Genomic DNA, 57,671 nt, shown 5'->3' with positions numbered 1-57,671 from the left:
GTTCAGCTATTTCTTGTTTGAGAAGTCTTTGGGTTTTCATTAGTTCGGCAGCTTGCTCAGTGACCTGCTTTTTGAGTTGAGCATTAGCTGCCTGTAACTCTAAGTGTACCTGTTCAGTCTCACTCATCTTTTGAGTTCCTCCCTCGTGTAGCCAAAGATTTTTTAAAAAGCTGGATTGCTCTAGATAAAGATTCTTTCTCTAATGGGTTAGTGGCATACGCTTGGAAGCCAATTAAAATATGGAGCAAAATTGCTCTGCTAGTTTTTATATCTGTCTGGATGAGCAAAGAGAATCTACCTTATGCCTGAAACATTTTAAATCAGGGGAGTCTGCGACGGTTGTGCCCTGAGCACAACTGGGATGAAAGACTGGACGCTAGAGGGTATTCATGGGAAGACATTTTGGCTGTGCAATCAACCCGGAGGTAGAGTTGACCGAACGGTCTCCTTTTCGGTTTCCCGTATTGCTAAACCTTTGGGGAAAGAATAAGGTGTTCGTAATTTCCGTCTCAGTGCGGATGATTAAGGGAGTCAGAGTACTGTTCATTATTCTCTAGGCAGAGAATAACCCGACTGATAACAACAGGAGTTTGATAATGCGGATTGCACAAGTTGCGCCATTGTGGGAGCGAGTTCCTCCTCCAGCCTATGGCGGCATTGAACTAGTGGTCGGATTGCTCTCGGATGAACTCGTCAGACGCGGACACGAAGTCACCTTATTTGCTTCTGGGGATTCGATTTCTCTAGCGAAACTTGAATCGGTTCACCCCCAAGCGTTGCGTCTCGACCCCACAATCAAGGAATTCGGTATCTACGAGATGCTGCAAATGAGTCGGGTTTACGAGATGGCGTCTGAGTTTGATATCATCCACTCCCATATGGGCTGTGCAGCTTTGCCCTATGGAAATTTGGTAAAAACGCCCACCGTCCACACCCTACACGGCATTTTTACCCCTGATAACGAAAAACTGTTCACCCACGCCCGGAAACAACCCTACATCAGTATTTCCGACGCTCAGCGGGAGCCAAGATTAAATCTGAACTACGTGGCAACCGTTCATAATGGGATTGACACGAGCCAATACGACTTTTACCCAGAACCCCAAGACCCCCCATACTTAGCCTTTGTGGGACGGATTTCTCCGGAGAAAGGGCCACAATTAGCGATCGAAATTGCCAAACGTTCTGGCTGGCATTTGAAGATGGCAGGTAAGGTGGATGCCGTCGATGTGAAATTTTACGAGCAAGAAATCAAGCCTCTGATTGACGGCAAACAGATTGAGTATTTAGGAGAAGCAACCCACGAACAAAAATGTGACTTGCTCGGAGGCGCAGCCGCAACCCTATTCCCAATTACCTGGCGCGAACCCTTCGGCTTGGTGATGATTGAATCAATGGCAACGGGAACGCCAGTGATTGCGATGAAGATGGGTTCAACACCAGAGGTGATTGCCCACGGTCAAACTGGCTTTTTGTGTGAAACAGTTGAAGAGTGTATAGCGGCGATCGCACCCGCCACTCAGTTGAGCCGTAAGACTTGCCGGGATCATGTCCTGAAGTATTTCAGTGTGGAGCACATGACTGAGGGTTACGAGGCTGTGTATGAGCAAATTTTGGCAGAGCGTTTTACACACAACGGTCATGCCCACAGTTTAAGTCGAGCGTAGCTGGAGCCAAAGGGTATCCACCTTTTTTCGGCTCGTTGTGAACGATAACCGATTCAGGTGGCTGTAAAGCGCCTGTTCGGCAAACCTTAACCTCTAACGCCTCTTCAAATCCCCCCTGAATCAGGGGGGATTTTGCATGGATTGAAGTGAATGCTATAGCTGTCGCCATAGTCGCCATAAAGGTTAGGATTTTCTTTAACGGCTCTGGCGACCACTTACCAGTAATAAACCCTTCTGCCTTCTGTCCTCACTCTCATCTCCGGTTTGCCTTCTGCCTTTTGCTATATTGCCGCTTCAGCTTGCCAACCCTGCCCAGCCGATTTTTTCAGGTACAAAAATGGAGTTCTGGCTAGAGTAGAGTGAATAGGCTTGTGAGGAATCAAGGGCGAGATGCTGCAAGCGGAACAAATCTTAAATGAGCGTTATCAACTCAAACGTAAACTCGGACAAAATGCAGGGCGTCAAACCTGGCTGGCTGAGGATATTGGAGTTTCACCCACTGAATTGGTAGTTGTCAAACTTTTGGCCTTTGGGGGTGAAGTGCAGTGGGATGATTTGAAACTATTTGAGCGGGAAGCACAGGTTCTCAAACAGCTCAACCATCCCCGAATTCCCAAGTATCGCGACTACTTTTCGATTGATGAGCGATCGCTGTGGTTTGGATTAGTACAAGAATATATCCCTGGCATCTCCCTTAAGGAACAGCTAAATCAAGGTAAACGCTTTAGCCAAAAGCAAATTCATAAGATTGCAGTCGATATCCTGAAAATCCTGGAGTTTCTCCACCAACTCAATCCCGCCGTACTGCATCGAGACATCAAACCCAGCAATTTGATCTGGGGTGAGGACGATGAGGTTTACTTGGTGGATTTTGGCGCAGTGCAAGACCGCGCGGCAAAAGAGGGAGCGACGTTTACGGTTGTGGGAACCTACGGCTATGCACCGATGGAACAGTTTGGGGGTAGAGCCATACCCGCTTCCGACCTTTATGCCTTGGGGGCGACGTTAATTCATCTCCTAACTGGGACGGCACCGGGTGACTTGCCCCAACGGAACTTGTGCATTTGTTTTGAAGACCGAGTAACCCTGAATCCTAGGGTGATGAACTGGATTAAGAAACTGACTGAACCCGCTCCTGAGAAACGTTTTAAGAGTGCGACGGAGGCACTCTCTGCGTTGAAATCCGGTAGGGAACTCAACCCGCATCCGAATGGTAGAGACATTTCGGCGGAATTTGGTCTTCAGACAACGGCCTCTACTATAGTGAATAATAATTCCGGACAGGGGAATCTGTTTGATAATTCTGTGCCTATCCCGGATGAAATTCAAGGCTGGAATTGGGGCGCTTTTTTCTTACCTCATATTTGGGCGATCACCAATCAAGTTTGGATTGGTCTGTTCGCCTTTGTCCCCATCCTTGGTACGGTCATGGGATTTGTATTAGCCGCTAAAGGGAATGAGTGGGCATGGAAAAGTAGAAGATGGTACAGTATTGAACAATTTAAAGACCATCAGAAAGCGTGGACGAAAGCCGGTCTTTTCATTGGAATCCCTATGGTTTGGATTCCTGCACTCTATACACTTTTCAGTTTATTTTAGTTTGAATAACTGAATCAATTCCTGTCAGCTAGGATTAGAAAAGTTGGGCTTCAAAGGAATCAACCCAGATGTTGCAAGCGGAACAAATCTTAAATGAGCGCTACCAACTCAAGCGCAAACTAGGGCAAAATGTGGGGCGTCAAACCTGGCTGGCGGAAGATATTGGAGTCTCACCCCCTGAATCGGTGATTGTCAAACTTCTGACCTTTGGGGGTGAGGTGCAGTGGGATGATTTGAAACTATTTGAGCGAGAAGCACAGGTTCTCAAACAACTCAACCATCCCCGAATTCCCAAATATCGCGACTACTTTTCCATTGATGAGCGATCGCTGTGGTTTGGGTTAGTGCAAGAATATATTCCTGGCATCTCTCTTAAGGAACAACTCAATCAAGGCAAATACTTTACCGAAGACGAAATCGTTTACATCATTGCTGTTGATGTTCTGGCAATTCTAGAATTTCTCCATCAGCTAAATCCTGCCGTGTTGCATCGTGATATCAAACCCAGCAACCTTATTTGGGGTGAGGACGATCGCATTTATTTGGTAGATTTCGGGGCAGTGCAGGATCGAGGCGCGAGAGAGGGAGCCACGTTTACCGTGGTGGGAACCTACGGTTATGCCCCAATGGAACAGTTTTCCGGTAGGGCGGTACCCGCGTCTGACCTTTATGCTCTGGGAGTGACGTTAATTCATTTGCTCACAGGGACTGCGCCCGTTGATTTACCACAGCGAAACCTGCGTATTTGTTTTGAAGAGCAAGTGACCCTGACGCCTAAGGTCGTGAACTGGCTCAAAACGCTGACTGAACCTGCTCCTGAGCAACGTTTTAAGAGTGCGGCTCAGGCTCTTTCGGCGTTGGAATCCGCTTTAACGCCCAGCATCACCAAAGACAACTCAACAATAGAACGACAGGTATTGAATAATTCAGGACATGGCAATATCTTGGATTCTGCGGTACCTGTACCCAATGAAATCAAAGGCTGGAATTGGGGCGCTTTTTTGATGCCTTGGTTTTGGCCATTCACCAATCAAGTTTGGATCGGCCTTTTCTCCTATGTCCCCAATTGCCAGTTGATCATGGCACTAGCACTGGGTGCTAAAGGCAATGAGTGGGCTTGGAAAAGCCGAAGATGGCGGAGTATTGAACAATTCAAAGCCCATCAACGACGCTGGGTGGTTGCTGGCATGTGTTTTTGGGGCAGTCTGTCAGCGCTCGGAATAGTCACGTTGCTTGAGGCTTTATGAAGCCAAATACGGCTTCGCTTTACACAAAATTGATGAATTCTGAGTCATTTACTTACGGAATCAGTACGAATCACGCTGGACTAATGATTAGGGATAAGGATAAGGATGCAAGAATCAGATGCTGCAAGCGGAACAGGTTTTACAGGAGCGCTATCAGCTCAAACAACAATTAGGACAAAATGTAGGACGTCAAACTTGGCTGGCGGATGACTTGCAATCCATATCATCTGAATCCGTAATTGTCAAGCTATTGCCCTTTGGCGGCGAGGTGCAATGGGATGATTTGAAACTCTTTGAACGGGAAGCACAGGTTCTCAAGCAGCTCAATCATCCTCGCATTCCCCAATACCGCGATTATTTCTCGATTGATGACCGTTTGCTGTGGTTTGGTTTGGTGCATCACTATATCCCTGGTGTCTCTCTCAAGGAGTTGCTCAATCAGGGGAAACGCTTTTCAGAACAGCAAGTTCGCCAAATCGCGATCGATGTTTTAGAGATTCTGATTTATCTGCATGGGTTAAATCCGCCCGTACTCCATCGGGACATTAAGCCGAGTAATTTAATCTGGGGTGAAGATCAGCAAGTCTATTTGGTGGATTTTGGAGCCGTGCAAGACCGAGCGGCACAAGAGGGAGCCACCTTTACAGTCGTGGGGACTTATGGCTATGCTCCCATGGAACAGTTTGGCGGTAGAGCGGTACCGGCTTCTGACCTTTATGCCCTGGGAGCCACCTTAATTCATTTACTCACGGGTATGGCTCCGGCGGACTTACCCCAAGATGATTTACGGATTCAGTTTAGCGATAAAGTCAATCTCAGTCCCCACTTTGTAAGCTGGATTGAAAAACTCACCGAACCCTCTCTCAAACGACGGTTTAGCACGGCAAAAGCAGCCCTGAGTGCACTCCAATCCAATAGTATTGAGCATCCAGCGAATTCTAGGCGGCCTTCCTCTTCCTCTGGGGGGAGAATGATTCCGCCCTACGGGACTCGCGTTGAGGTCGATAAGTCTCCCGAACGGTTGCACATTCTCATCCCTGAACGTCGGGGAAAGGGCAACGCAGGACTCTTACAACTCGGCGGTTACCTGACGCTGTTCATGGCAGGCATTCTTTGGTTGACCTTGAAGGTAGGGACGCCTGTGATTAGTTTTCCGTTTTTGTTTTTCCTGGTTGTTCTGGCGATTAGAGCCATCCGGTTTTATTACCAACGCACTCTCGTGGCGTTTGACCGCAACAGCAACCGTTTTGAGTTAGAGTGGCGCTGGTTTGGTCATAGTGTCAGTCGCTATAAAGGGGCGATTTCTCAGCTTTCATACGTCTGTTGCTCTAGGAGTAAAAAGAGTTCAGAAGTGATGCTCACAGGCGTGAGTTCCACTTCATACTCCTTTGGTCAGGGTTTGACGGAATATGAGTGTGCTTGGTTGGCTCAAGAAATTCAAACCTGGCTGAACTTTAAGTAAGTGCCACCTCAGCATCGAGGGGAACGGAGGCATGAACTAGGGTTAAAAGAGGGCCAGCTTGATCCGTACCACTCACGGCTAAGTCACTGTGACACAGGTAAACCCGCTCACCCGCACGACCTAATAAATTCCGTAAAATTCGCTGTAATCGCTCATTATTTGCATTGATTTTATCCTCCTCTGTCCAGGGTTGTCCCGACCATTGTTTGAGAAAAATCTCGGCTCCAAACAGGGTAGCGGCACCCCCACTCAACCACAGGGGGGAACCGGCATCCAGCCAAAACTGCCAACGATGAGAACGGCGACTGGCGCGGTATTGGAAAATTGTCGCTAATGTCACGGCATTGTTAGCGGCTGGGGAGAGGCGACGCACTGGGTAGGGATTGGCGGTAACGGTACCACGACGCAGCATTTGAATGAATTGGGCAATGGTTTGAGTTGAGGTGAGCAGGTTTAATGGGGTTGAAGGTGGTACGTTGGTCGGTTGAAGGTTATCTTCCAAATTGGCAACTTTCAACTCTTGTCGCAGGCGTCCGTCTACTTCCCAATAGTGTTGAGCGGTTTCCATCAGTTCCCGCAATGCGGCGATCGCATCATAGGGAAGGTTACTCCCATTCCATAAGAATTTCTGAATGGCTCGGTCGAGAACCACTACACACGAGGGAATCAAACGCTGTTGTTGTTGTACTCGCTGCACCTCTAACCACTCTACAATTTCCCCATAAGCGGCGGTTGCCCGATGTCCCAGGCGATCCCAGCGCATAAAGGACTCGACGGGGAGTAAGCGCGGGTGTTCGGGGTTGGGGGAATAGCAATAATCGGCTAACAAACCCGCACGCACGGGGTCGATGTGGGGAATGGGAAATGGGACATTGGCGTTTTGATGTTTACTTTCTTCTTGTCCCCAGTCCCCTGGCTTTTGGCTGAGAACAACGAGCATTTCTGCGATCGCATCTCGGTCTACTAAGCGTCCCAAACCCGGATAAATCATGGCTACAAGGGTTAAGAGTGCCCGAATCATCGGGGAACTAATCAGCGGACGTTGGTCGTTGAGCGGTTCTACCGAGATGCCTTGCTTGGTGAGAATATCGCTGAGAACGTAACGTGCAATCTCATCTAAACCCGGTGCAATCACGGCAATCTCTCCCGGCTGAATTTGCCCCGATTTCACATGCTCCGTTATGATTTCAGCCGTCTGCCGTAACAAGGCGGCGCGGGAGGTGGTTTGAATCGATTGGATGGAGGTGGGTAGATTGGCGGTTGGGATGGGTTCGATCACGAGGTTCACCACATCCTCGGCAAAATTGGACAAAGAGGGAACCGGTGTACCTGTTAAGGTTTTGACCTGGCAACGCCCTGCTATACCCTCTAAATAGTTGGGGTCGGCATTTAATCCCAAGCGTACCTTGCCATCTGGATTATAGGTAAAGGCTCCCACGGCTCCTTGGTTTAATAAGATATCGAACAAATCTCGTGCGATCGCAGGATAATCATCCACATCATCTGCCAGTACCGCTTGGTAGCGTTGCTGCAAATAAGGCTGATACGTTGGGTTGGGTAGCAAATGACGCCAATAAAGCTCACAGATGATGCCATACGTCAGTAACCCCCGCTCCATGCACCAGCGCCGCCAGTCCAAGAGCATCTCTCCCACCGCGTCCCATACCTCTGGAGTTCCCTCTTGTTCCAGAATGCCCTGTTTCAGAAGGGTCGGAACATCCTCAATCGGTGTTCCACTCACCGCCGCTAACAGCAACAAGTCCAACAGACGGCGAACTTTTGTATCCTCATTGCTTCCCGGTAGCGCTTGACTCCATTGTTCGATGCCGTTTCGCCACAGTTCTTTGGCCAACGCCTGCTCGGTTTCGGGACGGAGTCGCAGGGGAAACTGTGCTCTGAGATGCAACGGCTGGATTAAGAGGGGCCAAAAGAGCATGACTTCATCCTGAAAGAAGCCCAAAGGGGTCTTAGAGCGAATGGGATATCGCCCCTGGATGGCCATTGTCAATTGTTCCGTCAAATCCCGCCGATTATCGTCATTTGCCGCAAAAACTAAGATAGCGGGAGCCATTCTCCGGTCGCGACGAGTTATAGGAGAAGCGCGTCGGAAGGTCGGTTTTGTTTGACCTCGTTCTTGTTCAACCCATTGTCGAAACTGAGATACAAGGTGAGTTGTCTTACCACTACGAGTTGAACCAGTTATCCAAATAGAATCTAACTTCACAAATCCTCCTTAAGGTTATTTGTTAAGATACTACGTACACTAGATGTAAAAGTTAGCGTTTTTCAGGGTGCCCGAAAGCACTTGTCATCTGAAGTATGAAGTATGAACTACGAAACCCTTTTGGGATTAGGAGAGTCGGCTCAACTCGTCTGGTTGGGCATTCTTGACGGTGGGGGATTAAGATTTCCTGACTGTTGGATTAAGTAGAAATTATTTTTACTCGTCATCCTTTAGACCGTCTACAATACTTCCTGTTGAAAAATTATTTTTTCTTATGAGTTTCCAATCGATCTTCCGCGCTGCCAACCAATGGTTTTTCGGTACCCCTGAAAGAGCGTTAGACCAGGCATACCGAGCTGCCTTAATGATTAAGGCTATTGAAGATGAGCATTTTAATGGCAAAAAAATTTCGGCCAATTCGGGTGAATATAGTGATAGTGTCATCTCTTATTTTGAAGCTGACCTTAAAAAATATTTAAATACGACAAAGATTAGACTGGCTGAATTTAAAAGCAGTCGCTCTGTATTTAGTGCATCGGAAGCTAATAAATTAGAAAACAGACGGAAGAATTTTAACCCATCCTCTCTCAATATTGATTTAGATAATGAGCAACAATCAATTATTATTGAAAAATTAAATTTTATTGACAAAACAATCAAGAAATATTCAGAACCTGCACGTCTGGATAAATCTTTAGTTCCCTTATCGCAGTTCCAAGGGAAACAAATCGTTCCATCTGGCCCTAATCAATCTCTGACTACTGAGATTAATGAGGAAGTCCGGTCTTTGCAGCAAGGGGCTGTGACTAAAAATACAGCCGTGCCAGATATTGAGACGGTGGCAGATAAAACGGGTGTACTCCCTCGCTCCATTTTAAGAACGTTTAATAGACTGCAACAAGAATTAGACCCAAAAGCCGAAGAAGAAGTTGTTAAGAATTTTCGGAATTCTAAACGTAAAACGATATTCTCCTTAAAATTTATTTTGACATTAATTATTGTTCCTATTCTAACTCATCAAATTGCCAAAACCTTTATTTTTGGGCCCATTATAGATGGTTTTAGAAATGAACATCAAAACCCATCTGCCATTTTCTTGAACCTGCAAATGGAAGAAGAAGCCTTTAGCGAATTAAAGCTATTTGAAGAAGAACTCAAATTTAAAAGCTTAATTGGTTTGACTCCTAAAATTACTTCAGAAGAGATAGAAGAGCAAGTTAAGGAGAAAGCCACTTTACTGGCAGAGGAATTTCGAGAGAAGGGGAGCAATTCGATTAAAAATATCTTTGCTGATCTCTTATCAATGGCCAGTTTTGCATTAGTTATCGTCAGTAGTAAGCAAGAGATTTTTATTTTAAAATCCTTTATGGACGATTTAGTCTATGGTCTTAGTGATAGCGCTAAAGCTTTTATCATTATTTTGTTAACTGACATATTTGTGGGATTCCACTCACCCCATGGTTGGGAAGTTATTCTCAAAGGGGTATCCCAACATCTAGGAATACCAGAAAATCAAGATTTTATATTTTTGTTTATTGCCACCTTTCCAGTGATTTTGGATTCCGTCTTTAAGTACTGGATTTTCCGCTATTTAAATCGGGTTTCTCCTTCGGCAGTGGCTACCTATCGGAATATGAACGAATGATGATGGAGGGGAACGGGTAAAGGTTTTTAAGCTAATGTGCATAAAGGATGGCATCACTATCTCCCCCATCTTTGCAGCTTCCCCATTTTCTGACCCTGCAACTTGAATTGGGAGGTGTGACCTTGCACTTCAAAAAAACAAAAAAGGGCAAACTTACACGTCTGCCCTATCTAGTCTCCCGAAAAACTTGCTAAGAAGCCTTCTGGGTTAGTCCTCTGATCTCTATACCCATTCTGGGTGAAAGATTTATGATTTTTCCGGAGAAAGCTTTATAAGGTTAAAGGTTATTTTTGACCCGTAACTTCTTCTAAGCGCTCGCCAATAATTTCTTCAACTGATTCAACTTTGGTATTTCCTGGGTTCTTCATCTTATCGATGTCAGCGGCTCCCTGAACCTCGTTAAGACGACCCTCATTGGATTTTTGTATGACTGTTTCAGCCGAAAGCAGGTCTTGATCACCTTCTCGAATAGCGCTCTTTTGGGCTCCCTCTTCAATCCCTAAAAGTTGGTCTTCACCCTTTGTCACGTCACTGGACTGTGCAGGCTTATCTTGAGCAAAGGGATTAGGTAGACTGTAAGCAGGCGTTACATTAGAAAACAGAATCAAAGCGCAAGCAAAAGCTGCTACAACCATGCTCAGAGAACGCCACAAAGCCGAAAGGGTAAAGCGGATAGGTGTCATAAGTTCCTCCAAATTTTTTTTGAACACTGAACAATTTAGGTGGTTGACCTGTTCAGAACATCAAATATATCAAACTACACTTATTGATTTTATGCAAATTAATCGACCTAGTTCATCTATAGCTAGGTAGATTAGTTGATATACATCTAGGAAGATTTATCAACCGCTTTGCAAAACTTAATGCAATTGGTTGTTTCAGCCACTCTGCACTAGATACTACGAACTCCAATGCCTTTCTGCCTCAGGTGCGCTCTGAGTAACCAGTCCCATCCAGCGCAGGATTGCTAAGGCTTCCCTAATCTGCGCTGTCAGTTTCCCAGGCGCATAAGCCCTTAACTTTAGCTTAATATTTCTTTAAGCACCGAGAGTTTATCCTCTGTTAATTCGTGAGACTTTTGCAAAAAGTTGATTAACGAACTACAGAGGCTCAGAGAACACAGAGATAGAGAGGAGAGATTAGGATAACTTATTGAAGCTTACTAGGGTATTTTTGTAAGTTTGGAATGCACCCAGGTGATCCGATTTTCAACAAACTATTGCTACTATTACTGTCTGAAAAACTCAATTTGTGGGACTAATGGGTCTTGAACAATTCCGACCCCGGAATATCCCCAGCGTTTGAGCAAGTTGTTAATTTGAGTGCCAGTGGCTGACTCGACAGTAAAGCGATTAGCCACATCCACACCATGAGTATTGAGATAGCTGAGAGCCTCAAAGTGTTCGCGAAACATTAACAAATAACCAGCCTCTATATCTTGTCCACCCGTATTCGGTTTGGCGATTAGATAGCGACCGTCAGATCTCGAAAGAATCAGGTAATAGATATCAGAGAACATCGCAAAAAGTCTGAGGTGTTAAGGATAAAGGATAAAAAAGAGGAGCAATAGGTTTTTCGTTGCCAGAGAAGATTTATTTCTAAGCTTTGAGCGACTTCATCTTTCATACTTCACACTTGATACTTTATTTGAGATCTTCCAAACGAATCCGGGGGTCTACCGCTTTCAGCAATAAGTCAGCTAACAAGTTTCCGACAATCAGCATCAAAGCCCCAATCATTAAGCTAGCCATCACCAAATACAGGTCTAAATCTTTCACCGCCTGCAAAATTAAACGGCCTAAACCAGGCCAATTGAAGAAATATTCGGCAATAAAGGCACCGCTTAATAAGCTGGCAAACTCAAATCCCAGTAACGTAATTAAGGGATTGATCGCATTGCGGAGGGCGTGGACATAGATGACTCGGTTCTCTGGCAGTCCCTTAGCACGGGCCGTTTGAATGTAGTCTTGGCGCAGAACATCTAGCATTTCACCTCTGGTAATGCGCTGTAGACCAGCAAAGCTGGTGATGGAGAGGGCAATGGTGGGTAAAATCAGGTGCCAAGCGATATCTAAAACTTTGCCAATGGGTGATAAGTCTGTATGATCGATGCTGGTCATGCCACCTACTGGGAATAAGGGGGTGGTATATTGTGCGAAGATTAGCAACACCAGCGCGGTGATGAAGCTGGGAAAGCCTTGGCCTGTGTAACTAATAACTTGTAGAAATCGATCAAAAGCGCGGTTTTGGTGGACGGCAGCGATAATACCCAAGGGAATTGCGATCGCCCACGTCACAACAATTGATGCGAAAGCCATCAGCAACGTGGCGGGTACCCGTTCCCACAATAAAGACGAAACGGGTCGAAAATAGGCAAAACTCATCCCAAAGTCTAGGCGGGTAACCACTCCCCATAACCACCGCCAATACTGCACAATCGGGGGCTGATCTAGGCCAAATTGTTTTTGGTACGCATCGATTGTTTCCTGGGAAATTTTCGGATTATCCCGGAATCGGTCTAAAAAATCGCCAGGTGCAAACTGAATAATCGCAAAACACAGGGCAGAGGCTAAAAGCAAGGTCAAAGCTGCCTGCAACAGGCGTTTCCCCACATAGAGAAACGTCTCACTAGTAACGATGATTTGCAACTGACTCCTAGCCGTTGCCAATCGATTGTTTGCAGAATCCCTCGAAGAAGAAGTCATCGAACACCTATCCCTGTTGTCGGTTGGAGTTGAAGGTTGGGCGATTGAGAGTTGATGGGGAAAGCCATGAAAGCGGGTTGATCGGTTGACTCCTTTTAACCTTCAACCTTCAACCCTCTATTAATACTCAATCAACGTCACTACGGGTACATCGGGTAGTTGCTGACGCCCACCCAAATCCCGTAGCTCGATGATAAACGCGAAGCCGACCAATTCGCAGCCGATCTCTTGGAGTAGCTTGGCGGTAGCCCCTGCGGTTCCACCTGTAGCAATCAAATCATCGACAATCAAAACCCGACTGCCGGGATGAATGGCGTCTTGATGAACTTCTAACTGATCGATGCCGTATTCGAGTTCATACTCAACAGTATGTACAGCCGCAGGGAGCTTACCTGGTTTTCGCACGGGGATAAAGCCAGCATTGAGGTGGTAAGCCAGCGGCGGTCCGAAAATAAAGCCACGAGATTCCATCCCTACCACATAATCAGCCGCAAGCCCCACCTCCTTACATTTTTGGGTCAACGTATCGATTGTGTAGCGCAGTCCGTCTGGGTTGCGGAGTAGAGTGGTGATATCTCGGAATAAAATTCCCGGTTTAGGAAAGTCCGGGATATCGCGAATCAGAGACTTTAAATCCATCGACAGGTAAACTCACTTGATTGGTAGTTTGACTTGGCATCTATGGCATGATCGCAGCACAGAGCTCTAAGATAGGACTTGCCATATGCCCCTTGCTCGCATCCTACAATAGAAGGCTGGACATTTTTGATAATTGCTAACACTTAAGACCGAACGTGTGACTGGAGAGTCCACACGAATATTTTTATTATTCAGATATTCAGGTAAAGCCGTTGAAGATAAGAAGTAGATGTCGCTGAAGTTTGAAATCCCCTTTTCGGGTGGCTCCTCTGGGTCTGACCCTAACCCCAGCCAATCTGGCGTAAAGTGATAGCCTCAAAGAGGAGAATCATCGCTCTAAGTAGAGCAACACCGAACTCTGGGCACAAATGCCAACGTCAGAAGTCAGCTATTATACAGGCTCCCGTCCCGCTTGACTAAAGAAGTACGAAGTATGAAGTATGAATTTCTGCTAGACGCTTTGCTCAACATAGGGCAAGCTCTTCTTATAAAGAAGGTTCATGCCGGACTTTGTCCCGTTAAACTAACCCTCAAGAGTGGGTGACCAGGCAAGGCTTCAGCCTTTAGCTTTAATCCTTCAGTCTTTAGTTGACATCGTTTTGACCAAAACCCCTTTACCCTCAATTGCTAGTTGGAATGAATCTTTCTGTGAGCGTAATGCCGACCAATAGTCCCCAGGACCAGACGAGATCCCTAATTTTAGATAATTTACCCGACCCCCTGATCTCAGAGCGAGGGTGCCCGCCACGAACTCGGCAGCAGATTGACCTCATTCTACTTGCCATTGAAGCTCTGGAACTGGGAGGTTCTGAAGCCATGCTATTTGCGGCGAAGGAACTCGAACTTCAAAACGTGGTTAAAAATCGGGTGGCTCTGTGGCGTATGCGTTCTAGCAATCCCTTGCGGCGCTCCTATACTCGCCGTCCCCTCACCCTAGAAGAAGCCAAAGCTTTAGTGATCATTGCCTCTCATCTGGCGCGAAGACTCACAGTGTTGATTCGGCAATTGCTTTTGGCTTATCAACAACTGCATGAGAAACAAGTACCCCTGGAAAACCATTTTCGGTTGTCTGAGTATCTAGAGCGATTCAGGGCGCATTTTCGCAGTCGGATGAATCCACGACGGGCGAAAGTGGCAATCTACAACTCGGATGAAAAATTGAATGAGCTGGCTATTTCGCTGTTGAGCCAGCTTTTGTTCTGTACAGGAACCTCAGGAATGCAGCGATTTTGGTCCAGCCTCTTTGATGGAGAAGTAGCATGACCATTCGACGCCAGTACAGTTTGCCAAATTGCACGCTCGTCCTAGAAGGCTTGAGCAACAATCCTCCCACGGGAGGCGGTCTAATCGATTCCCGCCCTTTGATGACCATCTTGGTCAATGCTGAATGCTATTTCTCTGGCGCAGAGCAACCCCTGAGAGGTGGACGTGACTTTTTTGAAAGCCTGGTGCGGTCTGTAAGTCACTATGCTCAGGAGTTTTTAAGCCAGGTTCATCACCCCAAACTGTATGGGGATAAGCCTGAACTGGTGCAATTCCAGAAACTGCCGGACAAAAATTTACATCGGTTAATCCTTTTTGCCACGGCTGAGGCTATCCCAGCTCACTCTGGGGGAGGGATGCCACCCTCACCGTTTGCGGGGATGGCTCAAGGCATAGCGGGTCAGTTCACGCTGACAACGGTACAGCTATTTGACTTGGTCGAGGCCATCGATCAGTTTCTTGCGGATGGGCGAACACTACCTGACCTAAAGGTGTCGTTAGAGCCAGTGTCCAGGCGTCATCGCAAAGCTGACGAACCGATGGCGAAGCGAGCCGCCCCAGCCGCGTTGGGAGTGACAGGTTTAGCACTATCTGCGATCGCGTTTTTCCTGGTTCCTATTCCTCGCGAACCCAAACCCCCCACACCTCAGCCCAACGCTAGTAATACGGCTTCCCCTAGCCCTGGAGGTTCTCCCTCTCCTTCTGCCACTGCCTCTCCGTTGCCAACCGCAACCGCCAAACCCACACCTCCGTCATCGTCTGATTTAGAGAAGCTTCTGTCTTCCAATCCAGAGATTAGCGATGCAACGCAGCTACGCTTTTTGCAACGGCGGCTTTACAGGAAAGTTGATGCCAATTGGAAAGACCGGGGGCAGGCGGCTCAGAATTTGCAATATCGGGTGAGTGTAGCTAGAGATGGCTCCATTATCGGCTACCAGCCCGTCGGGTCAACACCGGCTGAGGCGGCAAAGCAAACCCCTCTGCTTGACTTGCTTTACATGCCCGCTACAGGCAGTATTCCCAACAACGAACCCATTGCTCAGTTCCGAGTTGTGTTTAACAGAACCCGAAAAGGTTCTCTAGAAATCAGTCCTTGGCGTGGCTATTCGAGTAAACCTTCCTTAGGGCCACAAATTACTGATTCGACCTCGGTGAGTCGTTTGAAAGAACAACTCTATAAGCAAATTCGCGAAAGCTGGAGTGAAACTCCCAAGTTTCCCAAGGATTTAGTTTATCGGGTCGCTGTTACCGAAGAGGGTGCTATTGCCGACTATGAAGAAAAGAATCAACCGGCCTCGGATTACGTGGATCAAACTCCTCTTGAGAAATTAATCAAGCCGGAGGCTACTGGATTGACCAGTGTACAGACGTCAGAGCAAAAACCTCGCGCTCAGTTTCGGGTCGTATTTAAGCCGAGTGGGGTTCTAGAAGTTAGTCCTTATTAGATTAGGAGGGGAGAAGGGGGGAAGATTGTCTCAACCTTCTCCTCAGCCCTTTTAGGGCAGGGATGCTCAAGAGATCGAATCATTAAGGATCACGATGTTATGCGTCTTACCGATGAATCAGAAGAGACTCCTGTCCTGATCAACCTCGTGTCGATGATTGATATTCTCTTCTGTATCCTGGCTTTTTTTATCATTTCGTCGCTGTATTTAACACGCTCGGAAGGACTGCCGGTCAATTTACCCAAAGCCACAACAGCCGAAACGCAGCCCTTGGCTCCAATGAATGTCACGATTCAGGCGAATGGCGCAATTGCCCTAAACCGTCAGCCGATTGCCCTAGACTCACTCGAAGGTGCTGTAAGAGCACAAGTTGGCTCGGCCTCACAATCCTTAGTAATTATTAATGCGGATGCCAGGGTTCCTCACGGTGTGGTGGTCAGTGTGATGGATCGCTTGCGTCGAATTCAGGGAGTCAAATTAGCGATCGCTGCCGAAAGCTCCTAAGTCAATTGAGTTTAGGGTTTGACACTCTCCGCCCTAGAAGTGCGGAGATTCTTGGTTCACGGACTCGCCGTTAGACAGCAAGATTGCTCCAACTGCCCAAGAGGGCAAATCTCCCCAAGCGTAAGTTCCGGTATGCCCTACCGTACACAGTGCTAATTTCAGGATGTTAATAGCAGCGTTTGTATCCCTATCTTCAATGAATTCGCAATGTGGACAAATATGGGTTCTGGTTGATAGGGATTTTTTCACCTTCTTCCCACAATCAGAGCAATTTTGACTTGTGTTATGAGGAGGTACGGCAATCGTAAGCTTCCCATATTTAAAGCCAAAATACTCCAACCACTGGCGGAATGTTGACCATCCTGCATCACTGATTGATTTAGCTAGATGCCGATTCTTGACCAGCCCTTGAACATTCAAGTCTTCATAGGCTACCAAATCGTTAGATTGGATGACGGAATACGCAACTCGCTTACAGTATTCTTTTCGTTGCCTACTTACTCTTAAATGTTTCCGAGCATATCGACTCCTAGCTTTGTAGTAGTTTTTCGACTGCGGCTTGGCACTATGAATGAACTTCTTGGACTTCTTGCGGTTGGCTCGGTTCAATTGCTTCTGTGCCTTTCTATAGAACTGAGGACAGGATTCCGTATTGCCTTTGTTATCGGCAATGAAGAATTTGAGTCCTAGGTCTAAACCAATAGCTTGACCCGTTGGTTCAGTTTCTATCCTGACTTTGACATCAATCGCAAACTGAGCATAATACCCATCAGCCCTACGGACTAATCGGACTCGCTTAATCTGTTTGATGTCATAGTAGTTCAAATCATAGGTTCCCTTCAATTTAAGAGTCCCTATTCCTTTCTTGTCAGAGAAAGTGATGGCTTTCCTATTTGCAGAAAGCTTCCAGCCGCTAGTTTTATATTCAACTGAGCGGGTGTGCCTTTTGAATTTTGGATAGCCTTTGTTCCCCAAGACTTTCTTTTTGCAATTGTCATAGAACCGAGCAATTGCAGCCCAAGCTCGTTCAGCCGCAGCTTGTCTAGCCATTGAGTTGAGGGCGTCAGCAAAGGGAAATTCTGCTGCCAACACAGCACAATATTTATTGAGGTCATACTTGCCTACTTTTTCGTTGTCCATCCAATAGCGTAGACATTTGTTTTGGATGAATTGCGATGTGCGAATAGCCTCATCAATTGCTCTGTATTGAGTGTCTTTCGCTTTGACCCTGAATTCGTAAATTATCATGGCATCGACCTAATCCCCCCTTATTATGCTATTACGTTTGGCATAAGCTTGATGATTAAGTTTCGTAATTTAGTGCCAAAGGGATTGGGCCGCTATAGCTGTCGCCATAAAGGTTAGGACAGAGTTAACGGCCCAAACGACCACGTAGCAGTAATAAACATAAAAGCCTTCTGTCCTCACTCTCATCTCCGGTCTGCCTTCTGCCTTTTGCTATACGTACCTGCGCTGCCTCGCCTTATATCTCCTCGCATCGACGGCAGGGGATATAAGGCGCTTTCCGATAAAGCCGTGCTAAAAGCACGGGGTTTCTACCCATTTTTCTGATGAATGAGTTATGGCCTGCTGTTTTTTTCCTGGCTCCGCAGCTTTTAGGCTTGCCTGGAGGAGACTCAGAAAACATTAAGCAAGCACAGCAGAAAGTTGCAACAGTGCTGACGTTTTTTGAGAAGTTACTAGATGAGCGCCCTTACTTTGCTAGTCAAAACCTAACTCTAGCCGAAGTTACGGCTGGAACTGTCATACCCTGGTTGCCGAGAGGAGGCATGTCCTTGAGTGACTATCCGAAGCTGAGTGCTTGGTGCGATCGCCTCATGGCCAGGGAGGCGTGGCAAGCGACTGAGGCTACACCGGAGGCCATAGAAGCCCTGAAGTCGGTCATGGCCTCCGGCCTGGTGCATTAGAATCCTCGTTCAAGGATTAAGGGCACATCAGCCTCTTCCCCGATAAGATTAGATTCATTGGACAACCTGACGCATATAGTTACTCCATAACTGGGCAGCTTGGGCACTACTGCCGCTAGTCGGAGAGTTGTCATCATTCCCTAACCAAATACCCGTGACTAACTGATTACTCGGAATAAAGCCAATAAACCACAGGTCAACGTTTCGGTCTGTCGTACCCGTTTTCCCCGCTGCATCTGGTGCGATCGCCGCAGAGCGACCAGTTCCAGATTGCACCACAGCCCTGAGCAAAGCGGTCATCGTCTGGGCAACTTCGGGTGAGACGGCTTGTTGTCCCTTGTCCCGACTCTGGTCGAAGCTGTAAATGACACGACAGGTATTTCGGTCGTTTGTGTCTTTGCACTGACCGCTGTCGAGAATGCGTTTGATTGCATGGGGACGATTCCAGAAGCCGCGATTTGCGATCGCCGCATAAGAACCTGTAATTTCCAACACGTTGACTTCGCTTTGACCAATCGCCAAACGCGGAACGGGCTTCAGTTCTGAGCGTACACCTAGGCGTTTCGCCGTTTGCACCACATTATCTATACCCGCATCCATCGCCACTCGCACAGCAACCACATTCTCCGATTGCGCCATGCCAGTGTACATATCAACCGCTCCCCCCGAACGTTCACACCCTCGTAAGCCATAGGCAGGGGCGCAAGAGTAGGTTTTACCGGGGGAGATACCTTGCACTAAAGCGGCGGCATAGTCAAAGAGTTTGAACGTAGAACCGGGTTGTCGCTTGGCTTGGGTGGCGCGATTAAACTGACTTTGTTGGTAGTTCATCCCTCCTACGAGGGCATGAATTTCGCCGTTGCTGGTATTAAGAGTAACAAGCGCCCCTTGGGAGAACCTCAAGCGAGACCCCTCCGTGTTCACAAAGGAACGTAGCGCAGTTTCCGCTTTAGCTTGAGTGTTCAGATCCAGAGCGGTTTCCACGATAAAGTTTCCTTCTTGAGCCAAATCTTCTCCTAGTAACTCCCGCAGTTCCTCGAAGACATAGCTATAGAAATAGGGTGCCTTAGTGCTAGCCAAGAATTCAGTGGCTTTCGAGCTGACTTCAATACGCGATCGCCTTGCCTCGTTCGCCTCTTGCTGAGTAATCATGCCCAAGCCACGCATCCGAGTGATCACGCGATTCCGCAATCCCAAGGCGGTATTGTAATCCTGAATCGGGTTAAACCGATTGGGAGCGGGCAAAATCGCCACCAACGTTGCGGCTTCTGAGAGGTTTAAATCTTTCGCAGATTTGTCAAAATAAAACTGAGCTGCATCTTCAAAGCCATAAGCATCAATCCCCAAGTAGATGCGGTTCAAATAAAGCTTTAAGATTTCGTCCTTACTGTAGAACGTCTCCAGCTTCATCGCAACGACCGCCTCTCGGAATTTCCTGCCTGCACTGTTTTCTCGCCCAACATAGTCGGTAAACAAACTCCGAGCGACTTGTTGCGTTAATGTACTCGCCCCTTCACGAATGCCACCGCCCTTGAAATTCGTCACCAAGGCTCGTGCAATACCATAAGGGTCTACTCCAAAGTGCCAGTAAAAGCGGCTGTCTTCTGAGGCAACTACGGCTTTAGGCAAGTAGGGCGAAAATTCCGATAGTCGTTGCAGTTCGCGGTGGGCTGTGGTACGCGGCTGACGTAGGAACGTTCCATCATCAGCAGAAATCACTACTGGCCCATGAACCCCTAATGGTAAGGGTCGTACTGGCACTTTGAGCCACTCAATGCCGATGAGCAAGACCAACAAAGCCGTTAATCCACCCACACCATAAAGGGCATAACGAATGGCCAGGATATACCAAGGGGGTGGATCGACATACTCTAACCGTACTGCGGCGGCCAGTTCGGGTGGCCCAATCGTGAGGATGTCACCGTGGCGCAGTATGAGGGAAGAGAGGCGGCGTCGGCCTCGATAAATCCCGTTCGTGGAGTTTTCGTCTTTGATGATAAAGTTTCTTTGACGCCGCCCATAGCGTTCTAAAGACAGATGAATCTGACTGACCACGGGGTTGCGTACCACGATATCGCAGGATTTAGAGCTGCGTCCGAGCAAGTAACGGTCTCCCAATAAGGGATAGACTTCAGCTTTAGGTGCACCAGCGTCTTGTACCAAGAGTTCTGGGACTCTGGCATTAGGCTTGAGCGCCAGTGCATTAAAGTTAACTCTGGCCTGAATCGTCTGTACGGCCTGAGTTATATGAGTGAGCAGCGTTTTTGGCTGTTGGGGCGGTTGGGGGGAACTCATCTTTAAGGGAAGAGCTATAGGCTTTCTAGCTCTGGATTCATTTTACTCGCTACTCTCAGGGAGCCGTTGTGAGTTGCCGTTTTTGAGATGAAATTGAGCAATTCATTATCATTTTGAAGTATATACAAGAACCGCAGACCTCAATTGTTACTTGTTGCACATAATCTTGTCCAGTGGGTCAACCGCCTTGCCACTTGTCCACTGAAGGCTGAAGTATGAAATATCAAGTTACCTCATCCTCAAGTTTTGCTCCGGATGAAAGGATAACTCTTGAATATGGAAAATTTTTGTTTTTTTTCTCCTACTCTGGCACAACCTTGTACCGTATCTTTTTTTTCATCCTCTAAACTTCAGATTTTTTGAGTTAACAGCACCGCTCTTCACACTATGAATTCATCCACTTCGGCAAACACAACTAACAACGATCATTCAGATTCTCTTGACTTAACGGCAGTCATCGAAGCCTCAGATGTCCTCGTGGGTGAAGTGAATATTGAGCCGTTAATGGCAGCTTTAATCAAGATTGTTATGGAAAATACGGGTGCCCAGAAAGGATTTCTTATCCTGAACCGTAACGGGCAACTCTTGATCGAAGCTGACGAGACTGTTGTGGGTCTATCGATCCCTGTGGAAACGAGCGAACAATTACCTGTGTCAGTGATTCATGATGTAGCCATAACTCAAAAAAACCTGGTTTTAAACAATGCTGTTAGTGAGGGAGATTTTACAAGCGATCCTTACATCCGTCAACATCAATCGAAATCTATTTTGTGTGCCCCCATTTGTGGTCAAGGCCAACTGATTGGAATTTTTTATTTAGAAAACAATATCACTACAGGGGCATTTACACCTGAGCGATCGCAAATTTTAAGACTACTCTGTTTACAAGCGGCAATCACACTACAAAATGCCCAACTCTATCAGCAATTAAAGGATTATTCGCAGACGCTGGAACAGCAGCTACAAGAGCGCACCCAAGACTTGCCGCCAGAAATTCATCTCAGCGAAGCGACACAATCAACACAAACACTGCGGTTAACTCATTTTGCGGTCGATCACAGCCTAGATTCCATCATTTGGATTGCTTCAGATTCACGCCATGTCTATGTGAATGATGCCGCTTGCTGTTTGCTTGGCTATACCAAAGAGGAGCTACTTGCCTCTACGGTGTGCGAACAAAACCCAAACGTTACTCCCGAAAAATGGCAACAGTACTGGCAAGAAATTAAGCGTGAGGGTTCTCTTGTATTTGAAACTAATTTTTTTAGTAAAGAAAGTCAGTTAATCCCCGTAGAAGTTAGCTCGAATTATGTAGAAGTTGACGGACAAGGATACATTTGTGCCTTTTTTCGTGACATTACACCCCGTAAACAAGCTGAACAAGCTTTGCAAGAAACTGCCAATCAAATTCGCACAATTACTGATAATATACCCGCTTTAGTGGCTTATGTTGACAACCAAGAGCGCTATCAATTTGTCAATCAACAGTATACGGATGTGATGAAGATTTCGACTTCAGAAATCATCGGAAAACATGTTCGAGATATTTTGGCGCGTCCAATCTATGAACAAAGAGAAAAGTATATTAAAGCCGCCTTAGCCGGGAAAAAAGTTTGTTTCGAGTATGTTTACTCTCACGACGGAGAGGAACAGTATTGGGAGAACACACTAATTCCGCATCAGTCAGAAGCAGACATTACACGACCAACCGAAGGGCGTAAAATTTCTGGCTATTTTGTTTTTGCCCAAAATATTACACAAAGAAAACAATACGAAATTGCCTTACAACAAAGCGAGTTAAAGTTTCGTAATATCTTCGAGAACTCCTTAATCGGTATCTTTCGTACTCGCATTTCAGATGGTTTAGTTCTAGAAGTTAATCAACGCGGCGTTGAGATGATGGGCTATGACTGTGCCAGCGAAGTGATTGGGCAAAAATTCAGCCATGAGTTTTATGCTAATCCAGAGGATAGACAGCGAATGCTGGCTAAAGTCTATCAAGAGGGCGCAGTCAAAGACGTTGAAATCCAGTTTCGCCAGCCAGATGGCTCAGTTCGCTGGGGATTGTTTGGGGTACGTCTGGATGTAGAAGCAGGTTGCTTTGAGGGAGTACTCACTGATATTAGCGATCGCAAACGCCTGGAAGAAGAATTGTTGCACTCTCAACGCTTTTTAGACAGCATTATTGAAAATATTCCAATATCACTTTTTGCTAAAGATGTCAATAATAACTTTCGCAACGTACTCTGGAATAAAACCTGCGAGAAAATGTTCGGCATACCAAGAGCGCAGGCTCTAGGGCACAATGTTTATGACTTTCAGCCGACTGAGCAAGCCGACTTCTTCCAAGCAAAAGACATAGAGGCGGTGAACCAAGGCAAGTTAATAGAAATAGCCGAAGAGCCGTTCGACACCAAGCATCGAGGCACTATCCTACTACGAACGAAAAAGTTACCCCTATTTGACAACCAAGGCAAGCCAACGCACCTGCTGTGCATTTCTGAAGACATCACCGAACGCAAGCGAAAAGAAGAGGCGCTGCGATTAATTTTCGAGGGGACAGCATCCAAGACAGGCGAAGAATTCTTTCGCGCCTGTGTCCGTTCTCTAGCTGAGGTGCTGGGAGTACGTTACACCTTCGTCGCGGAGTGGGCGAATACGGTGAAAACGAGTTCGCGAACTCTGGCTTTCTGGCAAGGTGAAACCTGGCGAGAAAACTTTGAATATGATTTAGCCGAGTACCCTTGTGAAAACGTCCTAGCTGGGAAAACCTGCTACTACCCTGAAGGTGTGCAAGCCCTGTTTCCCAAGAGTTTAGAATTAGTTGAGCTAGCCGCCCAAAGCTATTTGGGAACGCCACTAATTGACCCCAGCGGAAATGTCTTAGGTAATTTGGTCGTGCTGGACACCAAGCCGATGAGTTACGATCCCGACAGAGAGCTAATTTTGAGAATTTTTGCGGCTCGTGCGGGAGCAGAACTCAAGCGCAAACAAGCCGAAGAGGCCCTCCAGCGTCGCGCTCAGGTAGACAGTCTGCTCAGCAGTATTTCCAGACAATTCCTTGACCAAGATATTGATAGCGCCATCAATTTTACCCTGCAAGCGATCGGTCAGTTCTTAGGAGCGGCGCGTTGTAACGTATTTGAATACGACAACAATCAAAGCAAAGCCGTCATTACCCATCAGTGGTGTACTGACGCCAGCCAGTCCTCGATTCATGACATTCCGGTATTGTTTGTTGAGACTCATTCTTGGCTCCACCACAAGATTCTCAGCGGCCAACCGGTTCAGATTCCCCGTGTCGCCGACCTCCCACCCCAAGCCGTTGCCAATAAGACCCAATTGCAACAAGAATCAATTGAATCCATCGTTGCTGTACCTATGGTGCATTCTGGCAGAGTGGTTGGATTTATCGGCCTTGATACAGTCCACTCGCCAAAAATATGGTCTCAGGCAGATATTAGCTTACTCAAGTTGGTCGGCGAATTAGTGGCGATGGGTCAGGCGCGACACAACGCAGAGGAAGCCATGCGATTAGCTAAAGAAGCTGCCGAAGGGGCAAACCGAGCCAAGAGTGCCTTCTTAGCAAATATGAGCCACGAACTCCGCACGCCCCTAAATGCGATTCTCGGCTTTTCTCAACTCATGGCACACGACTCCTTGCTGACTCAGGAGCAGCAACAAAATCTGAAAATTATTAGTCGCAGTGGGGAACATCTGCTGACTCTAATTAATGATGTACTCGAAATGTCCAAAATTGAGGCCGGTCGGACTACCCTGCATCAACAGAGTTTTAACCTCTATCGCTTGCTCGATGATCTCGAAGAAATGCTGCAACTCAAAGCCAAATCCAAAGGGTTGCTACTGACTTTTGAGCGGACTCCGGATATACCCCAATATGTGAAGACAGATGAGAGTAAGCTGCGCCAAATTTTGCTAAACCTGTTGGGGAACGCGATCAAATTTACTCAGGTCGGTCGTGTTACGCTGCGCGTGGGATTGGGTAATGGAGAAGAGGGCAACAGGACAAGGGCGCAAGCCAACTCCTCCCCTCAATCCACCCCCCCTTCTCCCCTTCGTCATCTCTTCTTTGAAGTTGAAGACACAGGGCTTGGCATTGCTGTGCAAGAAATTGACCTGTTGTTTGAAGCCTTTGTGCAAACGGAAACGGGTCGAAACTCTCAGCAAGGAACGGGGCTAGGCTTAGCCATAACGCGCCAATTTGTCAAGATGATGGGGGGAGAAATTACGGTAAGCAGTCGTTTAGGTGAGGGCACCCTGTTCAAGTTTAATGTTCAGTTTGGCTTGGCTGAGGCCACGGAAAAACAAAGTCTACACTCTAATCAACGAGTCCTCCAATTAGCACCCAACCAGCCCAAGTATCGCATTCTAGTGGTTGAAGATACTTGGGAGAATCGTCAGTTATTGGTTAAACGCTTAGAGACAGTGGATTTTGAGGTGCGAGAGGCGGCGAATGGTCAAGAAGCGATCGCGGTTTGGGAAAGTTGGCACCCCCATCTGATCTGGATGGATATGCGAATGCCTGTGATGGATGGCTATGAAGCCACGCGACACATCAAAGCTCAACCCCAAGGGGGGGATACCCTGATTATTGCCCTCACCGCTAGTGCTTTTGAAGAGGAGCGAGGTGTGGCGTTGGAGGCGGGTTGTGATGACTTTGTGCGTAAACCTGTGCAAGAAGAGGTTATTTTTGCAAAAATGGCTCAGTACTTGGGAGTGCGTTATATCTATCAACAGTCGCCATCCCTCAGTTTTACGCCATCAGAGCCTGCTCCAGAAGGTTTGACTCCCGATAGCCAAAGACTAGAGACGTTAGGCGTTTCGGAACTAGGGATGATGTCAGATTCCTGGGTGATAGCTCTCCATCAAGCCGCCACTGAGTTGGATGGTGAGGTAATTTTGGAGTTGCTCTGCCAAATTCCTGAAACCAATATTGCCTTGAAAAACCTTCTTCGCGAGTGGCTTGATAACTTTCGTTTCGATCAAATCATCCAGTTAACTCAACGTTCGACATCTTTATAGGCTGAAGGCTCAAGCTTGAAGTATAAACGTTAAGGCCAAGTCAATGATATTAGGGTTTCGTATCTTCCTTCCGGCTGCATTATTAACACTTCATCCCTTAGAAGAAGTGTGCCGTAATTTAAACTTTATACTTTACACTCAAACCTCAAATGAATAGTAATCCAGAGCGGGGTGTTAAAGGCAACATTTTAATTGTTGATGATACACCGGACAACTTGCGCCTGTTATCCAGCATACTGAGCGAACAGGGGTATAAAGTTCGGAGTGCCTTGCATGGGGAGATGGCATTAATGGGAGTTAAGGCATCACCACCCGATCTGATTTTGTTGGACATCAATATGCCCAATATGAATGGTTATGAAGTCTGCTCATGTCTAAAAGGTATGGAGGAAACTCGGCAGATTCCGGTGATTTTTATGAGCGCCCTCAGTGAAGTAGGGGATAAGGTTAAAGGCTTTCGGTCGGGTGGCGTAGACTATATTACGAAGCCGTTTCAGCTCGAAGAAGTCTTGGCTCGGATTGAGACTCACTTGACAATTCGGAACCTGGCATCGCAACTGACTGAGCAAAATGCGCGGCTCAAGCAGGAAGTGAGCGATCGCTTGCAGGCAGAACAGGCCCAACGGGAGAAATCTCAACAACTAACTCAGGCTTTACAACAGTTAAAACAGGCTCAAACGCGACTTGTTCACAGTGAGAAAATGTCCAGTTTAGGTAATCTTGTAGCTGGCATTGCCCATGAAATCAATAATCCCGTAAACTTCATCTACGGCAATCTTATTTATGCAGCAAAGCATACCCAAGACTTGCTGACTCTGATGCAACTCTATCAACAATATTTACCCAATCCTCCAGCCGAACTCCGCGAAACAATTGAGAACACGGACTTAGAGTTTATTGAGTCCGACTTACCGAAACTCATGGATTCTATGAAAGTAGGAGCCAAGCGAATTGCTGAAATTGTTGAATCCCTGCGTTGCTTTTCTCGGCACAATGAAGCCGAGATTAAAGAAGTGGATATCCATGAAGGTCTCGATAGTACTTTGATGATTTTGCAGCATCGGCTCAGAGACACATCCGCTCATCCTGCGATCGAAGTCATCCGAGAATATGGTTCACTCCCCAAAGTTGAGTGCTATGCCAGGCAGATCAACCAGGTGTTTATGAACATTCTCACTAATGCGATAGACGCTCTCTTGAGTCGCTGTGCGAACCCTACTTTTGGGGAGAATCAAAAGCGTGAGGTCAACAAGGGTGAAGAACCTATCATCAATCTACAGGCATGGACTCCTAGGATTGTGATTCGCACCGAGGCGTTAGAGCCTGATGGGGTTACGATTCGGATTGCCGATAATGGCCCAGGGATATCTGAGGAGGTGAAAAGCCAGCTCTTTGACCCTTTCTTTACAACTAAGACGGTGGGTGAAGGGACGGGATTAGGGCTATCGATCAGCTACCAGATTATCAAAGAGCAGCATGGTGGATCGTTGCAGTGCTACTCACAATTAGGGCAGGGAGCAGAGTTTGTCCTTCAGATTCCATTAAGACCACTGATTCAATTGTGAATGATTAGAATTGTTCCCATCCTTGGAGAATCTCCGGTTCCACTCTCTCGCTCGTATTTCTGAAGAGTCTAATGGTGTGAACTTGGGCTATGATCCGGGAGATTAATGCCCCTAGGGATACCATGCAAAGAGGAGAAGGGTGCAACAGATGTATTTACCATACTTAACAATAGTTGGGTTTTTTCAACTTTTTCATGAAGGTGGGCACTCTCAGACCCTCTGTCTTGTCCTGAAAAGCTGACTCAACCTTGCACAAAATAATATATTGCTAAAAATGCAGGGGCAACACATCGAACTCTAATTGGGTCGCTTTGAGCAAAATTAGTAGATAGCTACTCTCACACAGGCGTAATTACTTATTATGAAGTTTAAGCTCAACAGCTCTGGTGGCAGGTCATCTTGGCATTCTGGCAACAGAGAACGGGTCGGTTTAGAACGTTCCATCAAGACAATTGGACAGAGTACTCTGTTTTCACTGTGCATTGCTTTGAATTGGGTCGCTACACCGGCAACAGCCGCAGAACGTCTCACGCTGCGCTTAGGGCCATTTGAGCAATCTGTTGCGATATCCGAACTAGAAACCTTTGCCAAGACGGGCGAGTTGCCACCTAAACTTCAACCTTATGGTGTGGTACTGACCCCACAGGTACGGCAGATGCTGACCAAGCACTTGCAAATTGACCCCAACATGACTGAGAAATTTCTCAATGACCTCCTCCGTTCTTCTGATGGGGCAAGATTACTCGAAAAAATTGGTCTAGCTCTCCCCGAAAGCCGGGTCGATCAATTAAAAGCGGCGCTGTTTTTAGCCGCGAGGCAAGCTAATGGTCTGTCTGTAATCGGTTTCTTAAGGGCTTACCCAGAGGAGAACGTTACGATAGATGCCACTGAGGCGCTTTCCATCGCCCTCCAGTTCAATGCCTCCTATTGGCAAAGCATTGCCATTGGCCCGATGCTCAAGCAAGAGCTCGCTGTTACCGACGACGCCAGCTTCCGCCCTAGCTTCGATCCAACGGAACTCGGTTCTCAATACGTGCGCGAGCAGACCCTGATTCTGCGAGACTCACAACGACAGCGCACCATTCCCGTTGACCTCTACTCGGTACGAAAGACGGCTGGTCCCCTGGTCATTCTCTCCCACGGCTTTGGTTCAGACCGCAATTTCTTAACCTACATTGCCCGTCATCTAGCCTCCCATGGGTTCACTGTCGCTTCGATCGAGCATCCCGGCAGCAACTTGAGCTGGCTGAGTGGGATTTCCATCGGTGGCAATCCTGGTGATTTGTTATCCGCCTCAGAATTTATTGACCGTCCCAAAGATGTCAGCTTTGTGCTAGATGAGTTTGCCAAACTCAATCAGGCGGATGATAGCTCTTGGCAGGGCAAACTGAATACTCAACAAGTTACCGTGATCGGTCACTCCTTAGGAGGGTATACAGCCTTAGCCTTAGCTGGGGGAGAACTTAACTTAAAAGAGCTACGACAGTTTTGTAAAAACCGTAGCCCCATTGGACGCTCACCTGCCGACTGGTTTCAGTGTGCAGCCACTGATTTACCCGGTAATCAGATCGAACTCCGAGATCGGCGAGTGGTGCAAGTGATGGCACTTAACCCCATGACAGGACGCTTATTTGGCAATAAGGGTTTGGCTCAAGTGAGTGTCCCCACCTTAGTTTTGACCAGCACTGAGGATGCGATCGCACCTGCACTCGACCATCAACTGCGGTCTTTTTCTCAATTAGGCGGCCCCAAGTATCTGATTTCCGCGATCGGCGGCACTCATTTAAGTATTACTGACCGAGCTAATCTCAACGAAGCTCTAGCTCAAAGTACTCTCGTGAAAGAGCATATCGGTAAAGAAGCCGACCCGTTGCGGCAACTCCTCAAAGGAGTCAGTTTGGCCTTCGTTAAACAATTAACACCCGAGGCCCAACTTTACCAGCCGTTTTTATCCCCCGCCTACGCCCAATCTCTCTCAACTCCTACCATGGCTCTGCGGTTGAGTAAAGAATTACCGACCACAATGTCAACCTGGTTTCAAGTTCTAGCTGTTGGTAATCAACAGGTTGCTATCAGCTTGCCAAGAATGAATGAGTTTCCCGTGATTAGTGCGATTAAGTCATTCTTTTTCCCTTCTAATAAAGTTGTGAGGCGAGTGAGTTCGGATACAGAAAAGCTAAATCCAGTCTGTAAAGACTTGAACAATCATGACGAGAAACTTTCGACGGGTCTTAGTTGAAGGGTTGTCATTCCTCATCAGTTATTTATTTTTCCGGAGTCGAAGAGTTGTTAGCCGATTCATTATTAAAACCTAACCCCTAGTTCCCGACTTCATCTCACTACGCGCTAGCCTAAGTTCATTCGAGTACATGCTACGCCAAAGCTATCACTCTCATGTCCGGTTTCCTTCAGGGTTAGGGGAAACAAGAAAACCCTTCCCCGCATTGGGGAGGGGTTCTTCCAGGATGACTCAATCGAAATCGATATTTTAGTCATGCTCGATGGCACGGATGCTGATATCCATCGAACCGAATCGATTTGTGTCGATTAAGGCATTCAGGATTGCCATGTCTAACGCACAACCTGATTAGGATAAGCATTTAGCAGAAAAAAGCTGTAGCCATCGCTTCCAGCGAGAAGTCAATTTCTAGCCTGTATTTTCCTCTTTTTGTACTTATGAACACAGGCGATCTTAATACTAGACCCCTGCTTTGGATAGACGGTGGCTGAAGCTGTAGCCATTATCCTGCTTAAAGTAGAAAAAATTCTCCTATATCTCTCATGTTTAATTCCTTGACAAAAATAGGTGATTACGCCAAGGAAACTGTTCAATCCGCATCATTATGAATTCGGTTGAGCGATAGTAGGAATCACCTAAATCCTACCCTAATCCAGCTACTTTAATGGCGAACTGTCATGCTGAAGCCAGAAGATATTTTCTAGAGCTAAGAGACGTTCAAGAATTAAATTAACAACTCCAATAAGGTGATACTCGAACCATGACTATCGATCCAGATATCCACGTTGAGAAAACCGAGATTATCAACAAGTCGATTGAAGAACTTTATCGCTTTGTCGAAGAACTCGAACAACAGGTTAGAAAAGATTTACACCGCTTCAAACCAACGGAAGAAACTGACGATACTCCTACGATAAAAATAAAGTATGGGGTAGGAGAGATTAAAGGTTAATTGCTGACCTTTAATCTAAAGCCATAAATCTAACTGAAATTTTACAGAACCGCTATTGTCCATGTCGGCGAAATTCAATGATATCTTCTTTAATGGCAATCTCATAGCCTTCATAGAAGTCTTGTCCTAATAGACCTTCTTCCATTGCCGGTGGAGCGACAACAACTGACATATTTCTTTTGATCCGACCATCAATTTCCATCGATTTAAGAGTCGTTTTATAAACTACGACAGCTGCACCATCGGCGACAGTGACCATCGTTGAGCCTTGAGGTTTCAATTGCAACGAAAGGGCAATTTTTTGGGGGATGAGAGTAACAGTAGCCCCTGTATCAAAAAGCATTTCAAATTTCTGTTGATTATTGAAGTGAACTTCTACAATGGGTGTTCCCTGTCTTCGTCCTTTGATCGGGATGGAGAAAAACTGTGGATTGACATCACCCAGCGTGTTCTTTTTCGGTAGTGGAGCCGCTTTTTGCTTCGCGTCTGCTAGAGAAAGCTGATATTGGGACAGCTTTTTTTTAGCGATGGCGTGCTGAGGACTAGAAGCAGGCACCTGTTTTAATAAGTTAATCGCCTGTTGCCAGGAATTTGCTACGAGTTTCCAATCATCGCGGGACACAGCAGATTTACTGATGGTAGACGCACCAACCGCAATATCCATGGCGCGATTATAGGCTTCGGGATTGGCAGAGGGTGACACCTTTGGTGAGGGAGCTACCTTCGAGGCAAGCGCAAGCTTGGGTTTGAGAACTGAAGCTAGCTTAGCAGAGGGGCTGGCTGATGGACTGGCTGACACACTGGCTGATGGACTGGCTGATGGACTGGCTGACACACTGACTGATGGACTGGCTGACACACTGGCTGATGGACTGACTGACGCACTGGCTGATGGAGTGACTGATGGACTTGCTGATGGAGTGACTGATGGACTTGCTGATGGACTTGCTGATGGAGTGACTGAGACACTGGCTGAACTTTCAGAGGAGTTGCCGGAGCAGCCAACACTACTCAATGTCAAAAGACCGGATAGAATCAGCAGGCTGCCAGTATGGGTAGAAGGTTTCCACATGATTAATGGCTCTGTGTGAAGAGAGAAAATTGACGATATTCCCCAGTCTTATCTCTTTCGCTAGATAGATGTCAATCGCCAATTCTGCCTAGTTGTGAGGAACTCAAGATAAATTATCCGCACATGCTCCATCCATGACAGGAGCTAGCGTAGGAAAGTAGTGTAATTTTAGAGTTCAGACTTCGCTTTCTAGAAATCCTTGGTAAGAAGCTCGGCTTGGTGGATGACATAGAGGCGGAGATTCTTAGCCCATTTCGTTGTATTTTTTTCGTAGGCCAGGCTCTTCTTCATCACAACCGTTTGAGATGCAATGTTGTCGTGAGCGATCCGTGAAATGAGGCGATTATACCCAAATTCCAAGCCGTCATCATCACGGATTGCGTGTGCGGCTTCTGTTGCTAAACCTTGTCCCCAATATTTCTGATTAAGGCGTAGCCCATAGACTTCTTGACTCAAGTGTTATCTGCATGGGTTGTGCCTCTACTGTTCGAGGATTTAGGGAAAATTCCTGCTCACCGCGCCAGCAACAGCAGTAAATTGAAGGAAGACGGACAACATGTGTCTGGGCGAAGAGAATGATGCCGTTGGCAACATCAGAAAACCTAACCTCACACTTCCTCTCTCAAACCCTGACTGTTCGGCAAGAGAAGGAGGAGTAGCAATATTGTGTTCCCAACCCTTTCAAAAGGCCAGGAAAAGGGGACCTAAAAAGGTTATACGCTGCATTAATTGACCAACAAAATCGTTTCAATCTCCAGAGATAAATGAGTAATTTTAAATCAAAAACGCGCACAGCATGGAAGACGGCAACACAACAAACCCATTTTTAGACAGTAACCCACAGGACATTTTATACGGGCCGAGTATTCCCCAAGCCCCAGAAGGATTCAAATCCGGTTTTATCGGCATCATTGGACGCCCCAATGTGGGCAAATCAACGCTGATGAATGAATTAGTGGGACAAAAAATCGCCATCACTTCACCTGTCGCCCAAACCACGCGCAACCGTCTGCGGGGTATCCTGACGACACCAGAAGCGCAGATGATTTTTGTAGATACTCCAGGAATTCACAAGCCGCATCACCAATTGGGTAAAGTATTAGTACAAAACGCCCAAATTGCGATTGACTCGGTGGATGTGGTGCTGTTTGTGGTGGATGGAACGGTAGAAGCGGGAGGTGGCGATCGCTTTATCGTCGAACTCCTAACCCATACCCAAACACCTGTGATTCTCGGCATCAACAAATCTGATTTACAATCATCCCAGTCCCCGATTCAGGGGAAGTCCATCGATGAAAGTTACGCTCAACTTGCAGCACCCAACCACTGGAAAGTCACAAAATTTTCTGCTCTCACGCGTGAGGGGATGGAAGCTTTACAACAACTTTTAATCGATCATCTCGAATTGGGACCCTATTACTATCCCCCTGATTTAGTGACGGATCAACCGGAACGATTCATCATGGGGGAATTAATTCGGGAGCAAATTTTACTGCTCACTCGTGAAGAAGTACCCCACTCAGTGGCTGTTACGATTGATATCGTCGAGGAAGACCCAAAAATTACCCGTATTCTCGCGACTATCCATGTTGAACGCGATTCCCAAAAAGGAATTGTCATCGGCAAAGGTGGCAGTATGCTCAAACAAATTGGCAGCGCGGCTCGTGAGCAAATGCAAAAATTAATTGCGGGTAAAGTTTACCTAGAATTATTTGTCAAAGTAGTACCTAAATGGCGGCAATCTCGCCTTCAACTGGCAGAGTTTGGTTATCAGATAGAGGAATAATTGCTTTTGTCGTCAAACGATATAGCAAAAGGTAGACCGGATCTCATACGAGGACAGAAGGGATGCATATTGACGGGTCAAGGTTTCAGTATTTGGCTTTATCCTAATCGCCTTGGCGACTGCTAAAACTGAATTTTTAGTGGCAAATTTATGGACTAATTGTGTCCATCTAACCGACAATACCCAAACAAAACCCGCCCTTACTTCTGGAGAGAGGGCGGGTTTTAAATTATTTTTGTTTGTGTACCCATCGATTTAGGTTGATCAACCTGTCTCTATAACAATTCAGTCGAGTTCTTTTTACATCAACAAGACGTTGGTTACGTGTACCAAACACCAAGATCAAGGTTCAACTTGATTAGTTAAGATTACGGTCGTAGAGTTCGCCAGGTAGTCCCGACGGCTGCACTCCCTTCTCAGGATCGACGACAGCCGCTTTGGGAATCTCGATCACGGGTTGATTCAGTGCAATCTCTAAGGTTTCAGCCGTAGCATCAGGTTTTTGAGCAAACTGGGGCACCAATGAGCGACTACCGGGTAAAATCCCTGATAAAGCACTGACACATAGAGCAGCGATCGCGGCTCCCCCCCAGACTACTGTTCTTCGGTTCCGGCGTCTGTCAATGCGTGAGAAAACTTGCTCAGCTGTCTGTTGCCCTGTTGCGGCGGGGGCTGGCACGGGAAGCTCATATATTCCCTGACGCAGCTTCATTAGTCGAGTATACAAGTGCTGCATTGTTGAGTCAGTGGACAGCAACTCTTGCACTTGCTTGCGCTCTTCTGCCGTCACCTCACCATCAATGTACGCACTGAGCAATTCAAAGCGATCGCGCTGTAAGCTATCCATTTGTGTGACAGCTTTCTGTTTAGACTGTTTCCCAGCTTCAAAATTGGAGGTCATTTTCGTATCACCACTGAGTCATAGCAAGCGCCTATTGTACTGATATTTTATAGATTCCGTCATAAACCAACAACCCCCTATAGGGTAAGCGCTATCAGGAATCAGACGGATGCTCAGGCTTCCAAATAGGTTTGGAGCTGAGATTGTAGCCTCGCTCTGGCTCTGGCAATTCTCGACTTTACAGTCCCCAGAGAGACACCCGTGATTTCGGCAATCTCTTCATAAGCCATGCCTTCAATTTCTCTTAGGACGATGGTGGTGCGGAACACCTCTGGCAAGTCTGAGATCGCTTCGCGTAGCTGCTCATAAAACTCTCGTGTCGTCATGTCTTCTTCTGGATTGGGTGTTTCCGATGCAATTTCCCAATCCATTTCACCATCATCTAGGCGACGTGGGGCATCTAACGACAGAGGATTAGCCACTCGTTTGCGTTTACGCAGTTCATCGTAGAAGAGATTTGTGGCAATCCGACTCAGCCACCCCCGGAACTTCACAGGCTCATTTAACCGTTTGATGTTCCGGTAAACTCGAATCCAGACTTCTTGCGCCAAGTCCGCTCTGTCCTGCCAGTCTGGAGCGAGATGGTACAAAATCTTATCTACATGAGATTGGTACCGTCGTAAAAGCTCCGCAAAGGCAGTCCGATCAGGACTCAGTCCGTCCTGACAGCGCAAAATTAAGTCATAGTTAGAGAGTTTGTCAGGTTGCACCGATAGTTGAGGAGGTGTGACTTCACCTAATTGAGGAAGTGTGACCTCACCGGTTGACCAGGATAAAGAAATCGATTGGCTCATGGATGGAATGGGTGCTAGAACATCCTTCTTCTTCCCCAAGACGCCCGACTTTCACCAAGAGTTCCCGCATGAACAAGTAAATCTTTTATTTTACAAGGAATTTGTAAAACTTTAACTTGTAAACCACTAATTATGACTTTTAGAGAACTCAGCCGCATCCCCCAAAAGGATAGTTTTAGAAATTTCCCAAATGAGTTTCCCGAAAAATTGTGAGTACCTGCTTTCCACATCCCCACAATAGGTCGTTGAGGCAGAGGACTGTTGTTGAGTATCGTTGAGAAAGCGTACCTGCCAAATATCCCTATGGAGTTAGGGCGAAAGTGAGCAATCCCAGAAAGCGAATCACGATTCTCTTAGCAGAAGATGCGATTGCAGACCAAAGCTTGATGAAACAAGCCCTGAAAAGAAGCCGTCTACTCAACAATTTGTATATTGTGACAAATGGGGAGGAACTGCTGAACTATCTACATCGTCGGCACCAGTACAGCGACATAGCCACTTCACCCCGACCAGATTTAATCTTGGTGGATTGGCACCTGCCGAAAATAGACGGGCCAGAGGTGATACAAGCGATTAAGACTGACCCCAGCTTACGGCGCATCCCAATTGTGGTGCTGACGTCCTCAAGTTCTGAGCAAGATATCCGTCGTAGCTATGAGGTAGGAGCTAGTTCTTATTTCATCAAACCCATGACCTTTGACTCACTCGTCGAAGCGGTGAATACATTAGGAGAATACTGGTTTCATATCGTAGAACTACCGCCTGCTAACGATAATGCGTAACGATGGCTATAAATTACTCACTTAAGGCAAGCTGGATGCTAGTGTGCTTTGGATCAGCGTTCGTCTGGTTTACAGCGGCACAACCTAAGCTGAAGCCCGTGTCGGTCATTCCTAAACCCAAAGCGAAAATGGCACAGGTTTTACCCGCAACCTATTCTTTGAAGATGGCGATCGCCGCGCTCAGTTCTCGAATTGTGGTGGATTTGAGTGAAGCCCGCGTTTACAGCTACTGGGGGAAACAACTGATTGCGACTTATCCCGTTTCCGTAGGTCAACCTGGGTGGGAAACCCCCAAGGGCACCTTTAAAGTGTTACACAAGCAACTCAACCCAGTTTGGAAGCAACCGATTACGGGTGAGATTATCCCCACCGGCCCTGACAATCCATTAGGTGATCGGTGGATTGGTTTTTGGGCTGACGAACGCCATCATATCGGGTTTCATGGCACTAATAACGAAAAATTGGTGGGAAAGGCGATTTCTCACGGCTGCTTGCGGATGCGAAACAAGGATATTCAGGCGTTGTATAACCAAGTCAACCTAGGGACGCCAGTGATTGTTCGCCCATAAGAGAGGGTTGAATCTTGAAGCTTCTTTGAACAACGAACATTGAATGTTGGAACATTCAAGTGTATAATCTGCCAGCCGTCAACCGTTGTTTGGCTCAAAACTCCTGACTGATGACTTCTGACTCCTCCACCTCAAAATAATTGCTAGAGGGTTTTGCTTCAAAATCAGGGGCGTAAACTTGTAACAAGCTATTCACCTGCCTGAGAACATCATTTCCACCGCTTTTGCCCAATGCTTGACGTTCACAGCCAAAATCCGGTCGATCGAGGTTGCGAGTAAGGGCGGCACTAACTTGTTGGGTGATCAAGTCGTGAAGCTCTTCCTTGGCGCGCTGACGCTGGTATCTCGCCCCTTCTTCCGTGGTGGCATACAAAGGAGGAAGCCGATTCAAGGCGTAGGCGGCAATATCTCCGACATCGAGGATGCGATCGCTTTTCGCTTCGATTTCGGCCACTTGAGCTACTGCCTCTGTGAGCACCAGCTCCTCCATCACATTGATGAACTGCTTACGCGGAACGGCAACCACTTCGCCAGTTAACAGCGCCCCCATCAGGCGATCCAACGCCATATATTCTTCAATCGAAAGCTCCGAGGCTGTATCACAGATGCGACCTACCTCGGTTTCCATGACTGGGGTCAAGTAGCCATCTTGCAGAGCTTGTTCTACGATTTTTTCAATACTCATGACGTTGGAGTGTTTCCCGGTAGCTGCGTTTGAAGTGGAAAACTTGCCACAATCTTTATTTAAAACAATACAAAATCAAACCTAACTGGAGAAAACTTCCGCAAAACTTGAGAAAGCTTTACTCAAATCCTCGTTCTCGCCAAGGCGCTGGGTCAACAGAAATACCGTGAACATAGAGACCCCAATGTAGATGTGGCCCGGTAGACGCACCCGTTGAACCCACTGCACCAATTCTTTGACCGGGTTTCACAAGTTGCCCTTCCTGAACATCAATGCGCGAGAGGTGCATCATGATACTAGTGACGCCTTGACCGTGGTCAATTCCCACTACGTTACCATGTACCCGGAACCCTTCAGATACTCTTCCAACTAAGGCGACTCGACCAGCCGCCGGTGCCACAACTGGCGAACCCATGCCACCCGCATAGTCAACACCGCGATGGTAGTAATCCTTAGCAAACACACCATTGTAATAGCGGCGAATTCCATAACCCGATGACATGCGACCACTATTAGGCTTCACAAACGGCCCATTCCAATATTTTTCTGGCGTTTGTAGATTTTTGAAAGCGGCGACGCGAGCCAGTTCATGCTGCGTTGCTTTCGCCCCGGCTGCGCCTGAAAGCCGAATCCGTTGGGTGGGAAACGAACGATTTCGTAACGGCACAGTTAAGGTTTTGCTCTCACTCCCTCCTTGAACCTGAATCTGTACAGTTCCAGGCTTATCCAAAGGCGAGGTTGGCAACAAAGCTCGAAACGCTCCTGAACTCGTGACAAAAGTTGGGTAGGTCTTTTGCCCCATCTTAACCGTTGGCGTTCGGCTTAAGGTAGGGTCTTGCTGGACTGTTACAGACAAGGTGTCACCTAAGTGAGGATTAGACGGTGACAAGCGGACTTGTACCGCTCCTGCTGGCACAGCTAGGGTAACGAAGGCGGCAACTATGCCAAGAGCGAGACCGATTCGTACCCAGTTAGCGCGTTGACGTTGTACCCACAAAACAGCAACGGCAAACCAGTTGCGGCGGGGGCGCGATTGAGACAAAGTAGTCTTCGATGGCACAGGTCGTTCTTCCTATCGAGTTATTGACAATAGTTTAGCGACTCAATATAGCGATAGCCACTAATAGCCGATAGACTAGCACCTGCAAGGAAGAGTTTCCAACCGCTTTATTCAAATAGGACTGATACTCCCGCTAGCTCTGTGAAGAAAAGGAGAGTGGCGTGAAGGTGGCTCTTGTTGGAGGCAAATTTCTCAAATTCAGTCAGGGGGCTTCACTTTTACTGAAAGCTTGCGCTTTCGTATACCGAAAGGTAACAGCAGAGCTGGAAAAATTTGTATTCTAAAGTTTATATAGCTTAATAATTTTCTCAGAAAAGGAACCGGTGCAAGAAGACTTCAGACTAATCCTTGACTTCGTGTCCGTCCTCGCCGCCGCAGCGGCTGGTGGTCTATTTGCAGCGCTTTTGCGTCAACCTGCTCTACTGGGCTATATCCTGGGGGGAATCATTGTTGGCCCTGCGGGTCTGGGTTTGATTAAAGAATTAGTTCAAATCGAGACCCTGGCTCAGTTTGGAGTGGCGTTTTTGTTGTTTGCCTTGGGCGTTGAGTTTTCTCTGGCAGAATTGAAAAAAGTCCAGGCGATCGCCTTAGGTGGGGGCGGGCTACAAATTGCCTTAACTATCGTCATCACCACATTATTATCCCTGGGCATGGGCTGGGTGAGTACCCCCGCCAAGGGAGTCTTCCTGGGAGCGATTTTATCGTTGTCGTCTACCGCTGTCGTCCTCAAATGTTTGATGGAGCGCAACGAAACAGAGACGTCCCACGGACAGATCATGCTGGGGATTTTAGTGGTGCAAGACTTGGCATTGGGATTGATGCTAGCTGTCTTACCCGCCCTCGATCAACCCCCAGAAGCGATCGGTTTAGCCATAGGATTAGCGCTATTAAAAATTGCTTTATTTGCCGCCGGAGCCATAGCTGCCGGCATTTGGCTTATCCCCTACCTGTTGCGTCTCCTAGCTAAAACCGAGAGCCGAGAGCTGTTTTTGCTGGGGGTTGTTGCCCTGTGTTTGGGCATTGCGCTGCTGACGGAGCATTTAGGTCTTTCGATTGAGATGGGGGCGTTTGTTGCCGGTTTAATGATTAGTGAGGTGGAATACGCCGATCAAACGCTGACTTATGTAGAGCCGCTCCGGGATGTGTTTGCGGCTTTATTCTTTGCCGCGATTGGGATGCTCATCGATCCCCTTTTCCTCTGGAACAATCTAGAGTTGATTTTGGGGTTAGTCTGTTTGGTGTTAGTGGGTAAGTTTTTGATTATCACGCCTTTGGTGAAGGCGTTTGGCTATCCCTTAAAAACGGCAATCATTGTCGGTTTGGGGCTAACTCAGATTGGGGAATTCTCCTTTGTCCTCGCGAGTGAGGGACAGTTCCTGGGATTAGTGTCGCGTCGCGTTTACCTGTTGATTTTAGGCACAACGGCAGTGACATTGGTCGTTACCCCCTTTGTCCTACGTGTAGTACCTCTGGCGTTTAACTGGATAGAGTCACTCCCGTCCCTGAAGCGGTTTTTTGAACCCATGGAGGCTCCAAAAGAAGTATCTCCTGAAGTGTCGCAGCTCTTAGAACCTGTGGTGATTTGTGGTTACGGACGGGGCGGGCGTAATCTGGTGCGCTTGATGCAAGAGCATAATTATCCTGTATTGGTGATTGATCAGTCAGAGCGGGCGATTCAGCAATTGCGAGAGGCTCATATTCCCTATGTGTATGGCAATGCCGCTAGTTTGCATGTATTAGAAAAAGCAGGAGTCGAGAAGGCGCAGTCGCTGGTGATTGCGGTATCCGATCCAATGAGTACGCGCCTGTGTCTCAAGCGAGCGCTAGAACTCAATCCCGACCTTGATATTGTGGTTCGAGCCAATACGGAGCGAGATATTGAACTTTTGTATCAACTGGGGGCGAAAGAGGTGGTGCAGCCAGAGTTTGAAGCCAGTTTGGAATTGGCTACCCACTTACTCACGGGGATTGGCTTACCCGCTTCCATGATTCAACGGGAAATGGAGCAAATTCGTAATTCCCATTATCTCGATTTGCGCCCGGAGCAAGGGCCGGCTCAGATTGCACGGGATTTGCGTACAGCCACCGAGGCGATGAACAGCAAGTGGTATGCTCTACCGGAGAGTTCGCCACTCAGGGGTATGACTTTGGAAGAAGCCAACATTCGCCGCTTGACGGGCGTTAGCTTAGTCGCGATTCGTCGCGCCGAAGGGGAGGAAATTGACTATCCCAGTGAGCAAGCCCAACTTCAAGAAGGCGATCGCATTTTAGCTGTCGGAGAACCCGATGAACTTGCCGCTTTTAATGAACTGGCGAAGGGTGAAGTGGCGATTCCTGGCATCAATACCCCCTGCCAATGGTTGCTCGTTCCTGAAAACAGCCCAGCGCATGGGAAAACGCTTGCAGAGCTGCATTTACGCCGTCAGTACGGGGTACAGGTGCAAGCGATTCGCCGTGAAGGAAAGTTTATCCGCTTTCCCGATGGTCGTGCTGAAATTCGAGTGGGCGATCACCTGCTGCTGTGTGGTGGTAGCTATCCTCTGCGTCAATTACAACAGTGGCTAGCACCCGAACCTCAGCAATCTGTCGTGGCGATTCCGATCATCAAGGCTCCCGTGAGTGAAGTCTTGCAAGAGTATCTACCCCTCGATAGTCAGCGTCATGGAGATTGAACCGAAATCCGTTGAAAGTTAGAAAGTTAAAGATTGAAGGTTAATGTGCAACCTGTAACCTTCAACGTTCAACCTGCAACTGCTTTCATTGCCGCACTTGCAGAGAGCGACTCCCCATTTCTATCTCTTGGGGCTTGATGTAAGCCATGGCATGACGCCAAATAATCGTGCGTATCCCTTCTTGAGTGGCCAGACAGAGGCAATCTGAATCTTGCCACAGCAGTTGACCAATTAGCACATCCTGGGTCAAGAGTTTTACCTCGACTTCTTTTCCATCTTTAATCAATTCTTGAATTTGACGAACGCTCGGTAGACCTGTATCGAATTCAGCCATAATCAATTTTTAAAGCCGGAGCTCAATATGGAAATCGAATTTACAAAGTATCACGGTCTGGGGAATGACTTCATCTTGATTGATAATCGCGCTGACACGCAACCGATTATTACATCAGAGCAAGCGGTGCAGCTATGCGATCGCCATTTTGGGATTGGTGCGGATGGTGTCATCTTCGCTCTACCCGGAGAAGATGCAGGTGACTATACCATGCGAATTTTTAACTCCGATGGCTCAGAGCCAGAGATGTGTGGCAATGGGATTCGCTGTTTAGCTCAGTTTATTGCCGATCTGGAGGGGACAGAAGCTAAATCTGAGTATCGGATTCATACCTTAGCCGGTGTGATTATCCCTAAACTCGAAGGTGAGGGCAAAGTCAAGGTAGATATGGGAATGCCTCAACTTTTGGCGGCTCAAATTCCTACTACTTTAGCTCAAGCGGAGCAAAAGGCGATCGCTGTACCCCTGCAAGTGGCTGGACAATCCTGGGAGGTTACCTGTGTGAGTATGGGGAATCCTCACTGCATCACCTTTGTTGAGGATGTCGCCGCTATCCCCCTAGAAAAAATTGGCCCCCAGTTCGAGCATCACCCAGCGTTTCCCCAGCGAACCAATACGGAATTTATTCAAGTCGTGCGTCCCGATTATCTGAAGATGCGCGTGTGGGAACGTGGTGCTGGAGTGACCCTAGCTTGTGGCACCGGTGCCTGTGCGGCGGTGGTGGCCGGTGTTTTGACGGGCAAGAGCGATCGCAAGGCTACGGTAGAACTCCCCGGTGGCTGTTTGGAGATTGAATGGGCACAGCAAGACCAACGAGTTTACATGACTGGGCCAGCCGAGCGCGTATTTAGAGGTAAGCTCTAGCGATTTTGATGTTCTAGTACCAGAAGGCAGAAGGCAGAAGGCAAGAAAGTTTGTACACTAAGCTTTTTAACCTTTTTCAACTGGATGGTTATTTCTGCCACACTGCCCTAGTGCACCAGTTCATTAATGGTAGGGGCAATCCCTCGTGGTTGTCCTCTAAGTGAGGCGGGGAGTCGCAGAGATTTTTGCTCGTCTATTATTTCTGCCTAATTTTATTAGACGGCTCCCCCCGTTAACGAAAAGTTCTCTTATTTCCTTGGGTTGACAAAAGAGACAAAGTCCTTATATCCGAAGAAAGACGTTTTTTGTCAGAAAAAGTTACATTATTTAATTTAGAAGCCCTTGAAAAAGTGCGCTTCATACCCAGTTACCTTTTTTTAAAGTATCCTGCCTCACTCCGCGATCGCGCCGCGTTTCCAGAGGTAGAACTTCACTTAACCTAAAAAGCTAATAAAAAGCTAAGTGAAGAACGCAATTGGGTATTAGTAATCGTTTATTTTGTCTTGTATTGAGCGGAGTGTATATAGTGTTAGCGGATAAAGTACTAAGTACTGATGAACTAAGTCATCAGAGTACAGAAGCACTTAAACAAAAACTTTTGCAGCTTACGGCAAACCGAGATGCAGAACCGATAAAACAAAAAGTGCTGTTTTATAAAAATGAATTAGCACCGCTTGTTGAAGAGTTAAAGCGGAGAAATCCTTATCCCAGAGCTGAAGATCAAGTCTCCGTCGTACAGGGAGTATGGTCATCGGTTTGGTCTACTATCCCTTATCAAGACCTGCTGCCAGGACGGATAAGAGAGCAGTCTTACCAAATTTTTCATGACAATGGTTACTATGCCAATATGGCTCGCTACTCTCCGGGTCACAAAATACCTTTTTTGCAGAAATTATCATCCATTCTATTTGCTTATGATTTAATGGTGCTGCAAAAGTATGAAGTTCGAGAGGGTCAGTGGCAAATTCAGAATATTGGGATAGAACAAGCCTTTCGATTCGGAGCCATGCCTCTGAATATCGAACAGGCAGATCATTGGTTTACGAAAGTTGTCCAATCTAGGAAAAATAAATCATCCCAAACCCTAGATTCTCCACAAGCACCATCACTCGAAAATCTTGATAAAAGTACAGCCAAGAAATTAAAAACGGCCTTTTTGATGGTTCCCCAGTTTGAGCATCTCTATATTGACCCTGACTTCCGTGTGGTTAAGACTCAAAGAGAAGCCAAACAGCGACCTTCTTATACCATTGCCGTTCGCCTTCAATAAAAGAAAACCCCACCTGCACTTTGGGGCGGGTGGGGAGGCTGCAAGTTGTCTGTAGTGCTGTTTTTTTATATCTCTAGAGGGAATGTCACTTATGGAGTTGCTTGCATTAAGGAAATGGAAGCCTTCACTCAACCTGATCACGTCCTAAAGGTTAAGATCCTCTGGTGGAGTGTTCGGAGAAAACTGCTATGGCTGATTTAACGCGCCGACAATTTATCATTGCCTCTACGCTGGCAGCCGGGTTTGCACTAGCAGCACATCCGATTCTTGCCGAAGTGATCACCACCAATAGCAAAGGCTTGGTGGCAGGTGAAGTGAAAATACCTGTCAAGGATGGGGAGATTCCTGCTTATCGAGCCATGCCTGCCAAAGGCAACAAGTTCCCGATAGTGCTGGTTATCCAAGAAATTTTTGGCGTACATGAACACATGCAGGATGTATGTCGCCGCTTTGCCAAACTGGGGTATTTGGCGATCGCACCTGAAATGTTTGCCCGTCAAGGGGATGTATCCAAACTAACGGATGTTCAAGAAATTATCTCCAAAGTTGTCTCTAAAGTTCCTGACGCTCAGGTAATGTCCGATCTGGATGCAACCGTCGCTTGGGCGCAAAAGTCGAGTAAAGGAAACATCAATAAATTGGGAATTACAGGTTTTTGCTGGGGTGGCCGCGTGACTTGGCTCTATAGTGTTCACAACCCGAAAGTAAAAGCAGGAGTCGCCTGGTACGGACGCTTAGTGGGTGAGTCTAATTCCCTCACTCCCCAGTACCCTGTTGATATGGCGGCTAAGTTGAAAGTGCCTGTATTGGGACTCTACGGTGGCAGTGATAATGGGATTCCCGTTGCAACTGTGGAACAAATGCGCGAGGCGCTCAAAGCTGGAAACAGTGGTTCGGAAATTATCGTTTATCCAGATACACCCCACGCCTTCTTTGCTGACTATCGTCCTTCCTATCGCCAAAAACAGGCACAAGACGGTTGGAAACGCCTACAAGCTTGGTTCAAACAGCATGGTGTTGCGTGAGTTCTTGAGGAAGATCACGAGTGTAATCGCCATCCCGGATACAGCCACCCATCTGCCTGTTTCCTTCTGAGAACTGCTAAACTATCGCCATCTTCATAGAACTAGAATGGTGTGACCAAGATGAGTCAACTGCACTGCCCTAAATGTCAAGGAAGTCTCGAATCAGTGGTTTATTCGGAGATTGAAGTAGACCGCTGTACCAACTGTCAAGGAATTTGGTTTGATTCCCAAGAGGCTCAGGAACTGAAGAAAATGAAAGGCGCTGAGAGTATAGATGTTGGTGACGCTTCAACAGGCAAAAAATTCGATGAAATTAAGACAATCAATTGCCCTAAATGTCAGACTCAAATGACGAAAATGGTTGATCTCAAGCAGTCTCATATCCGGTACGAAAAATGTCCGGTTTGCTATGGTGTTTGGTTTGATGCGGGGGAATTTAAGGATTATAAGGAAGAGAATTTATCAGATGTTTTTAAGAGTATCTTTAGCTAAGAAAGACGCTGATCAGAAAAAATGAGAAAGGAGAAACCATAGAAGAATAACCCTTCTCCTTGCTCGATTGACTTCCTCCTACCCATTCAATCACAGGCAGCTTATCCAACAGCATTCAATTGCCGAATCTTTTGCAGCAAAGCTGCCTTCACTTTTTCATATTCTGTTTCTATTTGTGATACCAAGGTTGTTGCTTCTGCCCAATTTCCCATAGGCTTAAGCGCTTCCAGAACCCCGCAAATTTGAGCCAGATGGGTCGCACCTAAAGTGGCACTCGTTGACCTGAGAGTGTGAGCGGATCTCTTTAACACGATCGCCTCATTGGTATCAACCGCTACGCGGTGAAGCTGCGCTAGTGCTGTGTGCATCGCTTGCAACAGCTTGGGTGTTTCTTCTACGTAGCTATCAATCACGCTTTCCAAGATGCCATCATGGTTGATCATTTCACGTAATTCTTGAAAAACGGCGACATCTATGATTTCCTCAGAGGCATCGGAAGTTGCAGATTGAATGAACGTTGTTCGCGTAGCGTTCTCTGTAGAGGTATATTCCGGGTTGGAAGGTTGAATCTTACCTTCAGAACGTTCAACCTGCAACGAGCTAACCTTTAACTCTTCTCGGCACTTGCTTAAGGCACGAACGAGTTCCTCCATACGGATCGGTTTACTGATGTAATCATCCATACCTGCCTCCAAGCACATCTCGCGATCGCCTTGCATGGCATTTGCGGTCATGGCAATAATTCGAGGACGCTTGTTGGATTTTGGATTTTGCTGTCTTGGGAGTTTCTCCGGTGGGCGGGTTGTGGATGTTGCAGGGTTGGAGGGCTGGTTCGTGTCTGTTTGAGCAACCTCAGGAAATGCGATGTTTAAATTCTCGCCAGCATCCGCTAATTCCCCAGCGAAAGATGGCTCTTGGCAAATACGACGTGCGGCAGTTAAGCCATCCATCTCCGGCATCTGCACATCCATAAACACTACATCATAAGATTGACGATGCAGAGCTTCGAGCACCTCTAAACCATTGCCCACCACATCGGCGCGATACCCCAGTCGTTGCAACAAGTGTAACGCGACCTGCTGATTGACCACATTATCCTCCGCCAACAGAATCTTGAGAGGCAATTTGTGAGCTAAGTTAGAGTCAATTTCGGGGTACAGGGAACAGACAGGACGCACTTTAATCGGCTGTCCGAGCAGAACTTGATTCAAGCTCTCGTAAAGCTGGGACTGTTTAATCGGCTTATTCAAAAACGCCGCAAACTGATTCATTTGGCTGGGGTCGCTGCTTTCCGGCTTGCCGATTGAGGTCAACATCACCAGAGGTAACTCTTGGTAAGCGCGCTTCTTGCGAATTTCGGTGGCTAACGTCAGTCCATCCATCCCCGGCATTTGCATATCCAGAATCGCCAAGTCGAAAAACTCTCCCTGACACAGCCAATCCAAAGCTTCCATGCCAGAGTGAGCCGCACGGGTCAACATGCCCCAAGATTGTCCTTGTAGGGTCAAAATTTGGCGATTCGTGGCATTATCATCGACAATCAGCAGTCGTTTTCCTTCAAGCTGAGGTTGAGCCACATCCAGACCCGTGGGAGTGGTGCTAGACACGGCATGAGCGAGTACAGTGAAGTAAAAGATCGATCCTTTACCCATTTCGCTTTCTACCCAGATTCGACCCCCCATCATTTCGCATAAGCGTTTAGAGATTACCAAACCTAGACCCGTGCCGCCGTAGTGGCGACTAGTCGAGGAATCCACTTGGCTAAAGGGTTGGAACAGGCGATCCAAGCGTTCCGTAGGAATACCTATACCCGTATCTTTGACCGCGAATTGAATTTCGTAAAACGGGTAGGGGGCAGGATGAAAGCTAACAGAGCTTAACCTTCCCTGGCGCAACCCAGGATAACAGGGTTTATCGGTCTGAGGCTGCGTGTTTGGGGATGGAGAGATTGAAAATCTTGGGTCGTTGTCAGCCAACTCCGTACCCATTTCATCCTTTAGGGGTATCCCCTTGGCTGTTACTGAAACAGTGACTTCTCCACGGCGAGTGAACTTAACCGCATTACTGAGCAGATTGACCAAAATTTGACGCAGGCGAGTCACGTCTCCGGCAATGGTGATGGGAGTTTGCGAGTCAATCAGATAAGCTAACTCCAGCTCTTTTTCTGCGGCTTTGGCCGCCAGAAGGTCGAGGGATTCCTCAATACACATACGCAGTTTGAAGGGTTGTTCCTCCAGTTCCAGCTTGCCTGACTCAATTTTGGAGAAGTCGAGAATGTCATTAATAATCGTGAGGAGTGCCTCACCACTATTGCGAATTGTTTCCACAAACTGATGCTGTTGCGGCGTGACTTCTGTGTCGAGCAGCAGTCCAGTCATGCCAATTACGGCATTCATCGGAGTACGGATTTCGTGGCTCATGGTCGCCAAGAATTCGCTTTTGGCGCGATTGGCGGCCTCGGCGGCCTGTTTGGCTGTTTCCAAGGCGATGTTTTGCTCAGCTAGTTGCTCGCGTTGGCGCTTTTCTTGCTCCAGGAGTCGGGCTTGAGCCAAGGCAATTCCCACTTGATCGGCAACGGCTTCTAACAGTTCAATTTCATCGCTAGTCCAGTCGCGCCAAGAGTCACACTGATGTAGGCAAATGACTCCATTGGGTTCTCCCTGAGACGAGGTACGAATCGCCAGCATGGATTTCAAACCGATTTGTTGGCATAGGGGGATCGCGGCTTGCAGCAAGGGGTCGGTGTAGATATTGGGGGACGCGATCGCCGAATCTTGAATGAGCAGCCTTTGCATATGAGGATTGCCACTCACAGGGACGGTCAAATCCAGAATTGACTGATATCCCGGTTCTAAATATTCAGTCACAAAAGGAACTTGGGGCGTTGGTGTGGCTACATAAGTATGAATCACACAGCGGTTGACGCGAAAAGCTTGACCAATTTGCGCCACTGTGGTATTAAGAATTTGGTAGGTATCCAAGCTTTGGCGAATTTCTTGGGTAATTTGCTTGAGCAACAAGGCTCGATGCACTTGCCTCTGAAGGGCAGTTTTATGTTCACGCAGTCCCTCTTCCACCCGCTTGCGTTCAGCCAGTTCGGATTGCACCTGCTGATACAGTTCCGATTGCTGAACCGCGATCGCGACTTGAGTTGCCAGTTGCTGCAACAGCTCAACTTCCAGAGATTGCCATTTCCGAATGCCATTACAGTGATGAGCAATCAACAATCCCCACAGCTTTTCTCCTTGTAAAATCGGTACGGTCAGAGACGCCGAAACCTGGAGCTGAGCTAAGAAATCAATGTAACACGGTGTTAAACCCGCCTGGTAAATATCCTCGATAACCCCAATACGGCCTTGTTGGTAGAGATGGGTATAATCTTGGCTAAAGCACGGGTCATAAATCGTGCTACCCAAAATCGCTGTCCACCCCTGTCCCACAGACTCCACAGCAACCACACCACTCCAGTCGGGATTGAAGCGATAAACGATGACCCGATCCGTCTGAAGGAACTGCCGGACTTGTGTAGCAGTGGTATTGAGGATTTCTTGGAGTTCCAGAGACTGACGAATCCGCCGTGCGATCTCACTGACTAACCGTTCTCGTTCCGCCTGCTGTTGCAGAGTGATTTCGGCTCGCTTGCGTTCGGTAATGTCGGTACTCGTGCCAATCAGACGGTAGATGCACGACTGAGCATCCAGCAGTGGGGTGAGACTGGTGATCCACCACGTCTCTGTCCCGTTGAAGAGCAGACATTCTTCATAAGAAATTGTCGTTCCCGCCTCAACACAAGATTGATAGCGATCGCGCACAGCCCTAGCCGATTCTAACGGCAGCACCTGTTCAGGAGTCTTGCCGCAAAGTTCCTCAGAGGGAATGCCTGTAAGCTCTTCATGAGCTGGGTTCAAGCCGACATAACGAAATTCCCCATCCTCCAAAACATCGATCACAAAGATGGACTTTTCCACCCCATCGTAGATACTGCGTAAAAACTGTTCGTTCTGTCGCAGTTCCTCCTCTGTTCGCTTGCGCTCAGTAATGTCGCGCACGATACAAACGGCTTCATCCGCACCGCTGTTTACGATACGCACCTCATAATTCCTGACCCCATCCGATTGGTCTAATTCCAGCTCATAGGTTTGTAATTCCCCGGTTGCCACAGCCACTTGCAGCAGCTTGATATGACGCTGTTTTAGCGCTTCCGGTATCGGTACATCCCAAAAATGAGATGTGCTCGGCGTTTCGGAGGGAACGATCAAATTGCCATCTTTTAACTTGAAATCCAAATAAGTCCCATCCACCCGTTGGCGGAACATCAGATCCGGAATCGCATTCAACAGCGCCCGGATGCGCTCTTCACCTTGGCGCAGGGCTTCCTGAGCCGTAACCAAATCGGTAACATCCGTATGGGTACCTACCATGCGGACAACTTTTCCCTGATCATCTTTCAGGTGAGTGGCTCGCGAAAGGATGTAGAGTAAAGAGCCGTCTTTATGATGGAAGCGTTGCGTCACAATGAAGCGAGATGCTTGACCCCCTTGAAAATTATTCATTAGTTTCAAGGTAGCCATGGGATCGGCGTCAGAGATGACTTGTTCCCAGGAAAGCAATTCATTGGGCTGTTCATAGTCGAGGTCGCCCAGCATCTCCTTGCAGCGCGGAGAGTAGTACATTTCTCCCGTTTGAAGATTCCAGTCCCAAAGACCGTCGTTGGCAGCGTAAGTGACTAATTCCAAGCGTTCTTGCGCTTTTTTGAGTTCGTCTAAGGTACCGTGACAGCAGGTTTCCTGATTGGGCTGCGCCTCTGGATCGGAAGTTTCAGGTGTAGGAGATGAAGCAGAAACTTCACTGTTGCTTGGGTTCGGATTCCCCTCGAATGGTTCCGGAGAAAGCATGGGATCGTTGCTATTTTCTCCTTGATTTTTTTCAACCGCTGGCTGGTGAAACCTCTGCGGCGATAATCCCCCATGAGCGCGTTGAAGTTTCTCGGCTTGCTCCTCAACAGTTTGCTGTAATGTGTCAATAACGCCCAGCATTTGCATCGGATCGAGCGATCGCAACAGCTCTTTTGGCCTAAAAACTCCCAGCCACTCTTTTCGTTCTCCATACACCAGTGCGTGTTGAATCTGCCACTGCTGCAAGTGTTGATGAGCCGTCCACAGAGAATCGTCTGGACTCAAGCCCAACAACGGCGTCCTCATCACCATATGCGCCTGAGTTTGGGATAAGTCCAGCCCCAGGAGAGATAACTGGACAAGCTGAACAAGGTCACGTTCTGTAACGATTCCCACCGGGGTTGATGGCTGTTCGGAGCATTTCTCAGCGGAATCTAGGGTTGTTGCGGAACGTTCAACGTTCGACGAGCCTACATTTAACCCTTCTTCCGTCAGCACCACATAACTTTCTCGCTCTTGCAGCATGAGCTGGGCGAGGTTCAAAATCGAGGTACTCCAGGGTGCTTGAATCACTGTAGGAGTTATGGCGGCTGAGACACGTTGCCATTTCAGAAGATTCAGAGGTGGCAGTCCTCGACAAAGGCTGTCAACTGTAATCATCCCCATGAGTTGACCTTGAGGGTCTAAAACGGGTAGATGGCTGATTTGATGTTGATGCAACAGCGAGATGACCGTGAACAGGTTGCACGAATCGGAAAGCGTTAGGGTGACAACTGGTGGGGTCATCACGTCGGCAATCTTGATTTCTCTCAAGTTCACCTCGGAAGCGGTTAGGCGAACGAGGTCTTGTGCTGTAAATATCCCCAGTAAGCGATGGGCTTTACCGATGCGCTTGCTGCCCAAGGGAGAGGCACTCGTTAACGTGCGATCGCCTTCTATGACTAAGACACAGGTGGCTGGTGCAAGCGTCATACAGCTTGCCCTGGAGGGTTGCCTGCCTGTACCGTGAGCTGAGTGCTGAGTATGATCGAGGCACGATGACCCAACACTGGACAAACAACTGGTTCTTCGCCCTTGACCCATTAAAGCAATGATGTTGCTCAAGGGAGTGTCAGGAGCCGTGATCAGGGGGTAAGGGTCAATTAGATGCTCTAGGGTAGGCAAGGTGATTGGAGCAGTCTCAGTCTGCATAGAGAGGTTTAATTGTGCGAGATGTGATAGACGCAGACCTTTCTTGGTTATAGTTCAAATTTTTCCGCTTCCCCAAAAGCACTTTAAAAAAACATCAAAAAAATTAATTATGATTTATTAATAAACTTTCGGGAAAGTCAGTAAATATATCTAAATTATGGACATAGATAGGCTTAGCGTGCTAGAGCGCTGCATGGCGCTCGTTAATTTATCGTAAGAGGCAATCGCTCCCGGAAACAGCAGAAAGCCACTGCCCGGTTTATATGCCACAATGACGTAAAAATAGGGCGGCTAACTGACCAGAAGTTAAAATTGATACATTAAAAATTTTCGACCCAGAACTGGGCATCCTCAATTGACCCAGTCTTGTGCATTCCCATCCTTGGTAAAACGATGGTCGTTAATTTAACGGTCGCCATCCCGACCTACAACGGGGCTAGGCGTCTACCAGAGGTTTTAGATCGATTGCAACTCGCTTGCCAAGACGCTGCGTGCGTCACCACTGATTCTGGGCAAACGCCACAGACTAATCACGGCCAAACTTTCAGTTGGGAAGTCTTGGTGGTGGACAATAATAGTACCGACGACACCGCCCAAGTCGTTCAATCCTATCAAGCCAATTGGCCTCAGTCCTGTCCTTTAAGATATTGCTTTGAGCCGCAGCAAGGAGCCGCCTTTGCACGACGCCGTGCCTTTCAAGAAGCGAACGGTGTACTGGTGGGTTTCCTCGATGATGACAACATCCCGGCACCGAACTGGGTGGTGGCGGCTTACGCCTTCGCTCAAGAACATCCGGCGGCGGGTGCTTATGGAAGTCGAATTCATGGGGACTTTGAGGTTACACCTCCGGAAAATTTTCATCGACTGGCTCCTTTTTTAGCGATTACTGAGCGGGGTTCACAGCCACAGCGGTATGAACCGCAAAACAAGGTTCTACCTCCGTCGGCAGGGTTGGTGGTGCGTAAGCAAGCTTGGTTAGAGAGTGTTCCTCTACAACTGGTTTTGACAGGACGGACTCCAGAGAGTATGTTGACTGGCGAGGATTTGGAAATGCTGGCTCATATTCAAGCTAAGGGGTGGGAAATATGGTATAATCCCGCAATGCAAATTGACCATAAAATCCCCCACTGGCGTCTGAAGCGAGAGTATTTAATTCCGTTTTTCCGGGGAATTGGGTTGAGTCGTTATGTGACGCGGATGCTGAGTGTGAAACCTTGGCAGCGACCGCTTGCCACTTTAGCTTACCTGGCAAACGATTTGCGAAAGATGGCTTTTCATTTGCTTAAATATGGCTTTCGGGTACGCTCTGACTTAATTGCAGCGTGTGAAATGCAGTTGTTTGTGAGTAGTTTTATCAGTCCTTTTTACCTTTGGAGTCGTGGGTATTTGAATCAGAAAAATTAACCCAGATTCCAGCGTTCGGTGACATCCTACCAGTGGTAACGAATTATGTCAGTTGACTTTACGGTTGCAATACCAACCTATAACGGGGAAAACCGATTACCTAAGATTTTAGAGCGACTGCGATCGCAAATAGGTGTCGCTCACCTCAACTGGGAAATCATCGTCGTTGATAACAATAGTCAAGATGCTACAGCCAAGGTAGTTTCTGATTATCAAGGGATGTGGTCGGGTTCTGGGCGATTGAGGTATTGTCTAGAACCTCGACAAGGAGCAGCTTTTGCTCGAATCCGCGCCGTACAAGAAGCCCGGAGTGAGTGCGTGGGTTTGCTGGATGATGATAACTTACCCGCCTTGGATTGGGTTGCTGCTGCCTATGCGTTTGGTCAAACTCACCCTCAAGCGGGTGCTTACGCTAGTCAAATTCACGGTGACTTTGAAGTGGAACCGCCCCCGAATTTTGAGCGAATTGCGCCGTTTTTGGGCATTACGGAACGGGGAAAACAACCTCATCGGTATGAACCCAATCAGCTTAAATTACCGCCAGGGGCGGGATTAGTGGTTCGTAAACTAGCCTGGTGCCAAGCCGTTCCTCCACAACCGATGCTCAAAGGTAGGTTGGGGCAATCCTTGGTTGGGGGTGAAGATTTAGAGCCACTACTACACCTGCACAAAGCGGGTTGGGAAATTTGGTATAACCCAGCCATGGAAACCTATCACCAAATCCCTCGTTGGCGCTTGGAGAGGGCTTATTTAGTCAGCCTGTCGCGGGGTGTAGGTTTGAACAGTTGTTGCCTGCGAATGATGAATACGCCGTTTTGGGAACGGCTAAACGTTTTGAGCAGAATATTTATGGGCAGTCTGCGTCGGTTAGTGGTACACCTGTTGCGATATCGCGCCGCCTTGCTTGAAGGAGCAAAGGCACAATCGTCTTTCAATGATTTAGTGGAGGCTTGCGAACTGGCCTTCTATTGGGGTTATTTACTCAGCCCATTTTATTTTTTTCAAACTAGCTTAGCCCGACACATCAGTTGGTTATCCCTGGGACAAAATACTGCCGACGTCAGAAACTCGCCTCTCTCCACGAAGGCTAATTTTTAAACCGTTTTGGGATTACGGATGCAATATTGAATGATCATTCCCTACTTTTGTGGGAAAGCGATGGCTCTTGAGGTGAAGTCAGGATGTAATACATAGGAAACTTCCGCGCTTGGTGAATTTCGATGTTTTGACGACCACTTAAGGGTCAACAAATAGGATAAAGCCCTATTTATGAAGAAATATTGTGGAATTCAGCGCATCAATAGATTAATCTAGAATTTCTTAAAGACTAGATGAAGCCACTTTGACTCTGTTGCTCATAGTCAGTTATTGACCTATCATACAAATGACGTATTACAAGTTGTACAGGTATCTTACAACTTTGGTGAGTTCTCGGACACAAAGCATCGAGATAGCAACGACTCCTCACTGGCTGAGTCTCTCTGCTCGATTAAACATGACTAGTCCTGACATAGGACACGACTTGTCACCTTGTAAGAGAGATGCGAAAAAGGAGTTTGTGAAGCGAAACTATAGCTGCCAAGCGAATCGTCTTAGCGGAACTTCTCCGTGTCCACGAACCTTAGCACTAACGCCTTAGTGGCTGTTTCGTGTACGTTCCTAGTATCAGTAACGCAATTGCTTTGCGTTCGACAGTGGTCAAGTGAGACATCAGCGCTTAGCAGCGCCAGTCGTTTCTGGGTTCCTAAAGGGACTTGTTGCTGGCACACAAGATGGAGCAAGAGGGGATATCGGGATAATTTCACCGTTGCTTCTCGGTACATCTGCAAGTTTGGGACGATGCTGAAGATGGAAGCCGTTCACATAGCCAGGTTAGTATACTGCATAACTTGTTGGGATTTTTGTTAGCGAAAACGTTACTAAATTATCTTTGCGAGGAATTAATTGTGGCGTTCATTCGACTCGCAGATCTAATCATTAACCTTGACTGTATTGCCGCAGTTAGATTCAGCACTTACAACGGATTGGCGGATGGGAAAGATATCCCGATTGTTAATATTTGTTTGACGATTCCTGAGGGTTCATTAGATGGAGAATCAGAATGTTGTCTTAAAGATTGTGAAAATTGCCATTGTGTAGAAAAGCTAGAGTATGAGAGCGATCTAGCGCTTGCCATCTGGGACTACTTTACCCAGTCCACGGATGTCACTGTTCTATTTGAGTAGACCTATAGGAGTTGGGGGTTTTGTATAGACTCAACGGTAGGGGCACGATATTATCGTGCCCTAAAAAATGATCATTTTCAATTAAAAAACCGCCACGATCAAGATGAGAGATCACGATTGATTTTGATGACTTAAGCGTTGAAGGGTGTACATCCAGCATTCAAGAGGATTCATGGCGCTGATTTTCCGATCGTTGAGCAATTGGCAAGGAAACTCAGGCCCCTGAGGACATGGGGAGCTGAGGACATGGGAAACGTTGAATAAATTTTTTCTGAAGAATTTTTTGCCTCCTGTCTGGCTCGCTCTTCAGTTGTAGCTGTCATGGCGTCTTCTGCCCCATCATGCCAAATCCGACTTGTAGGCCCCTTTTTTAAGCGTCTAAAAAATCTCTTCCCTCTCCCCCTCTCCCCTCCCCGTAGGAACTCCCGCCCCCCTCCCTTGGGCAATAAGGGGGTTATCGAAACGGGTTTGGTCTCATACCGATTTCCTAAATCGTTGCTACAGATACTTTTCTTGTTCCCCCCTTGATAAGGGGGGCTAGCCGGAGCTTTAGTGAGGAGGTCAATTTGTAGCGCTATTTTATGAAATTGGTCTCACTCCTCCCTAGCCTGTGCTCCCCTGAGTGGGGAGTAATTTATGAAGACTCGATAAATCCTAGGGGATGTAGTTGCTAAGCGTGAGGCAATTGTCTTATCATGCTAGAGTGTAATACATGTTATACGTCCGTCTTACAAATTCGACCATTTCAGAGACTGAAAGCAAGGGACTAGCCATCTCAGCTCTTGGATTCAGCTTTGGCCTAGGTTGTACACCACCAGGGTTATCTATCGTTTTCGCTCCAATTTCACTCCTCCTTCCTGAATGTGGTGTTTTTTTTAGGTAGTAGTACTATGAGCCTCTCCAAGTCAGAAAAACAGTCCAGCAACCTGAAGCCTGACCATTCTAATTACGTAACTCGCGAGGAATTGCGAGAATTTGATCTCAATAACCAACTAGCCAAACTGGCACTTCCTCTAGCTCAGGCTTGGAGAGACAATCATCCTAATGCTCAACCCGGTTCCGAAGAAGATTTGGACGAATGTGTATTAGCTGTAGCGATTGAAATGGCTGTAGCTGGCGAAGCAGTCGGAGGCCCAATGGGTGCTCTGATTGCGGCTGGTGGTGGCGTTGCCGCAGCGAGTGTGGCTTGTAGACGAGTGCTCTAAAAGACTTTTATCCCAAACAAAATCCTTAAGGTGACCCAGAATTGGCTTCTAAAGCGGAGGTTGGGTTGGCTGTGCAGGCTCTTGAAGGTTTGACACGGTAGATGTCTGCCTTAGAGCCAAATATTCTGAAACACAAGTTGTGTCAGGTCTAGTTCTCGAATTACATGGGGTGCATTCTGTCATCTTCGAGCAATCGGAGTTGGTGCAGGATGAGTCAGCTCACGAAAGCAGGGGCTTAAAGCGCTACCTAGGGCAACAGTCGCATCGCGCTCTTGCTCCCGATGAAGCCGCTAGTTTAGTGCATTGCCGGCTTGGGGTGATCGACCTATCGTCGTGCCCCTGTGAGGCACTCGCGCTTTCTGCAACATGATTGTGTACTAGCCTGCTTCGTCTGTTTATCCGTTGTGCGTGACAAATCGGCTTTTGCGCTGCAATTTTTCAAATCTTACCCCTTTACTATCCCTTCGAGGAGACCGCTTCATGGCTACTCAGTTTGATCCAGATCCAAAAGCTTATAAGCAAGAATTCAATGGACTCGGAAAAGAGTCCCACAAGGCTGTTAATCAAAATAGTTTCAATCTTTATGACAACAGCCAACCTGATCTCCAGTTGCTCTCACCCCAGTCTGTAATTAATGCTGTTGAGCTTCAACAACAAGGTGGGTTCGTCACGGCTAAAAACCCTCAAAAATCTGGCGGTTTCCAGTGGCGGAACATGCGTTTAACCCAAAAAGCCACAGCTTTGGCGATCGCGTTAGGCACCGTTCCCGTGTTACTGACTGGAGTCACCGCCTATCAATTTGCCAACCGATCCATTACTGAGCAAATTACCCAGTCTAAAATCTCCAGCGTCGTCAGTATGCAAGACAAGGTCAATCGCTTTATGCGTGACCGTTATGGGGATATTCAAGTCCTAGCCAATCTGCCAATTTTAACGAATTCCTCCCAGAAGAACGCCACACCGTTGGTGGAAAAGCAATCACAACTTGATCGCTTTATCGCAGCTCACAAAGTCTATGACCTGATTTCCGTGGTCGATCTCAACGGTAACGTGATTGTCCAAACCAAAGGTCTAGAACCGATTCCAAACCAACGCGATCGCGAGTATTTCCAGGAGGTACTTAGAACCAATCAGCCTGTTATCAGTGATGCCGTCATCCCCACAGTATCTAAAAATCCTGAGCGACTGACCCTTCACTTCGCTGCACCTGTCAAAGACAGCGCCACAGGCAAAACCATTGCTGTTGTTCGAGCGCGTCTGCCGGTCACAGCCCTAGAAAATCAGCTTCAAACCTTTGGAGCGAATGGCGATGAATTTCTTTTGATTGATTCCTCGACGAAGAACATTTTTCTAGCCAAGGACAAGAATATTGAAAATAAAGAACCTTCAGCCGTCTTTTCCGAATGGGATAAACGACCCGCGACAGATCAGCCCAATAGTGTGATCGTTCACCACAAGCCTAGCAATCATCGCGAACTGATCGCCTATACCAAATTAGGACAAGTCGAAGGATTGCCCGCCCTGGATTGGGAAGCCGCTATAGCTGTACCTACAGACACCGCCTTTGCTTCACAGCGACAATTGCTTCTGATTTTGACTTTGGGAACTGGCTTGACAGCCTTGTTGGTGAGTGTTCTTGCCATTTATCTAGCTAAACTAGCTACCCGTCCTGTACTCGCTGTCAGTGATGCCGTGGAAAAGCTGGGGCAAGGGGAACTTTACACCCGTGTTGCCGTGGAAGGGCACGACGAACTGGCTGAACTGGGTTCTAATATCAACCTGATGGCCAGCCGACTGGAGACTTTATTGTGGGCTCAAGCCGCTGAAACCGAGCAAGCCGGTTTATTTGGAGATATTGCCGTTTCCAACGCTCGTACCGAGAAAGATTTGGAAGATGTCTTTGAAAAAGGTGTTCAAGGAGCGTTACGAATCCTGGAAGCGGATCGGGTTGTGATCTATCGCCTCCATCCGGACGGGCGGGGATACATTTCCGCAGAAGCCGTTGTTCCAGTGTGGCCCAGAT

General features: G+C 47.4%; 46 protein-coding genes (2 of these 46 running past the window's edge). 29 read left to right on the top strand and 17 right to left on the bottom strand.

What is annotated here, in order from left to right:
• Positions 1–127, bottom strand: the beginning of a protein-coding gene (locus NDI48_10390) for an ATP-binding protein (GenBank protein MEP0831615.1). Its footprint begins 1,136 nt before the window's first position; 127 of the gene's 1,263 nt are visible here — the first part of the coding sequence; its start codon is at positions 125–127; its stop codon lies off the left edge, out of view.
• 249 nt (positions 128–376) lie between these two features.
• A complete protein-coding gene (locus NDI48_10385; GenBank protein MEP0831614.1) occupies positions 377–547 on the bottom strand; it encodes a hypothetical protein in 171 nt (56 codons plus the stop codon).
• Between the two features lie 49 nt (positions 548–596).
• On the opposite strand from NDI48_10385, the gene NDI48_10380 reads away from it, so the two are divergent.
• The 4 genes from NDI48_10380 (at position 597) to NDI48_10365 (ending at position 5,975) form a co-directional block, all read left to right on the top strand.
• The gene (locus tag NDI48_10380; protein ID MEP0831613.1) at positions 597–1,667 is read left to right on the top strand and encodes a glycosyltransferase family 4 protein; all 1,071 of its coding nucleotides are present in this window, start codon (positions 597–599) and stop codon (positions 1,665–1,667) included.
• Between the two features lie 390 nt (positions 1,668–2,057).
• The gene (locus NDI48_10375; protein ID MEP0831612.1) at positions 2,058–3,266 is read left to right on the top strand and encodes a serine/threonine protein kinase; all 1,209 of its coding nucleotides are present in this window, start codon (positions 2,058–2,060) and stop codon (positions 3,264–3,266) included.
• A 68-nt stretch (positions 3,267–3,334) separates the two neighbouring features.
• Complete coding sequence (locus tag NDI48_10370; protein ID MEP0831611.1) at positions 3,335–4,513, top strand: serine/threonine protein kinase; 1,179 nt, start codon at positions 3,335–3,337, stop codon at positions 4,511–4,513.
• Between the two features lie 118 nt (positions 4,514–4,631).
• The gene (locus NDI48_10365) at positions 4,632–5,975 is read left to right on the top strand and encodes a serine/threonine protein kinase (protein MEP0831610.1); all 1,344 of its coding nucleotides are present in this window, start codon (positions 4,632–4,634) and stop codon (positions 5,973–5,975) included.
• Here the strand turns inward: NDI48_10365 and NDI48_10360 are convergent.
• Positions 5,968–8,199: a recombinase family protein gene (locus NDI48_10360; protein MEP0831609.1), complete on the bottom strand. Its 2,232-nt coding sequence runs from the start codon at positions 8,197–8,199 to the stop codon at positions 5,968–5,970. The two genes, NDI48_10365 and NDI48_10360, sit on opposite strands and share 8 nt — an antisense overlap.
• Positions 8,200–8,473: 274 nt before the next feature.
• Between NDI48_10360 and NDI48_10355 the strand changes: the two genes are divergently transcribed.
• On the top strand, positions 8,474–9,844 hold the full coding sequence (locus NDI48_10355; protein MEP0831608.1) for a proton extrusion protein PcxA: 1,371 nt from the start codon (positions 8,474–8,476) through the stop codon (positions 9,842–9,844).
• 284 nt (positions 9,845–10,128) lie between these two features.
• Here the strand turns inward: NDI48_10355 and NDI48_10350 are convergent, their stop codons facing one another.
• The 4 genes from NDI48_10350 to NDI48_10335 all read right to left on the bottom strand — a co-directional run bounded on the left by NDI48_10350 (position 10,129) and on the right by NDI48_10335 (position 13,188).
• Positions 10,129–10,527, bottom strand: a complete 399-nt coding sequence (locus tag NDI48_10350) for a low temperature-induced protein (protein ID MEP0831607.1) — start codon at positions 10,525–10,527, stop codon at positions 10,129–10,131.
• A gap of 545 nt (positions 10,528–11,072) precedes the next feature.
• Positions 11,073–11,363: a hypothetical protein gene (locus NDI48_10345; protein MEP0831606.1), complete on the bottom strand. Its 291-nt coding sequence runs from the start codon at positions 11,361–11,363 to the stop codon at positions 11,073–11,075.
• Between the two features lie 124 nt (positions 11,364–11,487).
• Positions 11,488–12,549 (bottom strand): ABC transporter permease, encoded by a 1,062-nt coding sequence (locus NDI48_10340; protein ID MEP0831605.1) that lies wholly within the window; start codon positions 12,547–12,549, stop codon positions 11,488–11,490.
• A 120-nt stretch (positions 12,550–12,669) separates the two neighbouring features.
• Positions 12,670–13,188 (bottom strand): adenine phosphoribosyltransferase, encoded by a 519-nt coding sequence (locus NDI48_10335; GenBank protein MEP0831604.1) that lies wholly within the window; start codon positions 13,186–13,188, stop codon positions 12,670–12,672.
• 636 nt (positions 13,189–13,824) lie between these two features.
• On the opposite strand from NDI48_10335, the gene NDI48_10330 reads away from it, so the two are divergent.
• From NDI48_10330 to NDI48_10320, 3 genes are all read left to right on the top strand, one after another.
• On the top strand, positions 13,825–14,451 hold the full coding sequence (locus NDI48_10330) for a DUF3038 domain-containing protein (GenBank protein MEP0831603.1): 627 nt from the start codon (positions 13,825–13,827) through the stop codon (positions 14,449–14,451).
• The gene (locus NDI48_10325; protein ID MEP0831602.1) at positions 14,448–15,896 is read left to right on the top strand and encodes a DUF4335 domain-containing protein; all 1,449 of its coding nucleotides are present in this window, start codon (positions 14,448–14,450) and stop codon (positions 15,894–15,896) included. Before NDI48_10330 ends, NDI48_10325 begins: the two co-directional genes overlap by 4 nt.
• A gap of 99 nt (positions 15,897–15,995) precedes the next feature.
• Positions 15,996–16,400: a biopolymer transporter ExbD gene (locus NDI48_10320; protein ID MEP0831601.1), complete on the top strand. Its 405-nt coding sequence runs from the start codon at positions 15,996–15,998 to the stop codon at positions 16,398–16,400.
• Between the two features lie 33 nt (positions 16,401–16,433).
• On the opposite strand, the gene NDI48_10315 is transcribed toward NDI48_10320, so the two are convergent.
• Positions 16,434–17,648, bottom strand: a complete 1,215-nt coding sequence (locus NDI48_10315) for a transposase (GenBank protein MEP0831600.1) — start codon at positions 17,646–17,648, stop codon at positions 16,434–16,436.
• Between the two features lie 323 nt (positions 17,649–17,971).
• Between NDI48_10315 and NDI48_10310 the strand changes: the two genes are divergently transcribed.
• Positions 17,972–18,328, top strand: a complete 357-nt coding sequence (locus NDI48_10310; protein MEP0831599.1) for a glutathione S-transferase family protein — start codon at positions 17,972–17,974, stop codon at positions 18,326–18,328.
• A 54-nt stretch (positions 18,329–18,382) separates the two neighbouring features.
• Here the strand turns inward: NDI48_10310 and NDI48_10305 are convergent, their stop codons facing one another.
• Positions 18,383–20,623, bottom strand: a complete 2,241-nt coding sequence (locus NDI48_10305; protein MEP0831598.1) for a PBP1A family penicillin-binding protein — start codon at positions 20,621–20,623, stop codon at positions 18,383–18,385.
• Between the two features lie 387 nt (positions 20,624–21,010).
• On the opposite strand from NDI48_10305, the gene NDI48_10300 reads away from it, so the two are divergent.
• The 4 genes from NDI48_10300 (at position 21,011) to NDI48_10285 (ending at position 30,422) form a co-directional block, all read left to right on the top strand.
• Entirely contained in the window at positions 21,011–25,666 is a 4,656-nt protein-coding gene (locus NDI48_10300) for a PAS domain S-box protein (GenBank protein MEP0831597.1), read from the top strand.
• 149 nt (positions 25,667–25,815) lie between these two features.
• Positions 25,816–27,231: a response regulator gene (locus tag NDI48_10295; protein ID MEP0831596.1), complete on the top strand. Its 1,416-nt coding sequence runs from the start codon at positions 25,816–25,818 to the stop codon at positions 27,229–27,231.
• Positions 27,232–27,592: 361 nt separating this feature from the next.
• Positions 27,593–29,470 (top strand): alpha/beta hydrolase, encoded by a 1,878-nt coding sequence (locus NDI48_10290; GenBank protein ID MEP0831595.1) that lies wholly within the window; start codon positions 27,593–27,595, stop codon positions 29,468–29,470.
• A gap of 760 nt (positions 29,471–30,230) precedes the next feature.
• Positions 30,231–30,422, top strand: coding sequence for a hypothetical protein (locus NDI48_10285; GenBank protein ID MEP0831594.1), 192 nt, complete (start codon positions 30,231–30,233; stop codon positions 30,420–30,422).
• Between the two features lie 52 nt (positions 30,423–30,474).
• On the opposite strand, the gene NDI48_10280 is transcribed toward NDI48_10285, so the two are convergent.
• Positions 30,475–31,125 (bottom strand): retroviral-like aspartic protease family protein, encoded by a 651-nt coding sequence (locus NDI48_10280; protein MEP0831593.1) that lies wholly within the window; start codon positions 31,123–31,125, stop codon positions 30,475–30,477.
• On the opposite strand from NDI48_10280, the gene NDI48_10275 reads away from it, so the two are divergent.
• The gene (locus NDI48_10275; protein MEP0831592.1) at positions 31,109–31,513 is read left to right on the top strand and encodes a hypothetical protein; all 405 of its coding nucleotides are present in this window, start codon (positions 31,109–31,111) and stop codon (positions 31,511–31,513) included. The genes NDI48_10280 and NDI48_10275 overlap by 17 nt on opposite strands.
• 170 nt (positions 31,514–31,683) lie before the next feature.
• On the opposite strand, the gene NDI48_10270 is transcribed toward NDI48_10275, so the two are convergent.
• The gene (locus NDI48_10270) at positions 31,684–31,950 is read right to left on the bottom strand and encodes a GNAT family N-acetyltransferase (protein MEP0831591.1); all 267 of its coding nucleotides are present in this window, start codon (positions 31,948–31,950) and stop codon (positions 31,684–31,686) included.
• A gap of 340 nt (positions 31,951–32,290) precedes the next feature.
• Between NDI48_10270 and era the strand changes: the two genes are divergently transcribed.
• On the top strand, positions 32,291–33,280 hold the full coding sequence (gene era, locus NDI48_10265; GenBank protein ID MEP0831590.1) for a GTPase Era: 990 nt from the start codon (positions 32,291–32,293) through the stop codon (positions 33,278–33,280).
• A 358-nt stretch (positions 33,281–33,638) separates the two neighbouring features.
• Here the strand turns inward: era and NDI48_10260 are convergent, their stop codons facing one another.
• Together NDI48_10260 and NDI48_10255 are read right to left on the bottom strand one after the other, a co-directional pair.
• Positions 33,639–34,181, bottom strand: coding sequence for a zf-HC2 domain-containing protein (locus tag NDI48_10260; GenBank protein MEP0831589.1), 543 nt, complete (start codon positions 34,179–34,181; stop codon positions 33,639–33,641).
• Between the two features lie 113 nt (positions 34,182–34,294).
• A complete protein-coding gene (locus tag NDI48_10255; protein MEP0831588.1) occupies positions 34,295–34,975 on the bottom strand; it encodes a sigma-70 family RNA polymerase sigma factor in 681 nt (226 codons plus the stop codon).
• A 320-nt stretch (positions 34,976–35,295) separates the two neighbouring features.
• Between NDI48_10255 and NDI48_10250 the strand changes: the two genes are divergently transcribed.
• Both NDI48_10250 and NDI48_10245 read left to right on the top strand, forming a co-directional pair.
• Entirely contained in the window at positions 35,296–35,757 is a 462-nt protein-coding gene (locus NDI48_10250) for a response regulator (protein ID MEP0831587.1), read from the top strand.
• A gap of 2 nt (positions 35,758–35,759) precedes the next feature.
• Entirely contained in the window at positions 35,760–36,326 is a 567-nt protein-coding gene (locus NDI48_10245; protein MEP0831586.1) for a L,D-transpeptidase, read from the top strand.
• Between the two features lie 94 nt (positions 36,327–36,420).
• Here the strand turns inward: NDI48_10245 and NDI48_10240 are convergent, their stop codons facing one another.
• Complete coding sequence (locus NDI48_10240) at positions 36,421–37,011, bottom strand: late competence development ComFB family protein (GenBank protein ID MEP0831585.1); 591 nt, start codon at positions 37,009–37,011, stop codon at positions 36,421–36,423.
• 118 nt (positions 37,012–37,129) lie between these two features.
• Complete coding sequence (locus NDI48_10235) at positions 37,130–38,071, bottom strand: M23 family metallopeptidase (protein ID MEP0831584.1); 942 nt, start codon at positions 38,069–38,071, stop codon at positions 37,130–37,132.
• A 323-nt stretch (positions 38,072–38,394) separates the two neighbouring features.
• Here NDI48_10235 and NDI48_10230 point away from each other — a divergent pair, with 323 nt between their 5' ends.
• On the top strand, positions 38,395–40,743 hold the full coding sequence (locus tag NDI48_10230; GenBank protein MEP0831583.1) for a cation:proton antiporter: 2,349 nt from the start codon (positions 38,395–38,397) through the stop codon (positions 40,741–40,743).
• An 85-nt stretch (positions 40,744–40,828) separates the two neighbouring features.
• Here the strand turns inward: NDI48_10230 and NDI48_10225 are convergent, their stop codons facing one another.
• Positions 40,829–41,077, bottom strand: a complete 249-nt coding sequence (locus NDI48_10225) for an RNA-binding protein hfq (protein ID MEP0831582.1) — start codon at positions 41,075–41,077, stop codon at positions 40,829–40,831.
• Positions 41,078–41,104: 27 nt separating this feature from the next.
• Between NDI48_10225 and dapF the strand changes: the two genes are divergently transcribed.
• The 5 genes from dapF (at position 41,105) to NDI48_10200 (ending at position 44,728) form a co-directional block, all read left to right on the top strand.
• Positions 41,105–41,941, top strand: a complete 837-nt coding sequence (gene dapF / locus NDI48_10220) for a diaminopimelate epimerase (GenBank protein ID MEP0831581.1) — start codon at positions 41,105–41,107, stop codon at positions 41,939–41,941.
• A gap of 305 nt (positions 41,942–42,246) precedes the next feature.
• A complete protein-coding gene (locus NDI48_10215; GenBank protein MEP0831580.1) occupies positions 42,247–42,384 on the top strand; it encodes a hypothetical protein in 138 nt (45 codons plus the stop codon).
• Between the two features lie 74 nt (positions 42,385–42,458).
• Entirely contained in the window at positions 42,459–43,211 is a 753-nt protein-coding gene (locus tag NDI48_10210; protein MEP0831579.1) for a hypothetical protein, read from the top strand.
• A 188-nt stretch (positions 43,212–43,399) separates the two neighbouring features.
• Complete coding sequence (locus NDI48_10205) at positions 43,400–44,236, top strand: dienelactone hydrolase family protein (GenBank protein ID MEP0831578.1); 837 nt, start codon at positions 43,400–43,402, stop codon at positions 44,234–44,236.
• 120 nt (positions 44,237–44,356) lie between these two features.
• Entirely contained in the window at positions 44,357–44,728 is a 372-nt protein-coding gene (locus NDI48_10200) for a zf-TFIIB domain-containing protein (GenBank protein ID MEP0831577.1), read from the top strand.
• A 101-nt stretch (positions 44,729–44,829) separates the two neighbouring features.
• On the opposite strand, the gene NDI48_10195 is transcribed toward NDI48_10200, so the two are convergent.
• Positions 44,830–50,814 carry a response regulator gene (locus NDI48_10195; GenBank protein ID MEP0831576.1) on the bottom strand — a complete coding sequence of 1,995 codons (5,985 nt, stop codon included), beginning with the start codon at positions 50,812–50,814 and terminating at the stop codon, positions 44,830–44,832.
• 393 nt (positions 50,815–51,207) lie between these two features.
• Here NDI48_10195 and hpsE (NDI48_10190) point away from each other — a divergent pair, with 393 nt between their 5' ends.
• The 6 genes from hpsE (NDI48_10190) to NDI48_10165 all read left to right on the top strand — a co-directional run.
• The gene (gene hpsE / locus NDI48_10190; GenBank protein ID MEP0831575.1) at positions 51,208–52,218 is read left to right on the top strand and encodes a hormogonium polysaccharide biosynthesis glycosyltransferase HpsE; all 1,011 of its coding nucleotides are present in this window, start codon (positions 51,208–51,210) and stop codon (positions 52,216–52,218) included.
• Between the two features lie 45 nt (positions 52,219–52,263).
• Positions 52,264–53,316 (top strand): hormogonium polysaccharide biosynthesis glycosyltransferase HpsE, encoded by a 1,053-nt coding sequence (gene hpsE / locus NDI48_10185; protein ID MEP0831574.1) that lies wholly within the window; start codon positions 52,264–52,266, stop codon positions 53,314–53,316.
• 848 nt (positions 53,317–54,164) lie between these two features.
• The gene (locus tag NDI48_10180) at positions 54,165–54,443 is read left to right on the top strand and encodes a hypothetical protein (protein ID MEP0831573.1); all 279 of its coding nucleotides are present in this window, start codon (positions 54,165–54,167) and stop codon (positions 54,441–54,443) included.
• 890 nt (positions 54,444–55,333) lie between these two features.
• On the top strand, positions 55,334–55,648 hold the full coding sequence (locus NDI48_10175) for a hypothetical protein (protein ID MEP0831572.1): 315 nt from the start codon (positions 55,334–55,336) through the stop codon (positions 55,646–55,648).
• A gap of 139 nt (positions 55,649–55,787) precedes the next feature.
• Positions 55,788–56,018: a hypothetical protein gene (locus NDI48_10170; protein MEP0831571.1), complete on the top strand. Its 231-nt coding sequence runs from the start codon at positions 55,788–55,790 to the stop codon at positions 56,016–56,018.
• Positions 56,019–56,128: 110 nt separating this feature from the next.
• A protein-coding gene (locus NDI48_10165; protein ID MEP0831570.1) for a methyl-accepting chemotaxis protein crosses the window boundary here: on the top strand, positions 56,129–57,671 show its beginning. It continues 1,883 nt past the right edge of the window; only the first 1,543 of its 3,426 coding nucleotides appear in the window; its start codon is at positions 56,129–56,131; its stop codon lies off the right edge, out of view.

It is taken from the genome of Microcoleus sp. AS-A8 (assembly GCA_039962225.1).
Lineage (GTDB): Bacteria > Cyanobacteriota > Cyanobacteriia > Cyanobacteriales > Coleofasciculaceae > Allocoleopsis.
This window is presented reverse-complemented; position numbering and strand designations above follow the sequence as displayed.

Excerpts from the sequence above, each read along its gene's own strand:
- NDI48_10385 (MEP0831614.1), bottom strand. The coding sequence starts at position 547 with ATGAACAGTACTCTGACTCCCTTAATCATCCGCACTGAGACGGAAATT.
- NDI48_10380 (MEP0831613.1), top strand. The coding sequence starts at position 597 with ATGCGGATTGCACAAGTTGCGCCATTGTGGGAGCGAGTTCCTCCTCCA.
- NDI48_10375 (MEP0831612.1), top strand. The coding sequence starts at position 2,058 with ATGCTGCAAGCGGAACAAATCTTAAATGAGCGTTATCAACTCAAACGT.
- NDI48_10370 (MEP0831611.1), top strand. The coding sequence starts at position 3,335 with ATGTTGCAAGCGGAACAAATCTTAAATGAGCGCTACCAACTCAAGCGC.
- NDI48_10365 (MEP0831610.1), top strand. The coding sequence starts at position 4,632 with ATGCTGCAAGCGGAACAGGTTTTACAGGAGCGCTATCAGCTCAAACAA.
- NDI48_10355 (MEP0831608.1), top strand. The coding sequence starts at position 8,474 with ATGAGTTTCCAATCGATCTTCCGCGCTGCCAACCAATGGTTTTTCGGT.
- NDI48_10350 (MEP0831607.1), bottom strand. The coding sequence starts at position 10,527 with ATGACACCTATCCGCTTTACCCTTTCGGCTTTGTGGCGTTCTCTGAGC.
- NDI48_10345 (MEP0831606.1), bottom strand. The coding sequence starts at position 11,363 with ATGTTCTCTGATATCTATTACCTGATTCTTTCGAGATCTGACGGTCGC.
- NDI48_10340 (MEP0831605.1), bottom strand. The coding sequence starts at position 12,549 with ATGACTTCTTCTTCGAGGGATTCTGCAAACAATCGATTGGCAACGGCT.
- NDI48_10335 (MEP0831604.1), bottom strand. The coding sequence starts at position 13,188 with ATGGATTTAAAGTCTCTGATTCGCGATATCCCGGACTTTCCTAAACCG.
- NDI48_10330 (MEP0831603.1), top strand. The coding sequence starts at position 13,825 with ATGAATCTTTCTGTGAGCGTAATGCCGACCAATAGTCCCCAGGACCAG.
- NDI48_10325 (MEP0831602.1), top strand. The coding sequence starts at position 14,448 with ATGACCATTCGACGCCAGTACAGTTTGCCAAATTGCACGCTCGTCCTA.
- NDI48_10320 (MEP0831601.1), top strand. The coding sequence starts at position 15,996 with ATGCGTCTTACCGATGAATCAGAAGAGACTCCTGTCCTGATCAACCTC.
- NDI48_10315 (MEP0831600.1), bottom strand. The coding sequence starts at position 17,648 with ATGATAATTTACGAATTCAGGGTCAAAGCGAAAGACACTCAATACAGA.
- NDI48_10310 (MEP0831599.1), top strand. The coding sequence starts at position 17,972 with ATGAATGAGTTATGGCCTGCTGTTTTTTTCCTGGCTCCGCAGCTTTTA.
- NDI48_10305 (MEP0831598.1), bottom strand. The coding sequence starts at position 20,623 with ATGAGTTCCCCCCAACCGCCCCAACAGCCAAAAACGCTGCTCACTCAT.
- NDI48_10300 (MEP0831597.1), top strand. The coding sequence starts at position 21,011 with ATGAATTCATCCACTTCGGCAAACACAACTAACAACGATCATTCAGAT.
- NDI48_10295 (MEP0831596.1), top strand. The coding sequence starts at position 25,816 with ATGAATAGTAATCCAGAGCGGGGTGTTAAAGGCAACATTTTAATTGTT.
- NDI48_10290 (MEP0831595.1), top strand. The coding sequence starts at position 27,593 with ATGAAGTTTAAGCTCAACAGCTCTGGTGGCAGGTCATCTTGGCATTCT.
- NDI48_10285 (MEP0831594.1), top strand. The coding sequence starts at position 30,231 with ATGACTATCGATCCAGATATCCACGTTGAGAAAACCGAGATTATCAAC.
- era (MEP0831590.1), top strand. The coding sequence starts at position 32,291 with ATGGAAGACGGCAACACAACAAACCCATTTTTAGACAGTAACCCACAG.
- NDI48_10260 (MEP0831589.1), bottom strand. The coding sequence starts at position 34,181 with ATGACCTCCAATTTTGAAGCTGGGAAACAGTCTAAACAGAAAGCTGTC.
- NDI48_10255 (MEP0831588.1), bottom strand. The coding sequence starts at position 34,975 with ATGAGCCAATCGATTTCTTTATCCTGGTCAACCGGTGAGGTCACACTT.
- NDI48_10245 (MEP0831586.1), top strand. The coding sequence starts at position 35,760 with ATGGCTATAAATTACTCACTTAAGGCAAGCTGGATGCTAGTGTGCTTT.
- NDI48_10240 (MEP0831585.1), bottom strand. The coding sequence starts at position 37,011 with ATGAGTATTGAAAAAATCGTAGAACAAGCTCTGCAAGATGGCTACTTG.
- NDI48_10225 (MEP0831582.1), bottom strand. The coding sequence starts at position 41,077 with ATGGCTGAATTCGATACAGGTCTACCGAGCGTTCGTCAAATTCAAGAA.
- dapF (MEP0831581.1), top strand. The coding sequence starts at position 41,105 with ATGGAAATCGAATTTACAAAGTATCACGGTCTGGGGAATGACTTCATC.
- NDI48_10205 (MEP0831578.1), top strand. The coding sequence starts at position 43,400 with ATGGCTGATTTAACGCGCCGACAATTTATCATTGCCTCTACGCTGGCA.
- NDI48_10200 (MEP0831577.1), top strand. The coding sequence starts at position 44,357 with ATGAGTCAACTGCACTGCCCTAAATGTCAAGGAAGTCTCGAATCAGTG.
- NDI48_10195 (MEP0831576.1), bottom strand. The coding sequence starts at position 50,814 with ATGCAGACTGAGACTGCTCCAATCACCTTGCCTACCCTAGAGCATCTA.
- hpsE (MEP0831575.1), top strand. The coding sequence starts at position 51,208 with ATGGTCGTTAATTTAACGGTCGCCATCCCGACCTACAACGGGGCTAGG.
- hpsE (MEP0831574.1), top strand. The coding sequence starts at position 52,264 with ATGTCAGTTGACTTTACGGTTGCAATACCAACCTATAACGGGGAAAAC.
- NDI48_10175 (MEP0831572.1), top strand. The coding sequence starts at position 55,334 with ATGAGCCTCTCCAAGTCAGAAAAACAGTCCAGCAACCTGAAGCCTGAC.